We start from the raw sequence: 54,823 nt of genomic DNA, 5'->3' as shown, positions 1-54,823 counted from the left end.
GCTCTTTCATAAGCTTTTTAGATTTTTCATTCACGAGATTTCACCACCTGCTGCAAATAAAAGAAAAGGTATTGTTTATTAGAATCATGATCCGCTTTAATCACGTCATATTCGATTCCATCCATTAATACCTTAAGTTTATTTTTATTTATTTTTCTAAATGAAGGTGGATATAGCGTTTTAACTTTTAAATCTAACCCCGTTGTTAAAACCCCTACCATTTTGTAATCACTGTCCCGTAAAGACATCACTTTATAGGCAAGTTTTCCTTCTTCACGAAACTTCTCACCTATTCTTTTCCCCTCTTCTGAACGCTCTGTTTTTTTATATCCGTATTGTAGAAATCCATCATTTAAGGTTTCTCTATACGATTTTAGAACCATTGATTACACCAACTTTTCCTAAAGCCACATCTAAAATAAGCCTGGATAATTCACTTTTATAATTTTTTTCAAACTCATCACCTGCATTGTTATAGACATACCGACACCGTTCTAACAGCAAATCTTTAGGCGTTAGCTCCTTTGAAAAATCAAAAGACGCATTTGTTAAACCCAACAAATACGCCTCTCCTTTTTCCAAAAGTTTTATTAAACTAGCATCCTCTTCATTCCACGTGATTTTAAGAACATCTTTTAATTCTTGCAACAGATTATCCATTCACATCACCTTCTAATAAAGTGACTAGTTCGGCCTTCGTTGCATTAGACTTGTATTCAATACCACTTTGATCTAACAAAGACTGAATCTCTACCTTCGTTAATGCTGAATAATTCCTCTCTTCAACAGGAGAGGATGGATTAGGGCGTTGTAGTGCCTTCTTTCGGTTCTAGCGCTGTAATGTCAAATACAGTGAACGAATCAGGATCTAACGGACGACCATTTGCAAGTTGACGAACGAGATATAAACGTTGATCTTCAATTAAACGGATTGTATCGTCTGATTCTAAACGTTGTTCTGAAGCAACTCCCATAAAGTAATCTTTCGGTTTACCAGAGATCATTGTATTTAGTGGGACGGCTGGCGACTGGACCATCGTTAAACCTGGCACTCCAAAATTATCATATGTCCAAGTACCATCATCTTTACGTTTTGCACCAATCGGGAAAAATTTTGTTGCATAATCCAAAGGATTCACAATAAGCGTTACCCCTGTATAGCGTTTCGTTCCTCCTTTAGTAGTAGGAGCTAAGATTTTTTTACCGATTGTTACAGGAGTAAAGTCTTCTAAAACAACTTTCTTTTTATCTGGATAAATACCATCTGTTACTGATCCTTTTAAATCTTTGATCATACCAATTGGTTGTTTTTTCCCTGTCCCCATAACAATAACTTTTTCTAATTCTTCTGCTACAACTTCTTTCATAAATGCACGCACATACTTATCTAACCACTCAGGACCTAGTTCAAACATAGCTTTACATACAACTAAAAACCCGCTAAGTTTGTACATTCCTTCTTCAATTGTTTCAAAACCTTCGTCAATCATTTCTCTAATTGAGTCACATACATCGCCCCAAAACGCTGTCGTAGTGCCCTCTTTTCTAACAACCCATTGTGTCTTTGCTCCTACGGTTTGGAAATTAACAAGAGAAAGTAACGGATGTTCCTTTTCTAAATCTTCAAAAACTCGTTCGAAAACAGTGGGCGGCATCAATTGATGTGTTTCGCTAAATGATTTAACTTCAATTGCTGCATTATAAAATTTCTTTTCTTCATTTGTTAAAACACGCACACCGCGAGAGGCCAACACTTGAGCATCCCAATTTTCATTTTTGGCTTGTTGTGCTTCATTAATTACATCATTCATCATATCCTGAAAATGCTGCATATTGTTCTCCATGTTTGCAACAATACGTGCCGCTACCGCTTGTGCATCACCTGTTTCAAGCGCCTCTTTTACATTATTAATTTGTTGATCTTTATTTTCGATTACCGGACGATCTAAATTTTTAATAGTCATCTTATTCCCTCCTGTTTTTAAGACAATCGAGTAGAGGGAAAATAAAGTAATTATTCTCGCCCCTCTCACACCACCGTACATACGGTTCCGTATACGGCGGTTCAGTTTATATTACAGTGTGAACTTTTAGATAGCGTTCTAAAGAAGAAGGGAATCCCCTCTTCTTTAGTCTTTGATTTGAGATGGCTCTTTGAACAACTTTCGATAACCCTATATATCGGAAGCCCTTTCGACAGTAGGTTAATCCCTTCGCTTCTTCCTCCGGAATCCCTAGTTGAACAAGCGATTTGATTTGTTTCTTCGGTACTTTCCATTGCTTCCAGATAATCACTCTAATTCTGGCGCGGAGCTTCTGGTCTACTCGCTCCAGAACACCTTTCATATTTGTACTCCTGAAGTAATTGACCCATCCAAATATCACTTGTTTAAGTTTCAATATTCGATAGTCTAACGGTACACTCCAGCTTCGTTTTGTCAGTTGGTGCAGTTTTCTTTGAAATTTTTGTACCGAGATTGGATGTGGTTTCGTTTGATATCTCTTATCCTTGAGGGTGTAATAATATCCAAACCCTAAAAATTTTAAATCTTTTGGCCGAGAGATTTTACTCTTTTCTGTATTGACTATCAAGCCTAGTTTCTTTTCTATGAATCTCACGATTGATTTCATCACTCTGCCCGCTGCCTTCTCACTCCTCACAAAGATAAGAGCGTCATCAGCGTATCTCACAAATTGAAGTCCTCTACCCTCGAGTTCCTTATCCAGTTCGTTCAACATAATGTTACTCAGTAAAGGGCTGAGATTGCCTCCTTGCGGAGTTCCGACTGGTGTTTCTTCATATTTCCCATTCACCATAACTCCACTGACTAGATACTTTCTTATGAGAGAAATGACGTCTCCGTCATGTATTGAGTTAGATATAATTCGCATCAATTTATCGTGATGAACTGTGTCAAAGAATCTCTCCAAATCAATATCTACTATCCAATCATATCCGTTGTTTAGAAATTCCAAGCTTTTAACAATTGCCATCTCACAACTTCTTTTTGGTCTAAAACCATAACTGAATTCACTGAACTGCTTCTCAAATATCGGGCTGAGTATTTGATGAATGGCTTGTTGAACGACTCTATCCACTACTGTTGGTATTCCCAGCTTGCGCATCTTGCCATTCTCTTTTGGGATTTCCACTCTTAAGGCAGCTTGTGGTTGGTATTTCCTTGTTCTAATGCGCTGACGTAGCTCGTCCTTGTGCTCTTTCAGATATTGCTTTAGTTCTTCGACTGTTACACCATCAACTCCACTAACACCTTTGTTTTTATAAACGCGTAAGTAGGCTTCATTCATATTTTTGTTGCTTAAAATTGCTTCTAAGAGTTCCACACTCGTTTCTCCTTTCCCTTCACGTAGTAAGTGACAACTCCATTTTGATTATCCTTTGAGATACGCTCATACTTTCATCATTAACATATTCGGAGTACGTCACTTACGCATTCATGGCGTTGAAACACTATAAACTGTTCGGCCCTTCATGAATTTGTTCCACTACTATGGCTTCGGCTGACTTCTTGCGGTTAACCATTTTCGACTGTACTGTTAGTACATCCGCAAGATCTCCCAGGGTAAGGCAGCTATCTTTCCTCTTTTACTCGCCTGATTTACTCTACAAAGTTACGCACATCTTTTGGACTTTAACTTGTTATGGAGCCTCATCCCTTTATAAAGCCTTCATATCAGGTTTCTGTTCGTCGAGCCAAGATTTTATTCCACGCTTCCTCCAGCCCTTACCTCACGGTAAGTACCTTGCGCTTCCTTAGTGGTTGGTCGATGTGTACCCCCACAGTGGACTTCCACCACCTAGATAGTTGCCATGCCTGGCACACATAAAAAAAGCACTGCTTTACGCGCGCTTAAATTTGTTAAGTATATTTTCAGTTGAACCTGCTGCTACTGGTTCATTCTGCTGTTTATTTTTATTTCGGAATTTCTGAAGTACATTATTTTTAAATTCCTCTGGATCTACCACATCGTCATCTTCTACATGTTCATTTACTTTGTGAGCCAATCCAATTTCTACTGCCTCATTGGCGGTAAACCATGTTTCATTCGCAATCATTGTCTCAATTTCTGAACGTCTCCCTTGATAACGAGTCATATAAATATCCGCAAGCGATTTGTCAATTCCTTCAAGAGCATTCAATGTCTTACGAATATCTAATTTTGTCCCCCACGTCCATGTAGAAGCTTCATGAATCATTAACATAGAACCTGTATTCATAATTAGTTCGTCTGCTGCCATTGCAATAATAGATGCGGCGCTTGCTGCCAGTCCATCTACGTTAATGATGATTTTTGCCGGATGGTTTTTAAGTTGGTTATAAATCGCAATCCCATCAAATACATCCCCACCAGGACTATTCAGATTGATATTAATAACATTAGCCGAAGTAGCTTTTAATGTTTTCTCAACATCAACTGCTGATGTAGAATCACTCCACCATGATTCGCCAATATCACCATAAATCGTTATGTCCAACGAATCAGCTTTTGCTTCTGCTTTAAATGCATGTTGGACATTAGCTAGATGATTATACTGTTCATTTTTATAACGTCTCATTCTTTTCACCTCCCTCCAAAGAATCAGCTTCTTGATAGTTCTTTGTAACAAAGCGTTTATTTGCCCATTCTTCTTCAATTGGCTCTCTACCTAGAATAGTTAAGATATCATTGATAGATAAGCCACCTATTGCAAAGAGCTTATCTAATGCTGTCGCTAGTTTGGTAATATCAACAACTTTAATTTTCGTTGTATCAATCTTTAAATAGGACCGTTTCAAGAAATCCTTTTTCTTGTACATCTTACGATTAAATTCATCTTGGATTAGTTTCGCAATGGGATTAATACAAAAGGCTAAAAAAGAATCCATTTGTTTTTCAATATCTGAAACGTCACCCTTCAAAATACCTACAGGAACATGGAAGGCTATGGCAACATAATTGAAAATATCATTAATTAAGGCTGCTATATCCCTACTCGTTCCGTTACTTGAGGTACCTTTCTGACCATCGCTAAAATCCTCAAGACTATAACCATCTTGTAATTGAAATGTAGATGTTTCTTTATTTGGATCTAACCAATTTTTAAGTTGATTATCAAATAACTCATCTACTTGTTTTTGTGTTTCGTCATCTTGTGCTCTAAAAAAGTTCCCCTTTAGTAAGAACCGCTTACTGTTCTTTCGTTTGTAATAATTAATGGACGATATTAATAGTTTCCCTAAACTTTCATACATTCCATCGATTACTTGCATAATGTTTTCATCATTTAATTTAAAATATAAAACCTCAGACTCTTTATATTCTCGCCTCAAACTTAAATCACCAATAACAACATTCTTGTATTCATTTTCTTTAAATGCATAATGATCTACCGTAAATTCATCAGCAATATACAATTGGTCATTTGACATAATAACCAAACACTCATTATCATCGATTAAATGATGCACAAGACTATGCATAAATTCAGAAGCATTTTGATTTTGATTCGGTTGAACATTTAGTAGATAGTAATTTTCTCCACGAATTTCTTTTCCCTTATCAAACGTTTGTATTTCACACATTGTAAGTGCATTTGCAATCAAATCAATACAACTTTCCACTGCTAACTTCTTATAAAAATAATCTACTTTTAATTCATAATCACAACCATCTACAGTTCTAAAATTTTTACCACTCAAAAACCCTTTAAACCAATCAATTACCCCCATTTCACACCTCCTTTTAACCACCGAATACTCTAAACATTTTCTTAATTGTCTCTTTTGTAATAGGGATTCCTTCTTTTAACATTCCATCTAGAGTTAGGGCATGTATTAACGCCATAAATCCATCCGTTTTACGTAAATAAGGTTCGATTTTTTCATAACTAATATTTCCTTTTGAATCTTTATCTACATACACATTATTGGTGTACCAACGCATCATACGATCTGCACCGTATACAATGCTCTCCGTTGCAAACATTTCTTCCACTACAGGTTGTAGCTTGGTATGTGTTACCTTTCCACTACGAGCTATCTCAAGATGAAAACCTGCTTCTTCAAAGATTTGTTTAATATAATTAATCCTATATAAGTCTGAAGCGATTGATTTTATATTGTATATTTTCGCTTGTTTAATAAACCATCCTAGAATATGCTCTGGTTTATTAATGACATCATCGATAATCGTTACAAGCCCTTCATCTATCGCTACTTGAATATCAATTTTAAAGTTTTTATTCTTTAATGCTTGACGATTAATAAAAGTATGATGTTTCCAGTACCTTTTCCCTTTATATTTAAATAACAAACCTACACCAACAAAATCATTAATATCCGAGAAATCAATACCACCTACACAAGTCTGTCCTTTTAATTCCTCCAATGGAAACTCTTGATCAGTAGCTTTTATTTGCTCCCAACTTGCTACAGAGAACATCGTTTCTTCTTGTGGTAAATTCATACGTTTTGTCATGAATTCAATCCGTGCGGAAGGTCTCGTTTGCATGTTCTCATATTCTGTTTCCATCTCTTGCTTCAAATGAGGAAAATAAGGTAATGAAGGGTTTGCCTTCTCCCACATTTCAAAATCATCCACTTCACTTTCATCATCTAATTTACAGAGAAACGGAAACATGCGTGAATTAGGGAGTTCCTCATTCAATACTTGCCTAGCCACATCTTTAAAATCATCGAGTACACCGCCACGCACATCTCCATCTGTAGTTAAATAAAAACGGCGTGGATGTTGTACCTTCCCTAATGCTGATGTAAATACTTTGATGTTGTCATAACTTTCGTAGGCATGAATTTCATCAAAAATAACAACCCCAGGACGTAAACCATCTTTTGTCTTAGCGTTGTTCGTATAATATTTAATTTTCGATTTTGTTTTCTTGTATACTATTTTTTCTAACGTCCATTTAAAGAATTTCTTCATTCTCTTTTTGTACTCTTCTAATACATCATGAACATCCATAAACGACGTTAAAGCTTGCTCTTTTGAAGTAGCTACAATATCAACGTTATATCCTCGAATCCCTTGTTTGCTAACTAAGTAGAAAGCAAGCGCTGCAATGAATCCATTTTTCCCAGCACCACGGCCCATCAAAATTAAAAACTCATTAAACACAAGCGTTCCGTCATCATAAAACAAACCTACACAGCAAGCCAAAATAAAATCTTGATGTGGTAATAATTCAAACGGAAAATACCTTTCAATAAATTCTTTTGCTTTTGTAATTTCATCATGATTGATAACGATGTTGTTTTGGCTGAGTTTCTTCTTTAGAAGTCCCATTAATAGTTTGACTTCTTTCGATGACTTCACCCGGCCGCTTTCGACCATATTTATATAGTTATCAATATAGGGGTGATACTTATAATTCGTCATCGTCATCACCTGTATTTGGATTTTGCAAATTCATCTTTTTAATTAACTCTGTCATACTACGAATAGTTTCCCGGTATTCCTTTCCGGCTGGATTAGGTTTAATTCCTTTTTGCCCTCCACCGTTATCCCATGTAACCATACGTTCTTTCTTCCATTCTCTTTCCAATGCTTTTGATGCATCCCACAATGCCATGTATTTATCGACCAAATCAATGTACACCGCACTGTCCATTTCTTCATTTTCCAATTGTTGTAATAAATCTTGTTTAACTTGCATCTTTTTAGAGAGTTTTCGCAACTATACCCCCCCTTTACTTAAAAAAATAAAAAATATATTTTCTCACCACCTCCCCCCGTTGATCGGTCCTCCTACTAAAAGCCAAACTTTTTGACCGGGGGGTGTTTAAGAAACCAATTCAAAGTAAGCTTCAATAAAATCCAAAATAAAAAAGACTTCTTCGCTAGAAATCTTTAGGATGTCTGTCGTAAATATTAAATTCTCTTCTTCTTGTAATCTTTCTCTAACAACAGTAAGTTTAAGTCGTTTACACTTTCTTGAGTTCACACAGTCTCTTATTTGGCAGTAACGCCAGTAAGAATACTTTCGGAACTGATTAAGCATATCGCGTTCATATGACGTACGCTCGTCCTTCTCAGCGTATTGAATCATCATGTCAGTATCAAATGTCCAACTACCATCAACAATAATCATAGCTACCACCGTTCCTCATTCATGAACTTAGGTACCTTCTTATCAACCTTATCTAATCGATCATGCACTTCATTGTGACATCGAATACATAAGCATTGTAGGTTATCTAAATCCATTGCTAAATGTGGATGTGTCTTCACTTCTTTAAGATGATGCACATTCTCAGCAGGTTTGTATTTACCTTTCGACTTACACATCTGACACTCATGATTATCACGCTGTAAAGCCTTGAGTCTTAGTGCTCTCCATTCTTTAGACTTATAGAACTTCATAAGCTTACCTTCTCTTATGAGCTTAATATAGTCCATCGTTAACACACCGTCCTTGCTCTTATGCATCTAGGCTTACGATCTAACACTTGAGACTTCAGAACCTTTACCACAACAGTATAAGGAAAACTAATACGTTCTTTATATTCCAGTTCTTCTTCATACACTAAAGCTTCTTTGATTAGATCATTAAATTCTTTGGCCTGTTCACTCATAATAGTAAAAGCCTCATGGATTACCTCAAATACTTCTCTTAATGTTACACTACAAACAATTACACCTTTCATCTCTTCACCTCTTCTTTAACTTCCTCCAAAAAAATATATCTTCTTTGAATGTATAAACTACAATTAAAGAAAGTGTTGGACTTTTAATGATGCCGAATTTATGTAGAAAGTATGAGAGCAATCCATTTTTATAATATCTCTTAGCCCACCTAACTTGAGCAATCCATATTCCTAATAAATCCTTCACTTACTCACCCCTTATCTTTCTGTATAAGCACTCGTTCAACATCACACGAGCAGATGTTCATGTTCTTCTTGTAATAGTTATTGATCATGAATTGCAGCATGTCTATTTGATTCTCTGTTAATGGCTTACCATTACATTTCGTTCTTCCACTAAGTTTCAGGTACTTTCCTAACTTAAACACATCTACAAAAGCACCGTTACATTTCGGGCAAACAGTTACTTCTTGATATTCATCTTCTCGTGCTTGATATGTTTTAATTTGATAGTCACAAGCTAAACAGCATCTAGAAACATAACACATCTATCCTCACCCCTTATCTTTCCCTAACAGATCATCCAACAACTTATTGATTACACTTGCTATAGCTTCTTCTTTCTCTTCAAATGTCGCGCTCTCTTGTAATTCGTCTAACACTTTGATTACATCTGGCAATCGCTCTAATCCAACATACTGTTTTATCTTCTTTTTACTACGAAGAGCGCGAAGGATTATGCCGATGATTATTGTTTTTTCCAGTTTATTAAAGTCTATTTGCATTTACATTCACTCTCTCAAGCATCGTTTCATGAATTCCTTTAGCTAACTTTTCCGCATCTACTTCTTGAGGTTTCTTCAGTAACTCTTCAATGCCTTTTGTTAATAGATACTGTTCCGTTTCCTTCGACAAAACAATATCCGAAGGAAGTTTATTTGTTGTTATAACATCAATCAGAAAATCTTCTACCATACTCTGACCATCACAAAGGAACATTCCTGCCATCAACTTAATGTCATGCGTCTTGTTTCTTATTAAATAAGAAAGCTGTTCAAGTTCTTTATAAATCTCTTTCTTTTTATTATTGATAATTGTTTGTTCTATCGTTCCTAATTTCTCTTCCTGCTTTTCTAGTGGCGCAAATTTCATTGGTCTTGTTGGGCCTCCACATCTAACACAACTTAATCCATCGGTATGCTTTGCAAGAATAACCGTTTTGCAATTTTCATCCATACATTCAATCATTGTTTTAAATTTCATCACTTATCCTCCTCCATAATCAAATGTTCCAGTCCTTGAACTGCTTTATCATCTAAACGAATATCCATCAATCCCAAAATCTTAATTACGTCTTCTAACGATTTGATTTTACTCGCATCAATCTTATGAGGATATCTCGGTCTAAGATAAATACTACCTTTCTTTTTCTGTGTTAATTCCTGTTCATCCATATTTCATCCCCCTCCAAAATAAAAAGCACCCAAATGGATGCTTTTCTCTCAATTATTAATTTATATTTAGATTGTGGTACGTGAAGTTTTATTCTTTTTCCAATTACCTAATGTTGCTACACACATCTGCGCGAACATTATTAGGTAACTGGAAGAAGAGCAAAAGCTCTCCTTATTAACGGTGACATTCAATCAGTACCATCTGCTGGTTTCGGATTTTATGTGCCGTCATTATGAAGCCGTTTAGAAATTTAGAAACAACATAGTGAGTTGTGTTTTCCGCCACTTCTCACAATACAAATATATCATGTTAAAAACCAAAACGTGTCCGCAAATCGTTCGCAAATAGTCCGCAGATAGTTCACGAATAGTTCGCGTTTTTGATTTATGTATTTTTTCACATCGTTTTTCAGCCTCTTTCCGCATAGTTTTGAATAAATATGTTCTTTAATCTTAGAAAATGAATTAGCTATAACCTGGATTGTGTTAAATTCACCTATTCCGTTTAACCTTAGATATACCAATCTCTTTCGCATTTTATAAAAATGAATTTGACACTTTCAGTTTAAAGCTAATTCAATAAGTGTTAAAAAAATAAAGGAGCTAGATTCTAAACTTCCTTTGATAATCATTTAATGTATCTTGCTCCATTCCAATGTATCTCAATGTTTCTTTCTGATCTGTATGATTTAACATCTTTTGCAAAGCAACTACATCCTTAAATTGTTTGTAATGATGATACCCATATGTTTTTCTGAGTGAATGAGTTCCTATACGTTCTAACCCAAACTCTTCTGCTGCTTGATTTAATATTACATAAGCCATAGCACGAGTAATCGGTTTATTCTTTCCATTCCTGCTCTTAATCAAATATTCGTTCTTCGGCTTTCCTTCTGTATAATTTCTGATAGCTCTCTTCAATTCTGAAGGCATCTTCACGTCTTTAATTTTCTTCGTTTTCTTTTCACGGATTACAATATTCCATCCCTCTACATCACGAACACGTAAACGTAATATATCCGATATTCTGAACCCTGTATTAATACCAAGAAGAAACAAAATGTAGTTCCTCTCATTCTGTTTCTTATAAAACTCTTTTATCTCTTGTATTATTTCTTTATCGCGAATCGGTTGTACAATGTTCATACTACTTCTACCTCTTCATTTTGCGCCTTTTGTTTAAATACTTCTTTTCGCAAACTAAAAGCTAAACGTAATAAAGCTTTGCCTTTCACTTTATAATACGTGGTTCTACCTAACTTCACTTCATCCATTATGTCTGGATCGTAACCCTTTTCTTCCTCCATATAATACATATGAATTATTTGTCTTTCTCTTTTTGGCAGCCTGTTAACAGCTCTATGAACCCAATTCATAAATTTATCTCTAGCCATCTCATATTGTATTCTTTCAATTGCTATGTTTTCAGTAGAACTATTAAACTCATTCGTTACAGATGGAGGAACAATTGAATACGATGCGGTTACTTTAGGTAAAATGTCACTTGGCATTTGAGATAAATACATACGATACTCCTCAAATACTTTTTCAACTTCATTTTTTGTCTCTTCTTCATCTAAAACAGGCATTTTAAATGTTAATTGTTTATTCATATTAAATTCCTCCATTGTTATTATTTTTGTCTTAATGCTCCACGTCTTCGTTCATAACGTGGTCCGCGAATTCCCATTAATTCTTCAATGTCACGAGTACTTAATTTCTCTATTTGTTTTTTCTTATTTTTCTTCTTAGTTTGTTTTGTTTGCTTTTTCCACTCGCGTAGCTGATCTCTTAACACCTTCATTTCCCCATCTCCCTTTTCAAAATAAAAAGGACACCTATTCCTAAAACAGTTATACTTGCTGTTTTAGTGAATTGGCGTCCTCTAGTTTTCTAGCCGGACTGTATTCATTTGTAATCTCGAATTTTGTCTAAAGTTTGTGTTTTTTATTCGTTTAGCTGCTACATCTGTCCTGTTATAATAAATGTAACATTGCCATTCGAAAAAAGTGACTTGTCCCCAATACAAGTTGCTTTTTTCTTTTTATTTTCAAAGGATTATTTTATTCAAAAACACATTCTAAATGTTCGTTGTATTCTTCGGTTAATTCCCATTCAGAATCATGTACCATGCTATTGCATACAATAACGCCATATTCAATATCTAACTCGTCTGTTAAATAACCATAATGTTCCCCATCGAAGAAAATAGCTATGATTCTATCGTTACATGAAAACTCTTCTTGAAATTCTCTTTTTGCTACTTGCTTCGGTTTTAATGTATTAAATAACTCATGATATTTCATTTCTTTCTACCCCCTGCATAAAACTCAACATCCCGTCAATAATATATATATATCTAGAATTACATCCCTGATTGGAGCAGTTAGCTTTTGCTAGCTGCTCTTTTATTTATTCCTGAATAAAAATTTAGATTTTACAAATACTATAATCAGCCTACACATATATGTAGGAGACCCCATGAATGGAGCAATTAGCTTTTGCTAGTTGCTCTTTTATTTCTTTCCTGCTCTTGCCTCTTAAAGAATTCTTTAACTGCGCTTTCCCAATAAGTACACATATCTATTTCCCCCTTGAATAAATCCATAGACCTTGTCCATACTATAAATACACTTGAGTTCTGAACTTCCTTCTTAATGCTTTTCTGGAGAGCAGTTAGCTTTTGCTAGCTGCTCTTTTTTGTACAAACAACTTTCATTACAAAAGTGCATATATTATTTTGAGAATGCCGTATTTCTTCAAAAGCATAAATTCACTTCGGGAAAGAGCACTGTTCGAAGGTGCTTTTTCTTATGAACTTTTTCAACAAAATGAAATTTTTGTTTAGTTTTTAGATTTATATTCTTTATGTAAATCAGCTAACGCATGGAATGTATTGTTTTGAATTAGCCTTAAAATTTCAAATGATTCATGTGGTGTTAGTCCCTCTTCTTCAACTAATCTCGCTAAACCAGTTATTATTAATTGCTGACCAAAACTATTTTGATTAAATTCAACTTTATTCATTTTCCATTCCCCTTTTCTATTAAAATGAAGTTTTTATATTAATTACTTTCTTTCCTCATAATCCAATTCAACTTCATAAGTACCTGGTCCAAAATTCCTATTTGATTATTCACACCGTCACGATATTCTTCACTATGAATTCTCGAAAAGCCATTTTGGATCCGTTTTAAACCTGATTTTCTACGTTCTAAATCAGTAATAAGCTGTTTAATTTCTTCAGATTTCAAACCGCACATCCTTTTCTAATAAAATAGCGTTTTTGTTGAATTTTTATTGAGTTTACATTGACCTTTTGTTGATTTTTTCTTCACATTTAAAAGAAACAAACATATGGATATTGTATGTAGTCTCTGCGCTCATAGAGATCTACCTTTCTTATTAAAGAGCATGCTTATATGTGTGCTCCTTTTCGCTTATTATGAAATATCGTTTGGGTTAAAACTCCAACTCGTATCGTTTCTTTAATGACAGGCTCCATAAATTCACATAAGGAATACAATATTAAAAATTTACTCATGAAAATCTGATTACAACTTTTGGGATTTTTCTGTTTCATGAGACATTCATCTACCTTATTGAGAGCACATATACAAGTGTGCTCTTTTTATTAATAAAACTAATTCAAATAACTATTTTGTATTGTCTGCTTTAATCTTTTGTTTAGTCCACTCTACAACTACTCTTCTAGATTGAAACCAGTGTACATTACACGTAGAACAAATATATTTAGTGCAAGTTTCAACATAATTAACCGTCTCTAACTTATTCCCACAATTTAAACAGTGTTGGGCCAATGTATTCATCTCCTTTTCTCTCAAATAACGCTTTTAATAAAAATTAGTTGAAACAACAACTGTCGGCTCTACAGATACTTTTATTAACTTTCTATAGTATCTTTCTCCATTGATTTCAATCGATGTTTTTCTTGCTCCCTTATATAGCGTGTCTAAACGCTTAAAATCACTTTCAGAAATTAACTTCCAAACAAACACATCATCCATCGATTCTTCAACATTTCTAGTATCATAACGCTCCCATTGCCAAAACATTTCCGATAGCCAATCATCTAAGTCAGAATGCGTTGTAAAAATGTACGCTTCATCACCGCAGTCGTCTTCTCTGAATACAAAATAGTACTCCGTTAATATGCTAGTGCCTTTTCCTTCTCTTTGAACGAACTCTTTAAAAGCTTCCCAATTACTTTTCAATCCGCCCCAATCTAAACTTCTCACCATTCTATTCCCCTCCGTTTTTGTACAAAATTCAAATTTTATACCATTTAATTTACTTTTATTGCATTTTTTTGAATAATCATGATATTATTTATTTATAAAGTCATTACGACTTTACCCTTATACAATGAGCCATGAGCCTTCACAACTCATGGCTCTTTTCATTACAAACTTCACTTCAAATCTATACGTGCTTGACTTGCTTCTCTACTAAAACCATCTGGATATCTTTTAGCTAATTTTTCGATATTCATTTGAGCGATATCTTCTAAGGTATATCCCATTTCGTGAGACATGATCGAAATGTAGTACAAGATATCTCCCAGCTCTAAAGCGATTTTATGCGTATTCCCTTCTTCTTCTCCTGGACAATGAGCTGGATCAAATCCATGACCATGAAAAATAGCTTTTTTTACAATATCAGCAACCTCACCAGATTCTCCCGAAAGCCCTAATGCTGCATTTAAAACACGTCCACCAAAATCCTGATTTGTATTCCATGTACGTAATGCCGCTTCTTGATATTGATCTAATTCACAAATTTGATTGTTGCTCATAAAGGCTTGTCCTTCCTTTGATTTACTGATTAATTTAGTTACTTCCATAACGCTGTTTTTCATTGCTTTCATTTTGATTTCCCCTTCCTATTTAGCAAATCCCTAATCCTATCGGACGATTTTCAATTAAATACTTATCAGCTTGATCTATTACAAGAAGCGCAACTTCCGCTTGGTGTCTCCTTAACGCTTTTGCCATCTTTGGTAAGCTCATACCTTGACTCCACATTTCACGAAAACGAACTACATCTCTTTCATCCCAAATGAAGTTAGCCTCTTCTAAAGCAATGTATACCTTTAAGCGTGATTCCTTCATCGCTTCATGATTTCTTGCTACACTCATAAGCGAACCTACTTTCTAAAAATGATTATTTTATCTTTTCAGTAAACTTAGTATCCACACGATCAACTTTACCGTTTACCCAAACTGCAACTTGCTCACCGAATCCGCTCATTGGTGGATTTACTGCCGTTACATTTCCATCCTTCACTATTAAAAGTTTGTTGCTGCTAACATCAATTTCTATTTTTTTCATATGTCCCTCTCCCTTTTTACTACCGCATGTACTCGACAACATCAGGTTTGAATCCACTTCCTAAGTAAATCCGTACCGGAATTATTTCTTTTTTATCCCTTGCTGCCTTACACAATTCTTCAGCTGTATCCCAATTAAAAAACTTATCTACAGCTCGCTGGAATCTCCAAATTGCCATTACATACTGTTCAAAGATGTCATAACGATCATCTTGTTTAGTTGTACGTGGTAACTCATCCGTACACTTTGCATTCTTTGGAACTTGGACACGTACATCTGCATATGTAACTCGTCCCATTCCTCTTTTCACATTTGCTTTCATTACATCAAATTCACAAATTGCTGGCTCAACATCGAAAATATTCAATTGTTTAGCCATGTTCCTTCACACTCTTTTCAAGAGAGTTGAGTAACTCAAGTGCCCCTTCCTTACTCAAAAACATTCGGCCACCTAACAATTCGATGTTGGAATCAGGTACTTTACCCGTAACAAAGCATGACTTATCCTGTTTTCTTAAAACAATGTTTTCCCCTTCAACATGAAAGCCTAATGCTGTACCTTCAGCAATCCCTAAAGTTCTGCGTAACTCTACTGGAATTACCACACGCCCTAGCTCGTCCACTTTTCTTGCAACACCTGTGTTTTTCATATCTTTCTCCCCTTTGTTAACTTACTTTTTGTTGTTGATTTCGTTGCAACTCTTGTTTCATTGATTCAAATTTGATTAACCATGCTTGCCAACGCTTATCATTTTCTTCTTGCTGCTGTATTGCTACTTCACAATTACAACCTTTCGTTTCAATCACACCTGGATAAGTTTCTTTACGAATAATTCCTGTATCATGACATAATACACACATGCTTTTTCCTCCTTTTTATGCTTCTATAAACCTTTGTAAACGTTGCTTCGCTATCTCTCTTCTATAACTAGCGGCTTCATTTTTTACAGTTAGACTTGTTTCAACCATTCGGTCATATGAACGTTTTCCAACTTGGTTTTTCAGCTCTTTTGGTTCTAAATTACTTGTATATAAAGTAGGAAGTTCTTTTCTATAACGACCATCAATAATATTGAACAATTTTTCTTCTACCCATTCCGTAGTTTTTTCCGCTCCGATATCATCTAATATAAGTAAGTCGCATTCTAAAAGAGCTCTCATAATCTGCGTTTCGTTCTCTTTATTTTCACTGTTAAACGTACTGCGAATACGTTGTAATAGCTCTGGAACACTTTGAAATACTACAATGTATCCTTTTTGAGAAAGTTCATTAACAATTGCGGCTGCTAAGTGTGTTTTGCCATTACCAGGATCTCCCCAAAGCATTAACGATTCTCCGTTCCATTCTTTAAATGTCTTCACGTATTTCACTGCGACTTTATAAGCTGTCTCTGATCCGTTTCTATCTAGAAATGATTCAAATGTACTTTTCGAGAATCTTTCTCCTAAATTACTGATACTGAACAGCTTTTCTATTTCTCGTTTCTTAGCAAAGTTTTGAGCTTCACGTATTTTTGCTTCTTCACGTTCTACAACACACTCACATGTAGGAAGTATTTTATTTTTAATACGTAACTGCGGAACTTCTACAGTGATTGCGGAAATATATTTATTACAGTGTTCGCATGTATACCCTTTTGTTTCTTCACTACAAGCCGATGTATTCACTATCCGAGTCATCACTCTTTCGATTGATTCCGACACGTTTTTTCACTCCTTTTTTAGGTTGTTGATTTAAATACTCTTCAAATTTATTCCCAAATAAAGTAGAAGGTCTTAAGTATTGGTTGTATTCTTCATTTTCAATCCAATGTGAGGCTTTGATATCAATTACTTTTTTGAAATCATCCATATTAAAACCTTGATTAAACCGAGCTTTAATTAAATCTCTAGTTTTCTTGGTTGATACTCGATACGAAGTATTACAAGTTTGGTTGAGATAGGTTACTATCTCGACAATATATTTATTAATATCTTTTTCTAATTCTAATTCTTTTTCTAATTCTTCTTCTTTGTCCGTTTCATTACTGTTACCTGTAACGTTACAATCGTTACCACCAGTTAACAGCGCTTGTTTTTTTCGTTCTCGATGTGCCGCTACACGTTTCTTTGTATCTTCTCGAATCTTATCTAGACCTGTTAAACTCTGATGTTTACCCCAATTCGATATACTAATAAATTGTTTATCATCAATCTCGATCATCCCAAATTGGTTAAACGTTTGTAGAGCATAACGTACGGTTTGCAATGGTCTATTAAAAATAGTAGCTAGCATTTCTTCTGTATAAGGAATGTTTTCATTTAAAAAGATGTATCCGTTAGCGTTCGTTTTTCCAGCTTGAGCAAGTAATTTAATCCAAATAATGAGTAAAGTGTCCGCTTCAGGCATGCTTTCAATTAATTTTATTTTTTCATCCTCAAACATGTTTGTAGTTAACTTGATCCATTTAACTTCTGACAATTTATTTACCTCCTTGTACAAACCGCCACATATGCTTGTCCACTTTTAATAATTCGTTGAATTTCATAATGCGGATAACCAACTTTGAAATACTGTTCAATCATTCGCTTTAATTCATATTTACTTTTTGCTAAGTCCCAGAACTTTTTAGGTAATAGCACTTGATATTCAATTGAATGCATGTACTATTTCCCTACTTTCCGTGGTATACTTATAGCAACTTGTTTTTTCGAAAGGACCCACTGCCATGGGTCTTTTTATTTTGTTTCACATCACTCCAAGCCCATTGTTTTATTGGCTCGTAAGTGATGTAAAGCAACCATGAACCACATGCGATTAATATTGCAAATATGACTAATGACGTTGTATCTTCCACTAGATCACCTCCTTATTGTTCAGATATCCATTGCAACAAGAACTCTTTCACTTGTTGAGCTGGGAAATACCATTTCCCCCCTACTTTGTGTTTCGGAAATCTAGGATCAAAAAAGAATGTTTTTTGAATGGTATTCCATCCCATACAAGTTCTTCGTTTTAATTCGTTAGCGTCCCAATATACTAACTCAGCATCGATTTTTTTAACCTTTTCCGAGATTTCTGCTAGATAAAGATTTCTCACTTCTTTTTCATCGACTTGAACACTAATCATTTTCATATCTCCTTTTCTGTAAAATTGAATTTTAGCTGTTAAGAAATATAATCATCTAATGCACTAGGTCTTTCTGGCGGATACCATCCTGCAATAAACCTCATAGCATTTTGATAATATTTCCTTGGGATTTTATCGTATTTAGCTACACCAAAGTGCCTTTTTAGTGCACCATAGATTCCTTGATACGATGCATTGTCATAACCTTCTTTTTTAAGTTCAAAAACACGTTGTTTTACTTTTCGCTGCACAGCTCCCTTGTTTTGCTCAGTAAGCCATAGTTCGTTATCTACTAGAAGTTTCATTTTGTTCATTTCTTCTTCTGTATGATCCTGTCGTGATTTTATTTGTTTAAGTTCAGTCATACTGTAAATGATTGAATCTTCAACGGAAGGTTGCTGCTGTTTTTGAATATGTTCTTTCATTCGTTTAAACTCTTCTAAGAATTTAACTTTCATTTTCATCGCTTCAATTGTTGTATAAGACATCATTATCATTGCAAATCCGTCTTCTGTTAGATCGTATTTTGATCTCCACTCTTTCTTAGCGTCGTAGTATCCAACCGGCGCAATGTTGCGTTGGTTAAATTCAATTTCTCCAGCATCATTAAGTTTTTCTACATGTTTTCTGATGTCTCTTAATACATCTGAATGACGTTTCCCTAAAACTTCAGCTAGTGTTAAGCTGTCAGTTATCACTTCATTTTCTTTCATAAAGACCAACTTGCTAACTGGATGTTGCACAACTTGTAATTGATTCATTTTCTTTCCTCCTTTATTATCTTGCGGTCAAGTAAAGCTTACCTACAATGACCTTAGGTCAAGTTTGTGATATTTAAAAAATGACCTCATCCTACTAAGTCATCCATTGTTGTTGATAAAGCGTTTGCTATTTTTTTTAATGTTTCAATCTTAGCTGATTTAACACCTAATTCTATCTTCGAAACCATACTCTCACTGATTTGTGATAGTTCAGCAAGTTGTTTTTGCGTAAGTTTTTTACTCGTGCGAAGTTCTTTAATGTAATTCCCTTTTATTTTCATCGGTTTCACCTCTCGATTACATTTTCATTGTACACCCAACATGACCTATGGTCAAGTATTTATTTAATTTTTATTTTTTAAAACAAGAAATGGACTAGTGGTCAAGTTTTATGTAGAATATATATTATAATTGACATAAAACAAAACCATTAAATAATACACATGGAATAGCATTTTAAAAAAGGGGAATAAATTATGTTACCTATACTATCCATTAGGATAAAAGAACTAAGGAAAGATAAAAAATGGTCTCAGAGAGAATTAGGTGAAAAGGTTGATGTCAGCGAGTCATTCGTTTCAAAAGTTGAATCTGGAAAAAAACAACCTTCAAGAGAAGTAACCACAAAGTTTTCAGAAGTATTTAATGTAACTACAGATTATTTGTTAGGGAGATCGGAAGACCCTGAACTAAATGAAGAAGAAGACAAAGTTGTCTCTGAAGAAGGAAAGAATATCATGTCATTAATTGAGAGTCTTCCAGAGGATGAGCGAAAGAAAGCTTGGGAACAATTAGAAATGTATGTTACTTACATGCAAAATAAAAAAAATAACTAATCAAAGAAGACTACCTCATACGGCAGTCTTCTTTTTTATGTATTTGGTTTATCTTTATATGATTCGTCAAGGACGATCTTTAAAATGTCCTCCGCCTTTGGATTCCCCTGTTGTAAACCTAATTTCGCAGCTATTCTCACTAATTGCTCTTTCGTCATTCCTAATTCCCCCTACATCCCTTTTGTATATTTTTGGAATTAATTACTTTTTTACCTCTTTCCCCAAAAAGGAAATTTATCCGTAAAATACGAATGACACCGCCAGTTAAGACGATGTCATTTTTGATTTATATTTAATTAAACGAAACAACTCAACTGGTAATTTTTACCAGCCGCCACCCGGGTCCGTCATCATGCGTTGAACGACAGGATTAGATGCCTCTTGTTTGTTAACTGTTTGCTGGTTATCAGTAGAAAAAGTGAACAACCCTGCTACTAATAAAATTGGTAATAAAGCTAATATTTTTTTCAATGCTTTCACCTCTTCTTTCGAAGATAATTATACCATTTTTTCATAGTAAACCCAAGTAAATTTTAGGTAATTGCGAATAATGGATATTACCAGACTTTTGGCACATCAATAAGGACTTTCGTAGTAGATGTTCCTTCTCTTCCCCTTCACATGTAAGAGCGTAGTATGTCGTTTGGATATCTGTCCATTCTCCATTTTTCTCTTTTAAGTCTAATAAAATTTTTTTAGCGCCTAAAATATCACCTTCAAGTATCTTTGAGTATGCATTTTCGCTTGGATGTACAAACTCTAGTGTATCCAAATCTCTTTGATAATGAATTTTCAAGAACGATATGGTTTGTTGGATGAGTTCCCATTTGATTTTTAAACCTTTACAAGAAGGTTCTCCTAATAATTCTAATGTCGTTTCTAAATAATGTTTAGCGCTTTCGTATTTTTCAGGTTCAAATATCAATGATTCTCCAATTTTTAAATATGCATTTAACTTGGGAAGTGAGAAGTATCCATCCCATTCTAAATCAGAGAGTATTTCTTGACACTTTGAACGAGACTCAACTACTTCCCCGCCTTGTAAAGAAGTTACTGCTATAGCTTCTTTATATCTTAACAACAAACATTCTTTTATAAATTTATTTGTTATGTCATTTATTTTTTCATTAACCGACTTCAGTCTTTCATATAACGTTTTATAATTTCCGGATTGATATTGAGCCTGACATAATAAGATTTCTGTCAGAACTTCCATTTCGATTGTTTTAACGTTTTTGTTTTTTTGGCGTAATAATTTGAAATAAGCTGAAGCTTTTAAGCCTTCATGATATCTTCTATAAATAATTTCATATACTTCAGCAAACTCTTTATTTTCAGTGACGTCAGAATTAATCTCTTGTTCTATAACTACCTTCAATAAATCGAATTTCCCTCTGATAGCTAAGTCTTCCATAGCTTCTCTTAAATTTTCAGGTTTAGGATCTGTATTTAGGATATAATCAGTAACAACTTTCGCTTGTGAAAACATACTCTTCTTTAATAAAATAAGCGTCTTCGAAAGATATCCGAAACTAATATCGTTAGCTCCTTTAAAAACTTTGGTCACAGTAGCAGGCTTCACTCCCCAATAATCAGCTAACTGCTTCTTCTTAAATCCAGCTACATACAATTCCCCTTCAAGAACATTTAAAACCTTCCACACTTTTTTGTTCCTCCCTTTTGGAACAAAGACGCTTCGCTCTTTTCTCAACTTTAAAAATAGGAATTTAATACCATAGTAATGATTTAGTAATATCGGCATGTTATAATGTAAGTGTTACTCGTGAAGTAACCGAAAAGAGACTTATGGCAGATGTTCCCCTTGTGAGTCGGGCGAACGGTACAAGAGTGTTCGCTGCACTACTTGTACACGCTGTGAGTCTTTTTTTCGTTCCGTTTATTTTAATGTTTTCATAATACCACATTTTTCCCAAAATTCAGTCGTAGAGTTATCTGATAAATATTGAGAAAGTTAAAAAATGACTTTGTATCAACGTTTCTCAATTGGTGTAAAAATAAAATATGCAATGTTGCATGGAACGTATTAAGACCTCATATGCATATTTTATCACAAAACCGAACTTTTGTTCTATATTATTTCAGAATGAAAATAGATTTACTATCAATATACTATAAATGACAATAAATCTATCATTTATAGTATATCAATATGTATATAATTATACTTGTACTATGAAGACATTTAGTGAAACTTTAAAATCGTTAAGAAAAAGTCGTTCGTTAAGGCAAGAAGATTTAGCTCACGAACTAAACCTCAGCAGAAGCCAAATAAATAATTACGAAAATGGTTTTTCTGAGCCTGATCTCACTACATTATTTCGCCTCGCTTCCTATTTCAATGTGACGCTAGATGTACTTACAGGACGCATTGATACTTCGGTTGATGAAATGTTACATAATACGTTACTCGGCGTTCAGAAAACATATGGGGTGTTATCTGAACATCAAAGAAAAAACTTCTGTAAGCAACTAGATTATTATGTGCGTTTCCTTGGTGAAAATAATGAAATATTATGATTTGATTTCATCATAAAAGAAATCATTTCCAATTTCAAATTGTAAAATTTTCTTCCTTTTACAATTTGAAGGAGAGAGGGGAGTATTCCTCTCTTTTTTTATTTTTACATTAATTAGGTTGTCATGATATTATTCTAATTAAGTTCGACAGTGACATATCCCACATTAGACGATATGTCATAAATATAAAGGAGGATATCATATGGCAACTTTCAGAAAACGGGGCAAAAAATGGGAATATCGAATCCGATATGTCGATAAAACTACAGGTAAGAAAAGAGAAATTAGTAAAGGTGGATTTGATTCAAAAAAAGAAGCTACCTTTCATGCTAATGAACGAGAGCGCCAATTATTTCACGGGATGGCTGCGGACGGAAAAAAAATTCTATTAAGTGAATATTTAATTGAGTGGTTAGAAACTTATAAAAAAGGAAAAGTGGGGCAAAGCACTTATCTTCTCAATAAAAGAAATATTAATCAGCACATCATTCCGTATTTTCAAAACATCAAATTAGCGGATATGAATAAAATCGAATACCAAAAATTTATTAATCACCTTATAAACAAAGGTTATTCCAAACGAACAGTAGAAATTATTCACTCAACAATGTCAAATGCGATAAAACGTGCTATAGATTTAGAAATGATCTACAAAGATTTCACGAACAGAATTCTAATTGCTGCGGATCGTTTCAATCAGCATTCAAAAAAAGGAAACTATTTAACAAAAGAACAAGTATCAAAATTATTGAATGCGGCCCATAAAGATAAAATTCTGTACTATACATTAATTTATACCTTGGTGGAATCTGGTATGCGTAAAGGTGAAGCGACAGCATTAGAGTGGGATACAAATATTGATTTAGATAACAAAATGATTCACATTGATAGAACTATAAATTATCATGCTTATACTCCTACAGGACAAAAGAACAGTAAGGACTTAATAGGCAAAACGAAAACTTATGATTCTGTGCGTTCAATTACTATTTCGGATAGACTTGTCTCTGTGCTTAAAACATTTAAAACATATCAAAATGAATGTAAACTAAAACTTGGCGCTAAGTATGATAAAACCTTTGATTTTGTGTTCACAACTTCAGGAAAACCGATACCACATTCCACATTAAAAAACGTTTTAGATCGTATTTTAAAAAATGCTGAAGTACCTAAAATTCCTGTTCATGGATTAAGACATACTCATGCTGTTCTTCTTTTAGAAGCTGGAGTAGAAATGAAATATATCCAGGAAAGATTGGGGCATAAAAGTATAGAAATTACTTCTAATATTTATTCACATGTCACACCTAAAATAATTGAAAATGAACAGAGCAAATATGAAGCTTATGTGGGGCGAGAATTTGTTTTTTAAAAAAAGCGGGGCAAAAGCGGGGCGTTTCAGTTTTTTTAGACAAATCACCTTCCTTCGTCACCAAAAAAGAAACCCGTTAAATCCTTATATACCAACGGGTTTCGGATTTAACCCAATTACTTTTAAGAGGCGACAAACTATTTATGGTATTTGCCCTAAATACACATCCCACTCCCAATCATTTAACCCTTTCGACTGTTTATTTTCCATTTCAATGAAATGTAGGCGGGGAAAGAGCAAAAAAAATATTGATAATAGAAACAGACATACAATCATTTCTATTAATGAAAAACCAAATTCTAATTTATTTTTTCTCCTACATAAAAGCATTGTTCCATCATTCTGTCTTTCACATCTTTCCACATGGTACAAACTTCATTGCCTCCCCAATATGTGTAATACACAATTCCATTTATATTCTTTTCTATTATTCGCTTTTCTTCATTTCCATACATATATATAGCTGCTTCTTTTTTTAATAATCCAGTTGCCTTATAACGAATTTGTATATTTTTTCTTTCTTGCATAACTAATACTGTTTGCGGTAGTAGTAACGATACAGCCATCATTAAAACACTTAACGATACAATCATTTCAGCCATTATGGATCCTTTTTGACATTTCACGATACGTAAATCTCCCTCTTCCAAGCTGAAATACAATTTCATATTTATAATTTCTATACGAAATTATAATCGTACCACCTCTATTAATATTTCCACTTGGGTTATATGTCATCGGATTTGGAAACGTATGCAAATCAATTTGTATATCTTCTTCATACTCTCGCTTGACGATATAATACTTTGTACCTGACTCTTTTATAGCATACATATTTCTATCTTTATGCCAACGTAATGTGTAGTGCTTTTGATGGTTTATCGCTAATTGCTGCATATACAAAATATCATTTGAAAACTGTCTCAAAAATTGTTCAACTTTTTGTCGCTCGTATAAGGAATGAACACTAAAATACGTAACTATACTTAATACAGAAATAACAAATAAAACGAGTAACATTTCTAAAAAAGTAAACCCTTGTTGTTTCACAATGCCCTAATTGATACTGTGCCATCATCTGATATATGAATAGATTCGCCATTCGGACACTTATCAGTTGTAATATACTTTTCATCTGCCAGTTCTTTTAACGATGGAATTTTATTATGTTGTAATTGATATACTTGTATTTGCGCTTCTATAGATTTCACGTAAGCTGCACACCCTTTTCCTTGGACCGATGAACGCTGTGTAACTACATTTGGAATAATTAATAGTAATAATATAGTTATGACAACCATTACTAATAGCATCTCTAACAGAGTAAATCCTTCCTCATTCTGCATACAAATGCCCCCTAAATAGAATTCATCATTTGAAACATCGGCATAATCATCGCTAAATACATAAGGACAACGATTCCTCCAATACATGTAAATAAAATAGGCTGAATGATAACTAACATATGTTTAATTTTTCGTTCTATCTTTTCCATAATAAGATCGCTATAGTCACCTAATTCAATCCCTAAATTGCCATTTGCTTGTCCATGCGTAATAACATAAGAAAGTTCTTTCTCGTAATACCCACTTTTAGCAATGATAGATTGTAACTGTTCTCCTCCAATTAATTGTCTTTCAATCCGATTCGCTTCATATTGAAAGAACGGATGATATCTTTGCTCCATCATTATTGTTAAAGCTTCGCATACTGATAGTCCACCATTTAATAAACCACTCAACTGAGTAGCAAAATAATGTGAATGCTTTAAAATAAGAAATGTTTTGATGAGAGGAATACGAAGCATGATTTTTACCTGTCTAATATGTGGAAGTTTCCTAAAATACAACATGTATAAACTACATCCAATAATAACAGTTAAAATAGCGGTTAAAATAATGTATGGTAGCAGTTTTATTGCACTTAAAATTTGTTCTGTAAGTAGTGGTGTATTAGAACCGAACGAACTATAAACCATTTCAACCTGAGGTAATAAAATGAGGTTAAAAATAAAAAGCATGATTAGTAGAAAAAACATCAAGAACATAGGATACTGCATTATTTTCATCATGTCTCTCCTATACTTATCTTTCTTATAAAGAAGTACACTTCCTTGTTGCAAAGCAAAAGAAATATCACCATGTTGCTCGGCATAAAATAGATAACTTAACATGTCCTGATGAAACTTTAACTGATGAAAAGAATCGTGTAGACTTTTCCCATCTTTTAACCCCTCAATCATGCGCTGCAATTGTACTTTCTTTTCTACAGGTAATTGAAACTGTAAAAATTCTAATGCTTGTAAAAGAGAGTAGCCTTTTTCTAATAATTCTCCTAAACGTTTCAACAATACTACTTGATCACTTAAACTCCAAGTTTTCTTAAACATAAACATCTTCTTCTAAAAAACCTAAAGCATATCCTTTTCGTATTGACGATTCTAAAGTCTCATGTTTGTAAGTAACACATTCTCCATCTGCTTCTTTAAGTGCTTGTTTTAACTCATGTCCATATAGTAGCTCATAAATGCTTGCTTGCCTTACTTGCCTCATTGATTTACATAAAGTTGAGCACTTTCCTCTGCAAAACGGACACTTCAATTCGACAAGTCGCTGTGCAGCTACAGCCAATAAAGACTGTTCAATCTCTTGCCTCGTTATACCATAATCCATGAAACGAATGATTGCTCCTTTCGCATCATTCGTATGCAGCGTTGTCATTACTAAATGTCCTGTCAAACTTGCTCTTATAGCTATTTTTGCTGTTTCCTCATCCCGGATTTCACCGACTAAAATAATATCTGGATCATGACGTAAAATAGCCTTTAATCCTGTTTCATATGTGAGACCCGCTTTTTCATTTATTTGAATTTGTAATACATCGTCACTTCTTTTTTCAACCGGATCTTCAAGTGTAATGATGCGACGTGTTTTCTTTTTTCTAATTACTTCTAATAATGCATACATTGTCGTCGTCTTCCCAGATCCAGTCGGTCCAGTAAACACGAGTAACCCCTGTGAATAGCGTAAAAACGAGAGTAGTTTTGCTGCCGTACTTGGAAATAACGAAAGATGTGATAAGGGCTGAACAGATGCTTGTAAATGAAGGCGAATAACGAGACTTTCTTGATATACTGTTGGAAGTGTTGAAAGGCGTAAATACACTTCTTGTCCATCAATTTGCAAATACAACGAACCATTCTGTGGCTTCCGTTTCTCTCCTATGTCCATAGATGCTAAAAATTTGAAATGTGAAACGAGTTTTTCTCCAAACTCCTTTTCAATACACTGTCTCGTCATTAAATCTTTTCCTATACGTAGTTGCACTGCTACATCCTTCTGCCGGGGCACAATATGTAAATCTGACGCTTGTACCCTACACGCTTCTTTTAAAATTGTATTCGCAAAAATTTCAATCCCATTCATCACTTTTCCCTCCTCACTATGTATATAGCATGAAAACATGCGCAATAAAAATTTGGACTTTTGTATTTTCAATAGAGGGAAAAGGAAAAATATGTTTGTGAAATTATGAACAATTTCCGAATTATTGTCTGAAATTACCTATAATAATGTTTATCTGTATTATAATGTTATTATCTTGGATAAAGTGATAAAGGTGGAGATCCTCATGGAACAAGCTTTAAAAATTACAGGTGTATTATCTGACCCAACTCGTTATTACATTTATAAATATATTTCGCAAAAACATAGTTACGTAACGGTACAAGAAATTGCAGATGAATTCGATATTCATCCAAACGTAGCGCGTTTACATTTATCTAAATTAGAAGATGTTCATATGCTAAAATCGGAAACGAAGAAAACTGGAAAAGGCGGAAGACCGAGCAGATTATATGTCTTATCTGAAGATGTTATCCAATTACAATTTCCATTCCGTGATTATCAATTGTTAGCAAGAATCGCATTTAATTCTTTACTTAGCCTTGGCGCTGCTGGTGAGAAAGCGCTATACGAAACAGGAAAACAATTCGGAGCTGAATTAATGCAACAACATATGCAACGTTTAAATGTGAGTGAAGATGCTTTAACAGTGGAACAAAAAGTTCAAATTGCAAAAGAAGCTTTCTCAACAGCTGGCTTATCACCTGCATTTGAATTAAGTGCAGATGGAACAAAAATTTTCTATGATGTACACAATTGTCCATTTAAAGAAGTTGCTGTTCATCATCCAACTGAAATTTGTAACATGCACGGAGATATGATGAAAGGAATTTTTGAAATCCTATTCCCTAACATGGAATTAACTCGAAATGATAGTCTATTAGATGGATGTAAATCTTGTAATTATAAACTAACAATTTAATTTCTCACATAAAAAGAAGCCAATAATAATTGGCTTCTTTTTATGTGAATGAATATTTACAATAGTAAGAAAAATAAACTATAATGAGGTGAGGTTTACTTTTTTTAGAAAAGGAGGGAGATGGCATGGAGCGCATGTTTCGCGTTCTCGGCTTTTGGACTGGAATTTTCTCGGTTATGTTTTACGTAGGGGATATGCAACAGACCGCACTACTATTTTTAGGACAAACAGGTTTCTTCGTACTTTTAAGCTATTTAAAATTAACAGAGCGTATGTATATATACGTATTTGGGGCATATTTAACTGTTTTCTTCATAGGATTTACATACTACACGACGTTTTTACTTGTCCCTGGGGCTGGACATTAAAAGATGGCATTTTGCCATCTTTTTTTAATTCCGGAATTTCCTAGTTGACTTATGGGTTTCATTGCCTTATATTCTATATAACAGATTGGAATTAGGGGGAATCAACATGAATACACTGCTTGTCGGAATTAACGTTGCAGTCATGCTCATTTTAGTTGGCGTATTATATTATATGCAACGTAAGCATGTATCTTTTAATAAACGTGTATTTACTGCTTTAGGAGTCGGAATTATATTCGGTCTTATATTACAATTTATTTATGAACCAACTTCTAAAATAATTATTGAATCAAATACTTGGTTTGGCTTAATCGGTAACGGTTATGTGAAATTACTTCAAATGATCGTTATGCCACTTATTTTAGTATCTATTATTTCAGCCTTTACAAAATTACAGTTAACGAAAAACCTTGGTAAAATCAGTGGTCTTATTATCGGAATTTTAATTCTTACTACAGGAATCGCTGCAGCTGTCGGTATCGCTGCAAGTGCAGGATTTGATGTATCTGCAGCAGGCTTGCAACAAGGTGATGCAGAATCTGCTCGTCTGAAACTAGTTGAAGAAAGATTTACTTCTATTGAAAAGACAACAATTCCAGATAAATTATTAGAGCTATTGCCTACAAATCCGTTTCTTGATTTAACAGGCGCTCGTCCAACATCAACAATTTCTGTCGTAATATTTGCAGCCTTTATCGGCATTGCCTTTATAGGTGTAAAACGAAAATATCCAGAACAAGCAGAACTATTTAAGAAAATGCTTGATGCTGTATATGCAATCGTAATGCGTATGGTAACATTAATTTTACGCCTTACTCCATACGGCGTATTAGCTCTTATGGCAAAAACAGTTGCTGGTAGCGATATAAATGCTATTTTAAAACTTGGTAACTTCGTGTTAGCCTCTTACGTAGCACTTATCGTAATGTTTATCATTCACTTATTATTAATTGCATTGTCTGGTTTAAATCCAATTCAATATTTGAAAAAAGTGTTCCCTGTACTAACTTTTGCATTCACATCTCGCTCTAGTGCTGGTGCGATGCCATTAAATATTGAAGCTCAAAAAGAAAAGCTTGGTATTTCCGAAGGAATTGCAAACTTCGCAGCTTCATTTGGGGTATCTATCGGACAAAACGGTTGCGCAGGTATTTATCCAGCAATGCTTGCAATGATGGTCGCTCCAACTGTAGGAATTGATCCATTACAACCACAATTTATTTTAACTTTAATCGCTGTTATCGCTATTAGCTCATTCGGTGTTGCCGGAGTTGGTGGCGGCGCAACATTCGCAGCTTTAATCGTACTATCTACAATGAACTTACCAATCGGTATTGTTGCTCTAGTTATCTCGGTTGAGCCATTAATCGATATGGGGCGTACAGCTCTTAACGTAAGTGGTTCTATGACAGCAGGTCTTATTTCAAGTAAATGGCTTGGTGAATTAGATCAAGATACGTACAATCAAGATGATACAAAAACTGGTGAAATTGCTTCATAATGAAAAAAAGACGCTAACATACAATTGTTAGCGTCTTTTTTATTCCGTTCCCTCTTTATAGATTTTATCTTGAGAATTCTTACTCCAAGTATTCTTCTAGTTGCTCTTTTAACTCCTCCTCAATCTCATAACAAGATTCATCAACAAGTTCCCCTACTTTCTTACTCCCAAAAATGTTTGATTGAATTGACATTCCTAAAAAGATTCTTTCGCATTTCCAAATTGGAATATAGTGAAATTCAATCATCTCTTTTTCTTCATCTAATATAGCTATGGCAACTGATGAATAATAGCCCACCTCAAAGGGATTCTCTTTTTCTCTTGCAAATCCCATATCTAATTCCATGTGTTTTTCTATGTATAAATGCGCATACTCTTTATGCAGTTTAAGTAATATTCGCTCTATTTCCTTCTCCATACATTGAATGTTCTCTTTTAACTCCAACGTAAACTCCTGTTCTTTATATTTCATTTTCGCCTCCTGAAACATAGAAAAAGAGAATATGATAACATATCCTCTTTCCTCAAATATATTTCATTATCTCACAGCCCGTCCTTTTCACAAATAACCATTTTGTTCGCACCATTTATGAAATTGTCCTACGTCTACTCCAACTAACACGATATCCTTTAGCTCTACATCAATGATTTGTTCTCCAATTACAATAGCAAACTGCGATGCTAATTTTGTCTCGTTTTTCTTTACAATTCCAATTCGGTTCCGATGCGGTCCATCTTTTATATATGCTTTTTGTCCTACAATATCAAAGTTCAAAATTCTCACCTCTTTTACTGCGCTCAAATTGGAAATACGATCTCCACCTCGGAAAATTTCCTTTCATTGCACTATTTCTCTATATATATGACGAAACAATAAAAGAGTCCTTCCTTCTTTACAATTATTTTTTCTTTGTTTCATTTTTGTGATTGAAACGTAAAGTTTATAATAAAACACACTTGGAAGCGCTTTCTATGTAATTTTTTATGTTATAATATATAAGTAGAACTTCGTAAAGAGGGTTAAAAAATGAATACAAAAATGATTAAAAAAGTAATTGAAGCATTAAAAGTATATGGCTTTCAGGATGTATCATTCTGTGACAAAACGAAGCAATTTTTATTTCATAACGAAACCGATATTATGAGCGGCTATGCAGAAATAACATATAGTAGTCAATTTGAAAAATTCAACGTACAAATTCATCCAATTGAAACGCATCACCAAGCAGAGTTACAAGAGATTGAAAGACATATACAAGCTTGTATAAGAAAAGTGGAATATTTAAACGCACTTCTTACCGGGCAGACAAAACTAGATGATAAAATTATTATTATGTAAAAAAAGAACGTGATCCAATCACGTTCTTTTTTCATTATACGTTCATCTTTTCCTTTAGTTGTAATCCTGTAACAGATTCTAATACATCCATCGATTCTCCAAATGTCATATCAAAAATTGTCTTGTCCTCTATGTATGGAAACTGTCTGAAACGCTTTTCTAACACCTTCACAGCATCTGATGTAAAGTTTGCACTATCAATGCCAAATTCTGTTTCAAGAAGAACGATCCAATCTAGCACATGAAAACCTAATCCATTGACGAATGAAATAAGTTTTTCTTCTGGGTTTGAAGATAAGAATACTTGGCGTTCTATCTCACTAAAAAGTTCTTCTCCTAAGATTTCAGCTAACTCATCATCATGTTCACGTTCAACAAGTTCTTCGTAGCCGTAATCATCCACAAGCTCTTCTACTTCTTCACTATCCTGACAAAGCAATTGACTAAGAAGTGCCTCTTTCTTAAATTCACTATTTTGTACGACTTCTAAAAAGCTCGTTTCCCATCCATTTTCTAATTTCATATTATGTACTCCTTTATATACGTTTCTTATCATCACTGTACCCAAAAGATCACTTTTATAACCTTTTAGGTAGTTACTATTATTTCACATGATTCATAACAAAAGATGCAAACTCAGCTACATCTCCTTCAAAAATATTTATTTCTGGCAAGTGATAGAACGTTGTTTGGAGCGGGTTTCCTGCATGATATACATATATCGTTTTCTCTAGTGCAATCGCCATTCCAAACTCTGTATGGCTCCCGTTTCCGCCATCTAATATAAGTAAAAATACATCCGCTTCTTTTACAGCATTTCGTTCTGCCTGACCAATTTCTCTTAATTGTTCTTCATTCGCTGCTCTTTCATTTTTGGTCCAATCATATGTATGGTGCCATCCTACATGTTTCAGTTCATTTGCTACGGAATGTACAAGATGTTTATTTTGGAAACCTGAGGCGATATAAAAATTCATTTATATACACTCCTTCATTGTGTATGGGGAAACTCCTTTTTAGCGTTATTTGTTATAGCTATAATAAAGAACAATTTCAAAAAAAATCCCCATCTTTAAAACTTATTTGCGTTTAAATGATGGGATGCTTCATGGTCTTCTTTTATTTTTTGTTTTTTATAACTTTCATCAGCTAACATTTCTAGTTCAGCTGTTATCTCTGACTTTTCAAGCTCTCTTTCTTGCGAAAATTTCCTTGAAATATAAACAATAACACTACCAACGTACAACACAAAGCATATAATAAGTGCAGTATTTTCATAGAGACTTAGCTCCAACACAGTCACTCCTAATCCATTCGTATTTTCACGCCTCATTAATTGGAATTTCCCTATTAACCCATTTGTTATCCCGCTATTTGAGGGCAGTAAGACTACCTCCTCAAAATTTAGTAACAGTAAAGAAGTTAGATGTGGGATGAACCCAACTGATTAAAGTTTCACTTTATTGTAACATAAAAATATCAATTCTTGGAATCTTTCACCCTACTAAAAGAGGCATGATTGTTTCATCATGCCTCTGAAATATTTTGAATGATTGTTTTAATTGCTTCTTTTCCATTATATTTTTTTAGTGCTGTTTTATACTTCTCATTATTTTGATTCAATTCTTCGACATACTTTATAAGAGATTTTACAGTTACATCTTCTTCATATAATACGGAGGCATACCCTTGCCTTTCAAAGGACTCTGCATTTAATATTTGATCTCCACGGCTTGCAAATTTCGATAATGGAATTAAAACCATCGGCTTTTGTAATGTTAAAAATTCAAAAATTGCGTTGGAGCCCGCGCGTGAAATAACAAAATCTGTTACCGCTAATATATCTGGCAGTTCTCCATGTACATATTCAAATTGTCTATATCCTTCTTTATTTTGTAAACTTTCATCAAGGTTACCTTTTCCGCAAAGGTGAACAATTTGATATTTTTTAAGAAGTTCTGGTAATGCTTCTCGAGCCGTATCATTAATTTTTTTCGCGCCCAAGCTGCCTCCCATAATCGTAATAACTGGCTTTTTACGTGAAAAACCTAAAAACGCTAAACCTTTTTCACGATTTCCCTTCAGCACTTCTTCACGTACAGGAGATCCCGTATATATTACTTTTTCTTTCGGTAAATGTTTCGCTGCTTCTTCAAATGTAACAAATATTTTCGAAGCAAAACGAAGCGCAATTTTATTTGCTAGTCCTGGTGTCATATCAGATTCATGTAATAAAACTGGTACTCTATTTAGCCATCCTCCAATTACGACTGGTACAGATACGAAACCGCCTTTTGAAAAAATTACATCTGGTTTTAGTTTTCGAATCCTTACATACGCATCCATAACACCCTTCATTACAAGAAAAGGATCTTTTATATTTTTCAAATCAAAATAACGACGTAGCTTTCCACTCGAAATACTATAGTAGGGAATGCCTTCCTTTTCTATAATCGTTTTCTCAATACCTTGATGAGAACCAATATAAGAGATATCCCAGTTGTCTTCCTGTAAATATGGGATAATGGCTAAATTAGGTGTTACATGTCCTGCCGAACCGCCACCTGTAAAGACTATTTTCTTCATACGTCTCCCCCTTCTAGACTATAATACACTAAAATATCTTGCCTCAGGGTGAGAAAATACCATAGCCGTTACGGACGCTTCTGGCTCCATCATGAATCCTTCTGTTAATGAAATACCTATTTCCTCTGGATGAATTAAGCGAAATAGCTTTTCTTGATCTGCAAGTTCTGGACACGCCGGATAACCAAATGACACTCGTATTCCTCTATATTTCGTACGGAAACGTTCTTCCATCGTCAGTTCAGGTGAGTCCGGAATGCCCCAGCGGTCACGAATGAGCATATGTGTTTTTTCAGCAAGTCCTTCCGCTAATTCAAGCGCTAACGATTGAATGGCATGACTACGTAAGTAATCACCTTTCGCCTTCCACTCTTCAGCAATGTCCCGAACTCCTTCCCCAACCGTAACAGATAAGAAAGCAACATAGTCCATCTCATCTCCTATTGGGCGCAAATAATCACCTAAAGTACGATAGGGAGCCTTTCCTTGTCTAGGGAATGTGAAACGCTCTATAACACGCGTATGATCTTCTGGATCATATATTACAATGTTTTGTCCGTCGCTTTGCGCTGGGAAAAATTGATACACTGCTTTCGGCTTTAACCAAGATTGTCCTTCCTGCAATAATTCATCTATTAAATCATTTAATTCATGTACTCTCTTATCTCCCTCTTTCAAAAGCTTCTTCACATTTCCTTTTAATCCAAGGTGATGCCCAAGTAGCATTTGTCTATTTAAAAATGGAGCGAGATGAAGGGCCGGAATATCGCGTAATACAATTCGTTTTGTTGAATCAGGCACGATAACTTCAGCCTTCGGTAATGACTCAATTACTGCTGGAATTTCTACTTTCTTCTCCTCTTTTTTTACGATATGAAGATGACGTTCTTTTTTATCCTGTTTCATCTTCTCACGCTCTTCTTCTTTTTGAAGCTTATTAATAATATCGAGCCCCGTCATCGCATCACTCGCATAACAAACGAGCCCTTTATATGATGGTGAAATCCGATTATCTGTAAACTTTCTCGTTAACGCTGCACCACCTACAACAATGGGAACATCAATATTTGCTGCTTTTAAATCTTCAGCAGTCGTTACCATTTGTTGCGCTGATTTTACTAATAAACCGGAAAGGCCTATAATATCCGGCTTCTTTTCTTGTACTTCTTGAACAATTCGATCCGAACGTACATTAATTCCTAAATTAATAATCTCATATCCGTTATTTGCTAAAATAATTTCAACGAGATTTTTCCCAATATCATGCACGTCACCTTTTACAGTTGCTAATAATACTTTCCCTTTTTTCGCACTATCACTAGATTCCATATGTGGCTCTAAATAGCTTACAGCAGCTTTCATACTTTCAGCACTTTGCAATACTTCAGCAACAATAAGTTCATTATTATTAAATAGTCGTCCTACCTCATCCATCCCTGTCATAAGCGGACCGTTAATAATATCAAGAGGTTTTCTTCCTTCTTCAAGCGCAAGACTTAAATCCTCGTGTAATCCTTGTTTCGTACCTTCTACAATATAATTTGCTAGTCTTTCATCAAGCGTTAACGTTTCTTGCACAACGATATCTTTCTTTTTAGCAACTCGGTAAAAGTTTGTAAATTCTTCTAACGTCTCTTTCGTCGTTTCAAACAGTAGTGCATCTGCAAGGCGTTTTTCTTCCTCTGGAATCGACGCATAGCGTTCTAATTTTTCCGTATTCACAATCGCGTAATCTAACCCTGCTTTCGTAGCATGATATAAAAAGACTGAATTTAATACCTCACGTCCAGCCGGTGGTAAACCAAATGATATGTTACTTACCCCTACAATCGTTAAACACTCTGGTAACGCTTCTTTAATAAGGCGAATTCCTTCTATAGTCGCTGCTGCTGAACCAATATATTCTTCATCACCTGTCCCTACCGGAAACACAAGTGCATCAAAAATAATATCTGACGGGCGTATCCCATACTTCTTTGTAAGTAATTCATAGCTTCTTTTCGCAATTTCTATCTTTCGCTCCGCACTAACCGCCATACCGTCTTCATCAATTGTTCCTACAACTATAGCAGCACCATACTTCTGAAGAAGCGGTGTCACTTTTTTAAATCGTTCTTCTCCATCTTCTAAATTAATTGAATTAATAACAGCTTTTCCTTGAATATAAGTAAGAGCTCGCTCCATCACATTTTCATCTGTTGAATCAATCATAATCGGTACTTTTAAAACTTTCGTAACTTCTGCTAAGAAGTTTTCCATATCTTCTATTTCATCGCGATCAGGATCTGCCATACAAATATCAATAATATGAGCATTTTTCTTCACTTGCGCTCTTGCCACTTCAGCAGCCTCTTCAAATTTCCCTTCTGCTACTAATCGTTTAAATTTACGTGACCCAATAACATTCGTTCTTTCACCTACAAATAACGGTCTCATAGACTCATCATATTGCAGTGCTTCTAATCCACTAATTCCATGTCCTTCTCTCTCATGATGGTCACGAGGCTTAAGAGATGCTAGCGCGGATTTCATTGCTTTTATATGTTCTGGTGTCGTGCCACAACAACCACCAATAATATTAACCCACCCTTCTTCAGCAAATCGCTTCACCTTTTCAGCAAGAGAAGATGGAGATTCATGGTAATGTCCATCTTCATCAGGAAGACCTGCATTTGGATAACAAGAAATGTAACACTCCGATAAATCAGATAGTGAACGAATATGGTCCCTCATAAACTCCGGACCAGTCGCACAGTTTAACCCAACAGATAATGGTTTCATATGTTCTACTGATAAATAAAAAGCTTCAATTGTTTGCCCAGCCAGAGTCGTTCCCATTGGCTCAATCGTACCTGAAATCATAATAGGAACCGTTTTTTTCAGTTCTTCAAAAGCAGCTTGAATTCCAATATAAGCTGCTTTCACGTTACGCATATCTTGACTCGTCTCAACGAGTAATACATCAACTTCTCCTTTTAATAATCCTCGTGCCTGCCTTGTATAAGCCTCAATCAATTCTTCAAAAGTCACACCACCAGTAACACTAATTGCTTTCGTTGTTGGTCCCATCGCTCCCGCAACATATACTTCATTCCCGCTTTCTTTAACAGCTTGCTTCGCCAAAAGTGCTGCCTTTTCATTTAGTTCTTCATCTAAATGAGACAGCTCATAATCACTTAGTACAATATTCGTTGCCCCAAATGTATTTGTTTCAATAATATCCGCTCCAGCTTCAATATAAGCTTTATGAATCTTTAAAGTAACGTCTGGTCTTGTTTCCACTAAATATTCATTACAGCCCTCGTACTCTTCTCCTCCGAAATCTTCAGCAGTTAAATCCTCTTGCTGAATCATTGTCCCCATTGCACCATCTAATATTAAAATGCTATTTTTCAATTTTTCTTCTATACACTTCATCAATTAATACCTTCTTTCACTTCTTGCTTTTCTCTTACATATTTAACAAGATGTTCTGTAATTTCATACTTTAAAAATGGTGTAATAAGATAAATACCATTAAAATATTTCATCGCTGCGTCGACCAATTCTTGTGAAATGCGAATCCCTTCCTCAATTGCTGCCTCTTTCGTTTCATGTCCATCCATTCTCTCTCTTATTTCTTCAGGAAGAGTAATACCCGGCACCTCAAAATGAAGAAAATCTGCATTCCGCTTACTTACTAACGGCATAATTCCAATAAAAATAGGTTGTTCCAAATGCTTTGTCGCTTCATACACTTCTTCAATTAACTTGATATCGTAAATTGGCTGAGTTAAAAAATACTCCGCTCCAGCATCTATTTTTCGTTCCATTCGCTTAACTGCTGCTTTTAAGTGCCTCACGTGAGGATTAAATGCGCCGCCTACAGAAAACCTTGTCGCCGGTCCAATTGATTTCCCTAAAATTGAACGTCCATCGTTCATTTCTTTAATCATTTTAATAAGCTCAATAGAGGATAAATCATATACAGAAGTGGCACCGGGAAAATCACCAACGCGCGCTGGATCACCAGTTAAAGCTAACACTTCTTCCATCCCTAACGCCGATAAACCTAACAAATGAGATTGTAGTCCAATGACGTTATGATCTCTACACGTTAAATGCGTCAATACTGGGATATCATGCTTCGTTAATAACGCACCCATCGCCATATTAGAGACACGAGGCGATGCTAATGAATTATCTGCTAGAGTAATAGCATCTGCTCCCGCTCTTTTTAACGCTCTTGCTCCTTCAAAAAAACGCTGTGTATCTAACGTTTTCGGTGGATCTAATTCCACTACAACTGTCGTTTGTTTTTTTGCTTTCTCTGCTAGAGTGACGTGAGCCTTCGAACGTTTCTCATGCGTATGAACGACTTTTGGCCTTTGAATCGTTTCTTTTTCTATTACAGGGGTAATATTCGCAACAGCGCGCTTCATACTTTGAATATGTTCTGGAGTCGTACCACAACAGCCACCCAATAACCGAATACCTTGCTCAATAAAATTCGGTGTCATTGCTTCAAAATAAGCTGGACTTCCCTCATATACGTAACGTCCCTCTACATAATTCGGGAGACCTGCATTTGGGTATGCTGATAAATAGCCATTTTGCGGAATCGATATCATTTTGAAAGCTTCCGTCATATGAAGCGGCCCCAGTTGACAATTCAATCCAACAACATTTGCACCGTAATCTATAAACTGCTTTAATATTTCATTGACATCATTTCCATTTTGAGTCGTACCTGCTTCATGTAACGCTAATTGCGCAACAATCGGAATATTCGTTTGCTTACGCAACACTTTAACAGCATGAAGTAATTCAAATTCATCATAAAAAGTTTCTAATAGTAATCCATCAACCTGTTCTTCTAGTAAAGCCCCCGCCTGTTCAAGTAACATAAACTCCCTTTCCATATCAGTCGTTGTAACAGCTCCGATATGTTTCATACCACCAATTGTTCCTAAAATTGCATTTTTATCTGTCACAGATGCTTTCGCCAATTTCACTGCCGCTCTATTAATTTTTGTAACTTGATTTTCTAAACCATACATACGTAATTTCGCCTCATTTGCTCCATACGTATTCGTTTGAATTACATCTGCTCCAGCAGCTACATATTGTTTATGAATGGATATAATTAGATCTGGATCAGATACGTTCAATTCTTCAAAGCTACTTTGCAAACCATGTGAATGCAATAACGTTCCAACCGCACCATCACCTATTACAATTCCTTTTGATAATAAATCTAGTAATTTCACGAATCTCCCTCATTTCTATCAATATAAAAACCCCCTCTTCACTTTGAAGAGGGGGACATAATTGTTCCTCCTCTTATTATGCAAAACATTCGTTTTGCAGGTATTAGCACCGTTTCAAACATTTCGTTTGAAGGTTGCCGGGTTTCACAGGGCCTTTCCCTCCACCGCTCTCAATAAGAGTTGTCTTTATTATTTTATTTATGTAGCTAAAAGGAAATGCGTTCCCCTTTTAACAATGTTTGTTAATTTTTTAATAAATTTAGCATGCACAAAATTAAAAGTCAATGACACTTGCGGAAAAATAAAAATTATTTAAAATAAAGTTGCAATTCAATTATCTTTTATTGTAAAGTTAAAAACATAATAAAAATTTCATACGAACATTCTTATCTAGAGAGGTAGAGGGACTGGCCCTGTGACGCCTCAGCAACCATTAACATTTTGTTAATAAGGTGCTAATTCCAGCAAATTGTGAAAGATTTGACAGATGAGAAGAAGACTCTATTCAAACCGAAAGCCTTCTTCTTAGAAGGCTTTTTTTATTTTATATTCACTTAATGTTTCAATTTAAAAAGGAGGAATTTTCACATGTCAACAATCGAAACAAAACTAGCACAAATCGGAAATCGTAGTGAAACTACAACTGGAACGGTTAATCCACCAGTTTATTTCTCAACCGCTTATCGCCACGAAGGAATTGGTAAATCTACTGGCTTTGACTATTCACGAACTGGCAATCCAACTCGCGGTCTTTTAGAACAGGCGATCGCAGACTTAGAATATGGCGAACAAGGTTATGCCTGTAGTTCAGGGATGGCGGCTGTTCTCCTCGTCCTTTCTCTATTCCGCTCTGGAGACGAACTTATTGTATCTGAAGATTTATACGGGGGAACGTATCGATTATTTTCTGAGCATGAAAAAAAGTGGAATGTTCGATGTAGATACGTAAATACACAGTCTATTAAACAAATTGAGCAAGCTATCACAACTGAAACGAAGGCTATTTTCATAGAAACTCCAACTAATCCATTAATGCAAGTTACTGATATTGCTGCTGTCGCAACTGTAGCGAAAAGGCACGGACTACTTCTTATTGTAGACAACACATTCTACACACCTTATATACAGCAACCATTAACAGAAGGTGCTGACATTGTACTTCATAGCGCAACGAAATATTTAGGGGGACATAACGATGTACTAAGCGGGCTTGTCGTTGCAAAAGGAAAGGAACTTTGCGAGGAAATCGCTCATTATCATAATGCATCAGGTGCAGTTTTAAGCCCATTTGACTCATGGTTATTAATTCGCGGTATGAAAACGTTAGCGCTTCGCATGAGACAACATGAAGAAAATGCGAAAGCAGTTGTTGCGTATTTAAATGATGAAGACGGGGTGACAGATGTATTTTATCCAGGAAGAGGCGGCATGATTTCATTCCGCCTTAAAGATGAAGCTTGGATTAATCCATTCTTACAATCTTTATCCTTAATTACATTTGCCGAAAGTCTTGGTGGTGTAGAAAGTTTAATGACTTATCCAGCAACGCAAACACATGCTGATATTCCTGAAGAAATTAGAACAGCAAACGGCGTATGCAATCGTCTTCTTCGATTCTCAGTTGGCATTGAAAATAGTAACGATTTAATTCAAGACTTAAAGCAAGCCATTAAACTCGTAAAAGAAGGTGTAAGAATATGAGCTATTCTATAGATACACTCTTACTACACAACCAATATAAACATGACTCGCAAACAGGCGCTGTGAACGTTCCTATTTATAACACATCAACTTTTCACCAGTTTGATGTAGATACGTTCGGAAAATATGACTATAGCAGGTCAGGAAATCCAACTCGTGAAGCTCTTGAAGATATCATTACTTTATTAGAAGGCGGAACAAAAGGATTCGCCTTTGCATCAGGCATTGCAGCGATTTCCACTGCATTCCTCCTTCTTTCACAAGGTGATCACGTACTCATTTCAGAAGATGTGTACGGAGGCACTTACCGAGTGATAACTGAGGTACTCTCCCGTTACGGTGTTTCACATACATTTGTTGATATGACCAATTTAGAAGAAATAAAACAAAACATGAAACCAAATACAAAGCTCTTTTATGTAGAAACACCTTCTAACCCACTTTTAAAAGTGACAGATATTCGCGAGGTTTCTAAACTCGCAAAATCTATTGGCGCTCTTACTTTTGTTGATAATACATTTTTGACACCACTATTCCAAAAACCACTTGAACTTGGAGCTGATGTCGTTCTTCATAGTGCTACAAAATTTATTGCTGGTCATAGTGATGTTACTGCCGGATTAGCAGTAGTAAAAGATGCAGAACTCGCTCAAAAGCTTGGATTTTTACAAAATGCATTCGGTGCTATTTTAGGACCTCAAGATTGTTCTCTCGTACTTCGCGGTCTAAAAACATTGCACGTACGCCTCGAGCATTCAGCTAAAAATGCCAATAAAATCGCACATTATTTACAAGAGCACGCTAAAGTACAAAATGTCTATTATCCGGGATTACAAACACATCTCGGATTTGATATTCAACAATCTCAAGCAACATCAGCTGGAGCGGTCTTATCGTTTACTTTGCAGTCAGAAGATGCACTCCGCCAATTTTTATCAAAAGTAAAATTACCTGTTTTTGCAGTTAGTTTAGGAGCTGTAGAGTCAATTCTTTCTTATCCAGCAAAAATGTCACATGCAGCACTGTCGCAAGAAGCTCGTGATGAAAGAGGAATCTCTAATTCATTACTTCGGTTATCAGTCGGTCTTGAAAATGTTAACGATTTAATATCCGATTTTGAAAATGCCCTTTCTTATGTAGAAGAACCTGTAAATGCATAGAGAAAAAGAAGATATGAGATTAGGTTTTCATATCTTCTTTTTCTGCGTTTTAGTTATATTCATTTGAATTTCTTCTTTTCTTATAGTCCATAAAAAAATAAAAGTATATCATCTATTTCTAAATAATGGATTAATTGATATATTAAGAAATAAAAAGGGGTGAAAATAATGGATATTTGTTCAGATATTTTAATCGTTATCGATTTACAAAATGGCGTATGTTATAGCGAGGAGCATTTATTTGATTTACAGAACTTACCAACAAAGGTAAATAAAAGAATTTATTCATACAGAAAATTAAATAAACCAATCCTTTTTGTTCAACATTGTGATGATGATTTAGTACCCGAGAAAGAACTTTGGGCTATTCATACCGATCTAGATGTTCAAGAACAAGATTTTTTTGTAAGAAAAACACATGCAAATTCATTTTATAAAACAAACTTAAAAGAAATTTTAGATCAATTATCTGTAAATTGCATTGAATTTTGTGGCGCCCAAACAGAGTACTGTATGGATGCTACGATTAAGTTTGCCCACGGACTAGGATACGAAAACTTTATGGTACAGAAAACAACCTCTACGTTGAATAATCCTTTTATGTCCGCAAAAGAGACAATTGATTTTTATGAGAACATATGGAATCACAGGTTTTTAACGTTGCTAAAAGATGAATTTTAGAATAAATGACTAATGACTTGATCATCCTAAGATTTATCAGCCGTAAGCAAATATTTCATTATCACCATAAAGAAGCGAATTACATTCAACTTCTTTTCTTTTAACCTGTTTTATATTCTATATATATCATTATAATTCCTTTGTCATATTATTTTAAAAATTTTGTATATTCATTTGAAAGAATAAGAAAATCATGATAAAATTGTGTTACAAATATATCTATATCTTTCAATTTTTAAAACACATCGAAATTTTCACCCAAAAATGTCATTTTACAAAAACATGCTAATTTACCTATTTTATTTACATCAGGGTCTCTTTTCTTACAATTTCTTTACTTTAGGACTTTTTTTCTGCAACAACTATTTTCTTTTCTTTAAATTTTTGGTATGTATAGTATGGTATAATAGCTCACACGGAGGTGGAAAAGAACATGTTAGAAACCTTTCAAAAAGAATTAGAACTATATGAAAGTAATGCAGAATTATTAAAAGTGCTAGCTCATCCTGTTCGTTTATGTATCGTAAAAGGATTAATCGAGCGCGGTCCAAGCAACGTTTCTACAATGTATACTGGCTTAAACATGCCACAATCTACAATTTCACAGCATTTAGCAAAATTAAAAAGCGCTAAAATCGTTTCTAGTGAAAGAAAAGGATTGGAAATTTATTACAAAGTAGAGAATGAAACAATCATTCAACTCGTTCGCGTATTATTAGGTTAGGGACTAATAATCGAAGAAAAAGAACGTATTCTATATATTTCCTCTCATATCTTTAATATAAATATATATCATGAGAGGAAATATATAATACTACATAAGTCGTATTAAAAAACAAGACACAGTATATACTGTGTCTTGTTTTTTTATATTGTTACATATCGATCCAAATGTAAATGTTGCATATCTTTTGTATGTATAACAACATCAAATGCACTCCCTACTCCTCCATTCAAAATCATAGAACGAACGGCTCGATTTTGTTTTTGCGTTTCAGAAAAAGGATTCATATCTTGATGGCTCGTAAGCTGTTCTAATATCCCTGCAGCTAACAAGAACTCAGATTGTTTCTTATGCCATACTGCACTCATTCCTTGCATACTAAACATCTCCTTTAGCTCGTCCCAATGAATATGAGTAGTAAGATCCATTTCACCTGGATGCGCTAGTGGGTTACGTATTAGCTTATGCTGATAATACCCTCGCAAACTTCCTTCACGGTGTGCTGGATACATCCATTCTTCTTTTGTGTATCCGTAATCAACTGTAATACATATACCTTTTTGAAACCATTTCGCAATTTCTTTTATATACTCCTCCATCACAATTGGTACTTCAAAACGTTGCCCTTCAGCAATATGAATATTATATTTCAATAAATAGCGACCAATTCTTTTATCTAACGGCCTACATACTTCTGAAAGGTTTCCTTCCTCTGTATATGTAATACGTACTTCATACAACATACCATTTCTTTTCTCAATTATTTCAACAGGAAATGCATCAAACAACTCATTCGAAAAAAGAATTCCCTCGAAAGAATCTCCCATTTCACTATAGGAGGTATAGTACGATACATTAGAAAATGAGCCAAGGTGCTCCTGCTGTAATTTTCTATGAAAAGGGCTCACTTCAATCATTGAATAGTTTAGATCAATAAAGGTTTTTGGAGATAATTGCTTCCATTCTTGTAAAACATCATAGGCAAACTTCCCTGTTCCTCCGCCAATTTCACAAATATTCGGAGCAACTTCACCATTTTCAACAAGACGAATAAAAAGTTTAGCAAAAGTTTTTGCAAACACAGAGGATACGTTGCTACTTGTAAAAAAATCCCCTTGTCTTCCAATCTTTTCACGTTCTTTCATATAATATCCATGACCTTCTGTATACAATACAAGGTTCATATACGTACTATATGAAATTGAATAATCCTTTTCTTTCCCCATCCATTCTCTTAAAATGAGCTCCATTCCCATAATGACTCCTTATTGTAAAAACGGATTATTTTCTTTTTCAAAGCCAATGCTTGTTTCTGGACCATGTCCACATAAAACCGCTGTTTCATCTGGTAATACAAATAATTTCTCTTCAATACTTCCAATTAATTCAGCGAAACTTCCACCAGGTAAATCTGTTCTTCCAATGCTCATTTGGAACAATACATCTCCTGAGAATACAGCATTCGCCTCTTTACTATAATAAGAAATACTTCCTGGAGAATGTCCTGGTGTCTCAAAAATTTCAAAATTAAATGATCCAATTGTTAATGTACCTTCTGCATCAATAATATGATCCGCTGGTTTTGCTGTAATACTGCGGTTCATCATAAAAATTTGAGAGCCGTTTACAGTTGCATCTCCTAACCAATCTGCTTCTTCTTTATGTACATACACAGGAATATGAAAAGTGTCTCTTACCGCATCAACAGCACCGATATGATCAAAGTGAGCATGTGTTAATAAAACAGCTAATGGTTTTAATTGTTCTTCTTGTAAATATGTAACGAGCTTTTCACCTTCATGACCAGGGTCAAAGATAATGCACTCTTTTTGATCGTTCATTAAAATATAAGCATTCGTTTGTAATGGGCCTAACGGCATTTGTATCCATTTCATATGAAAATCTCCTCCAGTTATTAAACTTACTTTTAATGATACAACATTTCTTTCTCTGAGGAAAAGAAAGGATGCTATCTCGACAATCATTTTTAAAACATGTACAATATAAAAGAGTAAATATTCCAAAAACTCATAATAAGAAATGGGTAGACAGAGGAGGATATTGTATGGGCCTTGTTATTATTTTTACACTTGTCACTCTGTTAGCTGTATTTGCTACGCTTAGAACACTTCGTGAAAAAAACTTTTTCGCGAGCGGCTTTGCAATTGCAACTGTACTCGTTTTCGGATGGTTTACGATCATGACTGTTCTATATAACGGGTATCCACCAGCAGCTTAATTCGTTTACACTTTATTCTTCATCGAGATTTCACACAAAAAGAGGAAGGGTTCCCCCTTCCTCTTTTCATATTTCACAACTTATATCATCTTCGCTTCGTATTTGTGCTTTTTTACAAGCCAAGCTCCTCCGATAACACCTGCATCATTACCAAGTGTTGCAATAGCTAACTTCGTGCTCTTTACAGCACGTGAGAAAGCGTATTGCTCGAAATAGCGTTGAATTGGTTCTAATAGCGCATCTCCAGCTTTAGACACGCCTCCACCAATAACAATTTTCTCTGGGTTCAATGTACTAGAAAGGTTCGCTACAGCTAATCCTAAATAAGAGGCTACTTTTTCTACTACTTCACCTGCTAATTCATCACCTTGTCCAAGTGCTTCAAAGACATCTTTTGATGTAATACGTCCTTCTTCAGCTAACATAGAACGCAACATGCTCTCTTTATTAGTCTCTTGTATTTTTTGCATAGCAACACGTACAATACCTGTCGCAGATGCTACTGTTTCTAAGCAACCAGACTTCCCGCAATTACATGGGAAAGCATTTTCTGTAACGACTGTAATATGTCCAATCTCACCAGCAGCACCACTCACGCCGTGTACAATCTCACCATTGGCGATTACACCACCACCAACGCCCGTACCAAGTGTCATACAGATTAAATCTTTTGCACCTTCACCAGCACCTTTCCACATTTCACCAAGCGCTGCTAAGTTTGCATCATTATCAATAACAACAGGTAATCCTGTTTCTACTTCTAATAAATCTTTTAGCGGATAGTTTTTCCATCCTAAATTAACCGCTTCATAAATCATTCCAGACGCCACATGTACAGGACCAGGAGCTCCCATACCAATACCAATTAACTTGCTCTTCAATTCGCCTAATTCTTCTAGCTTTTTATCAATTGCTTTCGCAACATCAAGTGTAATATGTTTTCCTTGCTCACCTGTATTCGTAGGGATTTCCCACTTATGTAAAATTTCACCGTACACATTAATAAATGCTAATTTAATCGTTGTACCACCAAGGTCAACACCAACTAACCATTTCTCTTCCATGTTGCTTACCTACCTTTATCTAATTCTTATTTAGCTCTTTTTGAATTTCTTGCTTCAATAAAAATAAAGCTGTTTGATAGTCTTGTGGATCGATTAGCTGTGATTGATTTAATTCACGCAATTCATCTTGCATTAATTGTAAATCTGCAATTCGATCTCCCGTATAAATAATCGTACCAAATTTCTTTAGCAATTGCTGAATATCATAAATAGATACCATTTCATCACCCTCTATGCTCACTTACTATAAAAAATTATAATAAGAAAACGTTCACATATTTTATTATAATCAAGAAGAAAAAGTCTCGTCAATTTTTATTTGTCTATACAAGCTTATTTGTAAGCAGTGTTCCTTTTTCTGTAATAATTTTTTCTATGTTTTTATCAAATGGCTCTACCGGAATGTGTTTTACCATTTGAAAATCATACGCTAATGACAGCGTTTTCCCTTTATAATGCACGAGATAACGATCATAATAGCCACCGCCGTACCCAATTCGCTCTCCTCGTTCTGTATAAGCTACGCCTGGGACAATTTGAAGATCAATTTCATCCATATTCACTTCTTCCGTAAGCCCGGGAATCGGTTCACGTAAATTCATATACACCGTTTCTAATTGATCAAAATTATTAATTTGCCGGAAGGACATCGTTCTTGTTCCTTTATTACACTTAGGAACTACAACTTTCTTTCCTTCTTCCCAAGCTTTTTCGATAATAGGATATGTATTCACTTCATTTTCCATTGAAAGAGTAATTCCAATTGTTTTAGCTTCAACCCACTCTTTTTGCGCATACAACGAAAATACAATCTGTTCTGATAAAGTTGTATACTGTTCTTCTGATAAAGAATTCATGTGTTCTATTATTTGTTTACGCAAACGTACTTTCTCTGCTTTCACACATTCTCCCCCTTACAGTGACACTTTACTCTATGCTGATAGTGTATCACTTTTAACATAGGAATCGAATAAAAAAAGAAACAGTAGGAAAATATTCCTACTGCTTACTTTGTTTCACGGTGTAACGTAGACTTCTTGTCACGCTTGCAATACTTTTTAAGCTCGATACGCTCAGCGTTGTTACGTTTATTTTTCTTTGAGATATAGTTACGATCTCCGCATTCTGTACATGCTAGAGTAATATTCACACGCATTCTTATTTCCCTCCAGTACTAATAACTTAAATCAGACTATACTATAATACCACTTTTAAAATAAAAATTCTACACCTTTTGATATTGTCTAATTTTTTCTATAAGATTTTTCATATTTTCCCTTGCTATTACTGGGTTTCTAGCATGTGAATACACCAAAAATTTTGGTTGTTTTATGTCAGAAACGATATAAGACCACTCTTTTTCAGTATATTTGAACTGCACTCCTTCAAATATCCCTTCTCCCTTCCTTTCTATATCATCCAATAATTTCCTCATAATTTCCCCTTTTTCATTCCATGAACATACCACTTCATCATAAAGTAAATAGAGCGGAGGTGATTGCTCTACTATGCTGAGAAACGTTTTTCCTTGCAATGCTATTAGCTCGAATAATTTTCCAATCCGATATAAAATATCTCGCTTCCACCTCACTTGAAACGATTTTCTTTCATCCTGCGTATAAAATAGAAGATAACATTCTCCTAACTTCAAAGACATTGGGTAAATATTTCCTGTCGATTCGAGCAAGAAATCTGGAATATCTACCTCTTCAAAATCTGTACCTTGGTAAATATTACTATGTTTATCGTATAACTCGAAATGATTTCCTTTCTCCGAAAACATAAGAGCCATATTCGCTTTACTTGATTTCATCAAAGCTTTCACATGATCTTTTTGTTCGCTTGCATAAATCCATGTAACTGTACAACCAAGTCTTTGCAGAAAGAGCATAAGTAAATGTTGCAACGTATCATTTCTCTTATTAATAAGAAGATGAAACTTCTGCATCTGTATTTTCTCGATATCAATATGCTCCAATATAACTTCTATATACTCATTCATAGAAACATGAACGAGCTTATTACGCCCCATTTCTTTCTCCTGCACGTAATAAAACAATTCGGACATATATATTTGTTCTATCTCTTTTTGCTGCTTATACGTTAACGGCATGCCAGCTTGACCGTATAACTTTATAACAATCTCATTCTCATTCTCCACTTGAATGAAAACACCACCTGCACATTGCAAATGATGAACACTATATTGAAAAAGTGACTCGTTCATTTCTTTACATTCCATCGTATGAATCCCTATACCATGAATAGCATGTAAAAATAAATTTTTATAAGAGGTTGTTTCTATATTTTCTTGACTTCCAATTAATATACTTTCTCCTTTTTCAAAAAGAGAACCATACGCCATCGCAATCTTCACGATAAACTGGGGAGTAATTTCAACATTCCCTCTTCCTACAATGCGGCTTTTTTGTAACCACCCTGCACTCATTTCACTCTCTTGAATACCAGCCGCTCCTACTATCGAATGACTATCAATCGCCTTATAAGGCCATAGTTTTCCTTTTTGCTTAATTACCGTACTTCTCCCGATATGACAGTGATCCGCTACAACACTTTTTTGAAACAGTGTAACATCATCTTCAACTATTGTACGCTCTCCTATTGTCGTTTCTAATAGTTCACAATACTTCCCAATGTGGGCATTCGCAAAAACAATACTTTTTTGAAGATGAGAATAACTTGAAACGATACTATTTTTCCCAATAATAGAATATGGCTCAATTACAGCTCCTGTACCAATCTTTGCTCCTTCTCCAATAAAAGAGGGGCCATGAATTTTCGTCCCTTTACCAATCGTCACCCCTTCCCCCATCCATACCATAGGTAATACTTCTGTATAAGGAATAGGTACTTGTAACTTTTTCGTTAACAAATCAAATTGTGCTTGTCGATATTGATTAAATGTGCCGATATCTAACCAATAACCTTCTGACAAATATGCGAATAACAAATTTTTGTTTGCCAATAATGGAAACACATCATGACTGAAATCAAAAAATTGCCTAGGCGGTATGTAAGAAAAGATTTCTGGCTCCATAATATATATGCCTGTATTCACAACATTAGATACTACCTCATTCCAGCCCGGCTTTTCTATATATCGTGTAACCTCCTGGTTTTTATTCATTACAACCAATCCAAATGAGAGTGGATTTTCTACTTCTTTCACAAACATTGTTACCATTCTTTTCTTTTGTTCATGAAACCTAATTCCTTCTGATAATTGAAAGTCAGTTAATGCATCCCCGCTTATCACAACAAATGTTTCATCTAAAAATTGTTCTGCTTGTTTAATACTCCCTGCTGTGCCAAGCGGAGGAGAGTCTTCAAAATAATACAAGTTAACTCCCCATTTACTACCGTCACCAAAATATTGCTTAATGGTCGTACTCATATATTGAACAGTAATTGCAATTTCACGAATACCATGCTGACGTAATAACTCAATATTATATTCTAAAACTGGTTTTTCTAATAATGGTAACATCGGCTTTGGAGTATTGCATGTTAATGGTCTAAGGCGTCTTCCTTTTCCTCCAGCTAAAATAACCCCCTTCATATACTTCAGCCTCCACTTATATAATGTTCAGTAACTCCATATACCATATGTATATTCCCTATCCCACATGAACTAGCAGCATAAACTTGATTAGTTAAACAAATCCTCATTTAGAAGACCATATAATTAAATTTCTCACCTATAAAAACGTATGTTTCAAACAACAAGAAAGCGCTTACTATAAATTGGTAAATAATACTTATTAACGACAAACATATATACTAATTTTTCCATTACATTATGATACATCTTATCATCATAAACTAAAGGAAACAACGAGTTTTTTTTGTCATGTTTTGACTAAAAAAAGCAGGTGATTTCTCATCACCTGCTTTTATTCCTACTCATTCAATAAATAATGCTTTCCTTTTACTAAATAAAAGACATTTTCAGCAATATTTGTAATATGATCTGCTACACGCTCAATATATCTCGCGACAAATGATAATTGTGTAATTTGCGTAATTGCTTCTGGTTGTTCCGGAACCGACGATATAAACTCACGAATTGCTTTTCCATATATTTCATCAACGGAATCATCCATTTCAGCAATTTGTTTCGCAAAAGTTAAATTTTCTTGTTCATATGCTTCTAGCGCTAAATGCAACATCTCATTTGCAACCGCAAACATTTCATCCAGGTTGTGCAAACTAACAGCCACTTCTTTTTCCCCAAGACGAATTGTAGCCTTTGCAATATTAACAGCATGATCTGCAATACGCTCTAAATCTGTCGCTGTTTTAATTGAAATAAAAATCCTTCTTAAGTCACTTGCTACAGGTTGCTGCTTCGTAATGAGCATAAGCGCAAGATCGTTTATTTCCTCTTCTAAATTATCCATGCGGTAATCACCATCAATGACCTCTAACGCTTTCTCTACATCCCTTGTATGCAGACCTTCCATAGCCATCAATAAAGCCGCATTTGCTAATTCTCCAAGCTCGATCACCTTTTGCTGTAACGCTTTTAAATCACCTTGAAACTGTTCTCTTACCATTTTTCTTCCCCCTCAATATTATGTGCCATTATATAAAAGTGAAACTTTAATCAACCCTCATCAATCGGGATTTGATAGGCAGCAAGATCCCCTCCCTAACTTCTTTGCTTTCGCTAAATTTTAAGGTGGGGGTCTTACTGCCCGCAAATAGCGGGGTAAATCTCCTACATAGCCTCTTGCGCTTGTAATAAACCTTAAGATAAGGAGAAGTATTAGTTCTCTATTAACAGTAAGATAAAATAAGAAATGCCCTCTGTTAAGAGGGCATTTGCTCTTAGCTTTGAAACGATATCAACCAAAGCGACCTGTAATATAATCTTCTGTACGCTTATCTGAAGGAGTCGTAAATAATTTGTTTGTATCTGTATACTCCACAACTTCCCCGCTTAAGAAGAAAGCTGTTTTGTCTGAAATACGCGCTGCTTGTTGCATATTATGCGTTACGATAACAATACTAAAATCTTTCTTTAGCTCTTGAATTAATTCTTCTACTTTTAATGTTGAAATTGGGTCTAATGCCGATGTTGGCTCATCCATTAAAATAACGTCTGGCTCAATAGCTAAGCAGCGTGCGATGCATAGACGCTGTTGCTGTCCACCAGATAAACCGTATGCATTATCGTGCAAACGATCTTTTAACTCATCCCAAATCGCTGCTCCACGTAAACTTTTTTCAACAATTTCATCTAATGTCTTTTTGTCACGAATACCATGGATTTTTGGACCGTATGCTACATTCTCATAAATAGATTTTGGAAATGGATTTGGCTTTTGGAACACCATTCCTACATGCGTTCTTAATTCTTCAACTGGATATGATTTATCAAATATATTGCGTTCTCTATATTCAATTACACCTGTAGTTCGAACAATCGGTACTAATTCTACCATGCGATTTAATGTTTTTAAGTAAGTTGATTTACCACAGCCACTTGGACCGATAATGGCTGTAACTTCATTCTCATGAATACTTAAATTAATATCTTTTAAAGCATGGTCTTCCCCATACCATAAATTTAAGTTTTTCGTATCAAATACTACCTTCTTTGGCGCAGTCTCGATTTTCTCTTCGTTTTTCACCTGTACATTTACTACTGTTGCTACCATTTGAATTCCCCTTTCATCCACTTCCAACTTATTTTCGATTTCGTAACCATAAAACAAATATATTAATAAATAGCAACAAACCTAACAAAACAATCATCCCAGCTGCTGCTACATACTGAAATTCTTCTTGTGGCCTACTCATCCAATTAAAAATTTGAATTGGTAGAACTGTAAATCTATCAAACATACTAAATGGAACATAATTTGCAAACGCAAGTGCCCCAATAACTAATAGTGGTGCAGCTTCTCCAATTGCTCTTGATATCGCTAACGTACAGCCCGTTATAATCCCTGGGAAAGCATATGGCAATACAATTTGATACATCGTTTGCCACTTCGTAGCACCTAATCCGTAAGAACCCTCTAATAATACACTTGGTACTGATCGAATTGCTTCTTGACTCGCCACAACAACTGTTGGTAAAACGAGTAGACTCATCGTCAGTGCTGCTGCAACTATACTCTCTCCTAAATGAAGAGCATATACAAAAATAGTTAAACCAAGCAATCCAAATACAACGGATGGTACTCCTGCTAACGTTTGATTATTAATCTCTATTATTTTTTTAAATAGAGATTCCTTCGCATATTGCTCTAAATAAAGTGCTGTTCCAACTCCAAATATAAAAGAAACAGGTATAACAATACTCATAAATAATATTGTCCCTGACAAAGCTGCAGCAATACCAGCTTCTTTCGGATTACGTGAAGCGAAATTTGTAAAGAAATTTATTGAAAGATAACTTATACCTTTTTCAACAATTTGAAACAGTAACAAAAACAAAATTACCATTGAAAATAAAATTGCTATATAAAATAACAATTTGTAAATTCGATCTTTTAAAAAGCGTGATGCCATGTTTTTTTGTATTTTTTTATGATTCAACATTCGCATATTATGTCATCCTCCTAAAACGGCGCATAATAGACTGCGAAATGATGTTCATAATAAAGGTAAACAAAAATAACGTTGCACCTACAGCATACATGCTGTAATACGTAATCGTTCCATGCGGAGCATCACCTAAACTTACTTGCACAATATAGGCTGTTAACGTTTGAATAGAATGTGTCGGATCAAGCGATACATTCGGTGTGGATCCTGCTGCAATTACAACAATCATCGTTTCACCAATTGCACGAGAAGCCGCTAATATAATTGCTGCCATAATCCCTGTAAAAGCGGACGGAAACACCACTTGTTTTACCATTTCAAACCGCGTCGCTCCGAGTGCTAATGAAGCTTCTTTCGTCCCTTTCGACACAGCTCTCATCGCGTCTTCAGATAGAGATGCAACTGTAGGCATCATCATAAATCCGATAACGATTCCTGGACTAATCGCATTAAAAAACTGTAAATCTGGTATAAGCCTTTGTAAAAGCGGCGTAACAATTGTTAATGCAAAAAAACCATATACAATTGTCGGGATACCTGCTAATAGCTCTAACATCGGCTTTAATATTTTCCGTGCACTATTTGAAGCATATTCGCTTAAAAATACGGCACACGCTAAACCGATAGGAATTGCTACAAACATAGCAATTGCAGTTATAAGGAACGTTCCACATATGAGTGGTAATATACCGAATTTAGGGTCTTCAAAAAATGGTAACCATTCTTTCTCCGTCAAAAAGGAGTATAATGATATTTTTTGAAAAAACATGATTGTTTCATTAGAGAGCGTAAAAACAATTCCAAGTGTCGTCACAATAGAAACGCTAGCAATTATTTTTAGTAATAAAGGCACTATTCGATTGATTCGCTGCTTTTTTTTTCTTTGTTTTGTATTTCTTTCAATCAAATGTTGTACAGAAAATGTAATTTGACTTTTGTCATTATGAGCCAAAGATGAAAACCCCTTTCCACCCTGACATTACCTTTTTATTTCTGTTAACATACGCAGCTGTTCATTGTATTTTTCTTTTCGTAATTTTACATACCCGACCTCTTCAGCGAGGTTACCGACATGCTGAATCATAAACTCAACATAGTTTGCTACATTCATTTTATTTCGGATAGATGCATTATTCACATAAGCAAGTAGCGGCCTAGATAACGGCTTATACTTACCTGATTGAATGGTCTCTTTCGTCGGAAATACACCATTTACTTTTATTGCTTTCACCTTATCTCGATTAGCCATATAATAAGCATATCCTACAAAAGCAATG

Annotated in this window: 76 protein-coding genes, 2 pseudogenes and 2 riboswitches (2 of these 80 running past the window's edge); of the genes and pseudogenes, 12 read left to right on the top strand and 66 right to left on the bottom strand. The window is 34.8% G+C overall.

Annotation, left to right across the window (positions count from 1 at the left end; genetic code table 11):
• The 37 genes and pseudogenes from QCI79_RS21085 to QCI79_RS20905 form a co-directional block, all read right to left on the bottom strand.
• Positions 1–34, bottom strand: the 5' portion of a protein-coding gene (locus QCI79_RS21085; RefSeq protein WP_021727580.1) for a hypothetical protein. 368 nt of this gene lie to the left of the window's left edge; the window shows 34 of its 402 coding nt (coding positions 1–34); it begins with the start codon at positions 32–34; its stop codon lies beyond the left edge, outside the window.
• On the bottom strand, positions 27–383 hold the full coding sequence (locus QCI79_RS21080) for a phage head closure protein (protein WP_021727581.1): 357 nt from the start codon (positions 381–383) through the stop codon (positions 27–29). The genes QCI79_RS21085 and QCI79_RS21080 overlap by 8 nt, the downstream gene beginning before the upstream one ends.
• Complete coding sequence (locus QCI79_RS21075; RefSeq protein WP_021727582.1) at positions 364–660, bottom strand: hypothetical protein; 297 nt, start codon at positions 658–660, stop codon at positions 364–366. The genes QCI79_RS21080 and QCI79_RS21075 overlap by 20 nt, the downstream gene beginning before the upstream one ends.
• Positions 653–763: pseudogene (locus QCI79_RS21070) on the bottom strand (hypothetical protein); the annotation flags it as partial. The pseudogene QCI79_RS21070 and the gene QCI79_RS21075, both read right to left, overlap by 8 nt.
• 37 nt (positions 764–800) lie before the next feature.
• Positions 801–1,964, bottom strand: a complete 1,164-nt coding sequence (locus QCI79_RS21065) for a phage major capsid protein (protein WP_021727584.1) — start codon at positions 1,962–1,964, stop codon at positions 801–803.
• Between the two features lie 106 nt (positions 1,965–2,070).
• Positions 2,071–3,345, bottom strand: coding sequence for a group II intron reverse transcriptase/maturase (gene ltrA / locus QCI79_RS21060; protein WP_021727498.1), 1,275 nt, complete (start codon positions 3,343–3,345; stop codon positions 2,071–2,073).
• A gap of 517 nt (positions 3,346–3,862) precedes the next feature.
• The gene (locus tag QCI79_RS21055) at positions 3,863–4,579 is read right to left on the bottom strand and encodes a head maturation protease, ClpP-related (RefSeq protein ID WP_021727585.1); all 717 of its coding nucleotides are present in this window, start codon (positions 4,577–4,579) and stop codon (positions 3,863–3,865) included.
• A complete protein-coding gene (locus QCI79_RS21050; RefSeq protein WP_021727586.1) occupies positions 4,566–5,732 on the bottom strand; it encodes a phage portal protein in 1,167 nt (388 codons plus the stop codon). The genes QCI79_RS21055 and QCI79_RS21050 overlap by 14 nt, the downstream gene beginning before the upstream one ends.
• Before the next feature lie 13 nt (positions 5,733–5,745).
• A complete protein-coding gene (locus QCI79_RS21045) occupies positions 5,746–7,398 on the bottom strand; it encodes a terminase TerL endonuclease subunit (RefSeq protein WP_021727587.1) in 1,653 nt (550 codons plus the stop codon).
• Positions 7,385–7,696, bottom strand: a complete 312-nt coding sequence (locus QCI79_RS21040; RefSeq protein ID WP_021727588.1) for a hypothetical protein — start codon at positions 7,694–7,696, stop codon at positions 7,385–7,387. Before QCI79_RS21040 ends, QCI79_RS21045 begins: the two co-directional genes overlap by 14 nt.
• Before the next feature lie 105 nt (positions 7,697–7,801).
• Positions 7,802–8,110, bottom strand: a complete 309-nt coding sequence (locus QCI79_RS21035; protein ID WP_021727589.1) for a hypothetical protein — start codon at positions 8,108–8,110, stop codon at positions 7,802–7,804.
• Positions 8,111–8,112: 2 nt separating this feature from the next.
• The gene (locus QCI79_RS21030) at positions 8,113–8,382 is read right to left on the bottom strand and encodes an HNH endonuclease (protein WP_228220125.1); all 270 of its coding nucleotides are present in this window, start codon (positions 8,380–8,382) and stop codon (positions 8,113–8,115) included.
• 38 nt (positions 8,383–8,420) lie between these two features.
• Complete coding sequence (locus tag QCI79_RS21025; RefSeq protein WP_021727591.1) at positions 8,421–8,666, bottom strand: hypothetical protein; 246 nt, start codon at positions 8,664–8,666, stop codon at positions 8,421–8,423.
• Positions 8,667–8,857: 191 nt separating this feature from the next.
• Positions 8,858–9,154: a hypothetical protein gene (locus QCI79_RS21020; RefSeq protein WP_021727593.1), complete on the bottom strand. Its 297-nt coding sequence runs from the start codon at positions 9,152–9,154 to the stop codon at positions 8,858–8,860.
• A 6-nt stretch (positions 9,155–9,160) separates the two neighbouring features.
• Positions 9,161–9,391: a hypothetical protein gene (locus tag QCI79_RS21015; RefSeq protein WP_021727594.1), complete on the bottom strand. Its 231-nt coding sequence runs from the start codon at positions 9,389–9,391 to the stop codon at positions 9,161–9,163.
• The gene (locus QCI79_RS21010) at positions 9,375–9,869 is read right to left on the bottom strand and encodes a hypothetical protein (RefSeq protein WP_021727595.1); all 495 of its coding nucleotides are present in this window, start codon (positions 9,867–9,869) and stop codon (positions 9,375–9,377) included. The genes QCI79_RS21015 and QCI79_RS21010 overlap by 17 nt, the downstream gene beginning before the upstream one ends.
• Complete coding sequence (locus QCI79_RS21005; protein WP_021727596.1) at positions 9,869–10,060, bottom strand: hypothetical protein; 192 nt, start codon at positions 10,058–10,060, stop codon at positions 9,869–9,871. Before QCI79_RS21005 ends, QCI79_RS21010 begins: the two co-directional genes overlap by 1 nt.
• A 603-nt stretch (positions 10,061–10,663) precedes the next feature.
• On the bottom strand, positions 10,664–11,206 hold the full coding sequence (locus QCI79_RS21000) for a tyrosine-type recombinase/integrase (RefSeq protein WP_021727597.1): 543 nt from the start codon (positions 11,204–11,206) through the stop codon (positions 10,664–10,666).
• Positions 11,203–11,673, bottom strand: a complete 471-nt coding sequence (locus QCI79_RS20995) for an ArpU family phage packaging/lysis transcriptional regulator (protein WP_021727598.1) — start codon at positions 11,671–11,673, stop codon at positions 11,203–11,205. Before QCI79_RS20995 ends, QCI79_RS21000 begins: the two co-directional genes overlap by 4 nt.
• A 20-nt stretch (positions 11,674–11,693) precedes the next feature.
• Positions 11,694–11,864: a hypothetical protein gene (locus QCI79_RS20990; RefSeq protein WP_021727599.1), complete on the bottom strand. Its 171-nt coding sequence runs from the start codon at positions 11,862–11,864 to the stop codon at positions 11,694–11,696.
• Positions 11,865–12,123: 259 nt separating this feature from the next.
• Positions 12,124–12,366: a hypothetical protein gene (locus QCI79_RS20985; protein ID WP_021727600.1), complete on the bottom strand. Its 243-nt coding sequence runs from the start codon at positions 12,364–12,366 to the stop codon at positions 12,124–12,126.
• 538 nt (positions 12,367–12,904) lie between these two features.
• On the bottom strand, positions 12,905–13,087 hold the full coding sequence (locus QCI79_RS20980; protein WP_021727601.1) for a hypothetical protein: 183 nt from the start codon (positions 13,085–13,087) through the stop codon (positions 12,905–12,907).
• Between the two features lie 38 nt (positions 13,088–13,125).
• Positions 13,126–13,323: a hypothetical protein gene (locus tag QCI79_RS20975; protein ID WP_021727602.1), complete on the bottom strand. Its 198-nt coding sequence runs from the start codon at positions 13,321–13,323 to the stop codon at positions 13,126–13,128.
• A 591-nt stretch (positions 13,324–13,914) separates the two neighbouring features.
• On the bottom strand, positions 13,915–14,322 hold the full coding sequence (locus QCI79_RS20970; RefSeq protein ID WP_016090376.1) for a hypothetical protein: 408 nt from the start codon (positions 14,320–14,322) through the stop codon (positions 13,915–13,917).
• 170 nt (positions 14,323–14,492) lie between these two features.
• On the bottom strand, positions 14,493–14,948 hold the full coding sequence (locus tag QCI79_RS20965) for a nucleoside triphosphate pyrophosphohydrolase family protein (protein ID WP_021728086.1): 456 nt from the start codon (positions 14,946–14,948) through the stop codon (positions 14,493–14,495).
• A gap of 19 nt (positions 14,949–14,967) precedes the next feature.
• A complete protein-coding gene (locus tag QCI79_RS20960) occupies positions 14,968–15,219 on the bottom strand; it encodes a hypothetical protein (RefSeq protein WP_000109496.1) in 252 nt (83 codons plus the stop codon).
• A 25-nt stretch (positions 15,220–15,244) separates the two neighbouring features.
• Positions 15,245–15,412, bottom strand: coding sequence for a DUF3954 domain-containing protein (locus QCI79_RS20955; protein WP_000717826.1), 168 nt, complete (start codon positions 15,410–15,412; stop codon positions 15,245–15,247).
• A 19-nt stretch (positions 15,413–15,431) separates the two neighbouring features.
• Positions 15,432–15,791 (bottom strand): hypothetical protein, encoded by a 360-nt coding sequence (locus QCI79_RS20950; protein WP_021728087.1) that lies wholly within the window; start codon positions 15,789–15,791, stop codon positions 15,432–15,434.
• Positions 15,784–16,062 (bottom strand): AbrB/MazE/SpoVT family DNA-binding domain-containing protein, encoded by a 279-nt coding sequence (locus tag QCI79_RS20945; protein ID WP_021728995.1) that lies wholly within the window; start codon positions 16,060–16,062, stop codon positions 15,784–15,786. The genes QCI79_RS20950 and QCI79_RS20945 overlap by 8 nt, the downstream gene beginning before the upstream one ends.
• Before the next feature lie 16 nt (positions 16,063–16,078).
• A complete protein-coding gene (locus QCI79_RS20940) occupies positions 16,079–16,273 on the bottom strand; it encodes a hypothetical protein (RefSeq protein ID WP_021727623.1) in 195 nt (64 codons plus the stop codon).
• A 15-nt stretch (positions 16,274–16,288) separates the two neighbouring features.
• On the bottom strand, positions 16,289–17,092 hold the full coding sequence (locus tag QCI79_RS20935; protein WP_021727624.1) for an ATP-binding protein: 804 nt from the start codon (positions 17,090–17,092) through the stop codon (positions 16,289–16,291).
• The gene (locus QCI79_RS20930; protein ID WP_021727625.1) at positions 17,061–17,873 is read right to left on the bottom strand and encodes a phage replisome organizer N-terminal domain-containing protein; all 813 of its coding nucleotides are present in this window, start codon (positions 17,871–17,873) and stop codon (positions 17,061–17,063) included. Before QCI79_RS20930 ends, QCI79_RS20935 begins: the two co-directional genes overlap by 32 nt.
• Before the next feature lie 5 nt (positions 17,874–17,878).
• Positions 17,879–18,055 (bottom strand): hypothetical protein, encoded by a 177-nt coding sequence (locus tag QCI79_RS20925; protein WP_021727626.1) that lies wholly within the window; start codon positions 18,053–18,055, stop codon positions 17,879–17,881.
• A gap of 29 nt (positions 18,056–18,084) precedes the next feature.
• Positions 18,085–18,249: a hypothetical protein gene (locus tag QCI79_RS20920; protein WP_021727627.1), complete on the bottom strand. Its 165-nt coding sequence runs from the start codon at positions 18,247–18,249 to the stop codon at positions 18,085–18,087.
• A 12-nt stretch (positions 18,250–18,261) separates the two neighbouring features.
• Positions 18,262–18,522, bottom strand: a complete 261-nt coding sequence (locus QCI79_RS20915) for a hypothetical protein (protein WP_021727628.1) — start codon at positions 18,520–18,522, stop codon at positions 18,262–18,264.
• A 38-nt stretch (positions 18,523–18,560) separates the two neighbouring features.
• Positions 18,561–19,283 (bottom strand): ORF6C domain-containing protein, encoded by a 723-nt coding sequence (locus QCI79_RS20910; protein WP_021727629.1) that lies wholly within the window; start codon positions 19,281–19,283, stop codon positions 18,561–18,563.
• An 86-nt stretch (positions 19,284–19,369) separates the two neighbouring features.
• On the bottom strand, positions 19,370–19,564 hold the full coding sequence (locus tag QCI79_RS20905; protein ID WP_021727630.1) for a helix-turn-helix domain-containing protein: 195 nt from the start codon (positions 19,562–19,564) through the stop codon (positions 19,370–19,372).
• A gap of 195 nt (positions 19,565–19,759) precedes the next feature.
• On the opposite strand from QCI79_RS20905, the gene QCI79_RS20900 reads away from it, so the two are divergent.
• Entirely contained in the window at positions 19,760–20,119 is a 360-nt protein-coding gene (locus tag QCI79_RS20900; protein WP_021727631.1) for a helix-turn-helix domain-containing protein, read from the top strand.
• 35 nt (positions 20,120–20,154) lie between these two features.
• Here QCI79_RS20900 and QCI79_RS20895 read toward each other — a convergent pair whose 3' ends face one another.
• The 3 genes from QCI79_RS20895 to QCI79_RS20885 all read right to left on the bottom strand — a co-directional run bounded on the left by QCI79_RS20895 (position 20,155) and on the right by QCI79_RS20885 (position 21,782).
• Positions 20,155–20,277, bottom strand: coding sequence for a hypothetical protein (locus QCI79_RS20895; RefSeq protein ID WP_021727632.1), 123 nt, complete (start codon positions 20,275–20,277; stop codon positions 20,155–20,157).
• A 166-nt stretch (positions 20,278–20,443) separates the two neighbouring features.
• Complete coding sequence (locus QCI79_RS20890; RefSeq protein WP_021727633.1) at positions 20,444–20,590, bottom strand: hypothetical protein; 147 nt, start codon at positions 20,588–20,590, stop codon at positions 20,444–20,446.
• A gap of 40 nt (positions 20,591–20,630) precedes the next feature.
• Complete coding sequence (locus tag QCI79_RS20885; RefSeq protein ID WP_021727634.1) at positions 20,631–21,782, bottom strand: AimR family lysis-lysogeny pheromone receptor; 1,152 nt, start codon at positions 21,780–21,782, stop codon at positions 20,631–20,633.
• 530 nt (positions 21,783–22,312) lie between these two features.
• Between QCI79_RS20885 and QCI79_RS20880 the strand changes: the two genes are divergently transcribed.
• Together QCI79_RS20880 and QCI79_RS20875 are read left to right on the top strand one after the other, a co-directional pair.
• Positions 22,313–22,657: a helix-turn-helix domain-containing protein gene (locus QCI79_RS20880; protein WP_021727635.1), complete on the top strand. Its 345-nt coding sequence runs from the start codon at positions 22,313–22,315 to the stop codon at positions 22,655–22,657.
• A gap of 202 nt (positions 22,658–22,859) precedes the next feature.
• The gene (locus QCI79_RS20875) at positions 22,860–24,029 is read left to right on the top strand and encodes a site-specific integrase (protein ID WP_021727636.1); all 1,170 of its coding nucleotides are present in this window, start codon (positions 22,860–22,862) and stop codon (positions 24,027–24,029) included.
• A 147-nt stretch (positions 24,030–24,176) separates the two neighbouring features.
• Here the strand turns inward: QCI79_RS20875 and QCI79_RS20870 are convergent.
• From QCI79_RS20870 to comGA, 6 genes and pseudogenes are all read right to left on the bottom strand, one after another.
• Positions 24,177–24,359: pseudogene (locus tag QCI79_RS20870) on the bottom strand (prepilin-type N-terminal cleavage/methylation domain-containing protein); the annotation flags it as partial.
• The gene (locus QCI79_RS20865) at positions 24,329–24,631 is read right to left on the bottom strand and encodes a hypothetical protein (RefSeq protein ID WP_000829473.1); all 303 of its coding nucleotides are present in this window, start codon (positions 24,629–24,631) and stop codon (positions 24,329–24,331) included. The pseudogene QCI79_RS20870 and the gene QCI79_RS20865, both read right to left, overlap by 31 nt.
• The gene (gene comGD / locus QCI79_RS20860; protein ID WP_000813142.1) at positions 24,624–25,079 is read right to left on the bottom strand and encodes a competence type IV pilus minor pilin ComGD; all 456 of its coding nucleotides are present in this window, start codon (positions 25,077–25,079) and stop codon (positions 24,624–24,626) included. The genes QCI79_RS20865 and comGD overlap by 8 nt, the downstream gene beginning before the upstream one ends.
• A complete protein-coding gene (gene comGC / locus QCI79_RS20855) occupies positions 25,076–25,375 on the bottom strand; it encodes a competence type IV pilus major pilin ComGC (protein ID WP_001178686.1) in 300 nt (99 codons plus the stop codon). Before comGC ends, comGD begins: the two co-directional genes overlap by 4 nt.
• An 11-nt stretch (positions 25,376–25,386) precedes the next feature.
• Positions 25,387–26,418, bottom strand: coding sequence for a competence type IV pilus assembly protein ComGB (gene comGB, locus QCI79_RS20850; RefSeq protein ID WP_000475193.1), 1,032 nt, complete (start codon positions 26,416–26,418; stop codon positions 25,387–25,389).
• Positions 26,411–27,454, bottom strand: a complete 1,044-nt coding sequence (gene comGA / locus QCI79_RS20845; RefSeq protein WP_001013180.1) for a competence type IV pilus ATPase ComGA — start codon at positions 27,452–27,454, stop codon at positions 26,411–26,413. The genes comGB and comGA overlap by 8 nt, the downstream gene beginning before the upstream one ends.
• Before the next feature lie 205 nt (positions 27,455–27,659).
• On the opposite strand from comGA, the gene QCI79_RS20840 reads away from it, so the two are divergent.
• The 3 genes from QCI79_RS20840 (at position 27,660) to QCI79_RS20830 (ending at position 30,224) form a co-directional block, all read left to right on the top strand.
• Positions 27,660–28,355: a helix-turn-helix transcriptional regulator gene (locus QCI79_RS20840; protein ID WP_000434125.1), complete on the top strand. Its 696-nt coding sequence runs from the start codon at positions 27,660–27,662 to the stop codon at positions 28,353–28,355.
• A 125-nt stretch (positions 28,356–28,480) separates the two neighbouring features.
• Positions 28,481–28,723: a DUF2626 domain-containing protein gene (locus QCI79_RS20835; RefSeq protein WP_000440721.1), complete on the top strand. Its 243-nt coding sequence runs from the start codon at positions 28,481–28,483 to the stop codon at positions 28,721–28,723.
• A 106-nt stretch (positions 28,724–28,829) separates the two neighbouring features.
• Positions 28,830–30,224 (top strand): L-cystine transporter, encoded by a 1,395-nt coding sequence (locus QCI79_RS20830; RefSeq protein ID WP_001094330.1) that lies wholly within the window; start codon positions 28,830–28,832, stop codon positions 30,222–30,224.
• A 79-nt stretch (positions 30,225–30,303) separates the two neighbouring features.
• Here the strand turns inward: QCI79_RS20830 and QCI79_RS20825 are convergent, their stop codons facing one another.
• A complete protein-coding gene (locus QCI79_RS20825) occupies positions 30,304–30,696 on the bottom strand; it encodes a hypothetical protein (protein WP_000875388.1) in 393 nt (130 codons plus the stop codon).
• Between the two features lie 87 nt (positions 30,697–30,783).
• On the bottom strand, positions 30,784–30,999 hold the full coding sequence (locus QCI79_RS20820) for a DUF3912 family protein (protein ID WP_001008326.1): 216 nt from the start codon (positions 30,997–30,999) through the stop codon (positions 30,784–30,786).
• A 252-nt stretch (positions 31,000–31,251) separates the two neighbouring features.
• On the opposite strand from QCI79_RS20820, the gene QCI79_RS20815 reads away from it, so the two are divergent.
• Positions 31,252–31,563 (top strand): hypothetical protein, encoded by a 312-nt coding sequence (locus QCI79_RS20815; RefSeq protein WP_001093237.1) that lies wholly within the window; start codon positions 31,252–31,254, stop codon positions 31,561–31,563.
• Positions 31,564–31,597: 34 nt separating this feature from the next.
• Here QCI79_RS20815 and QCI79_RS20810 read toward each other — a convergent pair whose 3' ends face one another.
• The 6 genes from QCI79_RS20810 to QCI79_RS20785 form a co-directional block, all read right to left on the bottom strand.
• Positions 31,598–32,086: a hypothetical protein gene (locus tag QCI79_RS20810; protein ID WP_000764261.1), complete on the bottom strand. Its 489-nt coding sequence runs from the start codon at positions 32,084–32,086 to the stop codon at positions 31,598–31,600.
• A gap of 79 nt (positions 32,087–32,165) precedes the next feature.
• Complete coding sequence (locus QCI79_RS20805) at positions 32,166–32,540, bottom strand: nucleoside 2-deoxyribosyltransferase (RefSeq protein ID WP_001012336.1); 375 nt, start codon at positions 32,538–32,540, stop codon at positions 32,166–32,168.
• A gap of 95 nt (positions 32,541–32,635) precedes the next feature.
• Positions 32,636–32,896, bottom strand: a complete 261-nt coding sequence (locus QCI79_RS20800; RefSeq protein WP_001250699.1) for a DUF3966 domain-containing protein — start codon at positions 32,894–32,896, stop codon at positions 32,636–32,638.
• Between the two features lie 194 nt (positions 32,897–33,090).
• A complete protein-coding gene (gene murG / locus QCI79_RS20795; protein WP_000724777.1) occupies positions 33,091–34,149 on the bottom strand; it encodes an undecaprenyldiphospho-muramoylpentapeptide beta-N-acetylglucosaminyltransferase in 1,059 nt (352 codons plus the stop codon).
• An 18-nt stretch (positions 34,150–34,167) separates the two neighbouring features.
• A complete protein-coding gene (metH, locus tag QCI79_RS20790) occupies positions 34,168–37,566 on the bottom strand; it encodes a methionine synthase (protein WP_021727638.1) in 3,399 nt (1,132 codons plus the stop codon).
• A complete protein-coding gene (locus tag QCI79_RS20785) occupies positions 37,566–39,398 on the bottom strand; it encodes a bifunctional homocysteine S-methyltransferase/methylenetetrahydrofolate reductase (RefSeq protein WP_000770361.1) in 1,833 nt (610 codons plus the stop codon). Before QCI79_RS20785 ends, metH begins: the two co-directional genes overlap by 1 nt.
• A gap of 70 nt (positions 39,399–39,468) precedes the next feature.
• Positions 39,469–39,578: riboswitch (SAM riboswitch) on the bottom strand.
• A 203-nt stretch (positions 39,579–39,781) separates the two neighbouring features.
• A riboswitch (SAM riboswitch) is annotated at positions 39,782–39,892 on the top strand.
• Between the two features lie 94 nt (positions 39,893–39,986).
• On the opposite strand from QCI79_RS20785, the gene metI reads away from it, so the two are divergent.
• From metI to QCI79_RS20765, 4 genes are all read left to right on the top strand, one after another.
• On the top strand, positions 39,987–41,099 hold the full coding sequence (gene metI / locus QCI79_RS20780) for a cystathionine gamma-synthase/O-acetylhomoserine thiolyase (protein WP_000103889.1): 1,113 nt from the start codon (positions 39,987–39,989) through the stop codon (positions 41,097–41,099).
• Positions 41,096–42,259 carry a cystathionine beta-lyase gene (metC, locus tag QCI79_RS20775; protein WP_000122307.1) on the top strand — a complete coding sequence of 388 codons (1,164 nt, stop codon included), beginning with the start codon at positions 41,096–41,098 and terminating at the stop codon, positions 42,257–42,259. Before metI ends, metC begins: the two co-directional genes overlap by 4 nt.
• Before the next feature lie 168 nt (positions 42,260–42,427).
• Positions 42,428–42,940: a cysteine hydrolase family protein gene (locus QCI79_RS20770; RefSeq protein ID WP_021727639.1), complete on the top strand. Its 513-nt coding sequence runs from the start codon at positions 42,428–42,430 to the stop codon at positions 42,938–42,940.
• Between the two features lie 433 nt (positions 42,941–43,373).
• Positions 43,374–43,664 carry an ArsR/SmtB family transcription factor gene (locus QCI79_RS20765; protein ID WP_000894377.1) on the top strand — a complete coding sequence of 97 codons (291 nt, stop codon included), beginning with the start codon at positions 43,374–43,376 and terminating at the stop codon, positions 43,662–43,664.
• Between the two features lie 143 nt (positions 43,665–43,807).
• Here QCI79_RS20765 and QCI79_RS20760 read toward each other — a convergent pair whose 3' ends face one another.
• On the bottom strand, positions 43,808–44,920 hold the full coding sequence (locus QCI79_RS20760; RefSeq protein WP_000525140.1) for a class I SAM-dependent methyltransferase: 1,113 nt from the start codon (positions 44,918–44,920) through the stop codon (positions 43,808–43,810).
• Positions 44,921–44,929: 9 nt separating this feature from the next.
• Complete coding sequence (locus tag QCI79_RS20755; protein ID WP_000871233.1) at positions 44,930–45,559, bottom strand: MBL fold metallo-hydrolase; 630 nt, start codon at positions 45,557–45,559, stop codon at positions 44,930–44,932.
• A 170-nt stretch (positions 45,560–45,729) separates the two neighbouring features.
• Between QCI79_RS20755 and QCI79_RS20750 the strand changes: the two genes are divergently transcribed.
• A complete protein-coding gene (locus tag QCI79_RS20750; RefSeq protein ID WP_000524852.1) occupies positions 45,730–45,903 on the top strand; it encodes a DUF2759 domain-containing protein in 174 nt (57 codons plus the stop codon).
• A gap of 80 nt (positions 45,904–45,983) precedes the next feature.
• Here QCI79_RS20750 and glcK read toward each other — a convergent pair whose 3' ends face one another.
• The 10 genes from glcK to QCI79_RS20700 all read right to left on the bottom strand — a co-directional run.
• Entirely contained in the window at positions 45,984–46,967 is a 984-nt protein-coding gene (gene glcK / locus QCI79_RS20745) for a glucokinase (protein ID WP_000391701.1), read from the bottom strand.
• 19 nt (positions 46,968–46,986) lie between these two features.
• Positions 46,987–47,187: a YqgQ family protein gene (locus tag QCI79_RS20740; RefSeq protein ID WP_000253699.1), complete on the bottom strand. Its 201-nt coding sequence runs from the start codon at positions 47,185–47,187 to the stop codon at positions 46,987–46,989.
• Positions 47,188–47,290: 103 nt separating this feature from the next.
• A complete protein-coding gene (locus tag QCI79_RS20735) occupies positions 47,291–47,869 on the bottom strand; it encodes a 5-formyltetrahydrofolate cyclo-ligase (protein ID WP_000642753.1) in 579 nt (192 codons plus the stop codon).
• Between the two features lie 104 nt (positions 47,870–47,973).
• Positions 47,974–48,123, bottom strand: coding sequence for a 50S ribosomal protein L33 (rpmG, locus tag QCI79_RS20730; RefSeq protein ID WP_001265616.1), 150 nt, complete (start codon positions 48,121–48,123; stop codon positions 47,974–47,976).
• 69 nt (positions 48,124–48,192) lie between these two features.
• Entirely contained in the window at positions 48,193–50,547 is a 2,355-nt protein-coding gene (locus QCI79_RS20725) for a sugar phosphate nucleotidyltransferase (protein ID WP_000679343.1), read from the bottom strand.
• A gap of 340 nt (positions 50,548–50,887) precedes the next feature.
• On the bottom strand, positions 50,888–51,544 hold the full coding sequence (gene phoU / locus QCI79_RS20720) for a phosphate signaling complex protein PhoU (protein ID WP_000251243.1): 657 nt from the start codon (positions 51,542–51,544) through the stop codon (positions 50,888–50,890).
• 291 nt (positions 51,545–51,835) lie between these two features.
• A complete protein-coding gene (pstB, locus tag QCI79_RS20715; protein WP_000226681.1) occupies positions 51,836–52,651 on the bottom strand; it encodes a phosphate ABC transporter ATP-binding protein in 816 nt (271 codons plus the stop codon).
• A gap of 28 nt (positions 52,652–52,679) precedes the next feature.
• On the bottom strand, positions 52,680–53,546 hold the full coding sequence (pstA, locus tag QCI79_RS20710) for a phosphate ABC transporter permease PstA (RefSeq protein WP_001242564.1): 867 nt from the start codon (positions 53,544–53,546) through the stop codon (positions 52,680–52,682).
• 1 nt (position 53,547) lies between these two features.
• Positions 53,548–54,498 carry a phosphate ABC transporter permease subunit PstC gene (gene pstC / locus QCI79_RS20705; protein WP_000940895.1) on the bottom strand — a complete coding sequence of 317 codons (951 nt, stop codon included), beginning with the start codon at positions 54,496–54,498 and terminating at the stop codon, positions 53,548–53,550.
• Between the two features lie 27 nt (positions 54,499–54,525).
• Positions 54,526–54,823, bottom strand: partial view of a PstS family phosphate ABC transporter substrate-binding protein gene (locus tag QCI79_RS20700; protein ID WP_000871805.1) — the end only. The gene runs 620 nt beyond the window's last position; the window shows 298 of its 918 coding nt (coding positions 621–918); its start codon lies beyond the right edge, outside the window; its stop codon occupies positions 54,526–54,528.

Origin of the sequence: Bacillus cereus group sp. MG1, assembly GCF_040460035.1 — a bacterium.
Taxonomy (GTDB): Bacteria; Bacillota; Bacilli; order Bacillales; family Bacillaceae_G; genus Bacillus_A; species Bacillus_A cereus.
The sequence above is the reverse complement of the archived record's forward strand: the minus strand, read 5'-3'. Positions and strand labels throughout refer to the sequence as shown.

What these genes read in the sequence shown, in the direction of transcription:
- QCI79_RS20830 (WP_001094330.1), top strand. Translation starts at nt 28,830, where the DNA reads ATGAATACACTGCTTGTCGGAATTAACGTTGCAGTCATGCTCATTTTA.
- QCI79_RS20740 (WP_000253699.1), bottom strand. Translation starts at nt 47,187, where the DNA reads ATGGTATCTATTTATGATATTCAGCAATTGCTAAAGAAATTTGGTACG.
- QCI79_RS20825 (WP_000875388.1), bottom strand. Translation starts at nt 30,696, where the DNA reads ATGAAATATAAAGAACAGGAGTTTACGTTGGAGTTAAAAGAGAACATT.
- pstB (WP_000226681.1), bottom strand. Translation starts at nt 52,651, where the DNA reads ATGGTAGCAACAGTAGTAAATGTACAGGTGAAAAACGAAGAGAAAATC.
- QCI79_RS20765 (WP_000894377.1), top strand. Translation starts at nt 43,374, where the DNA reads ATGTTAGAAACCTTTCAAAAAGAATTAGAACTATATGAAAGTAATGCA.
- comGB (WP_000475193.1), bottom strand. Translation starts at nt 26,418, where the DNA reads ATGTTTAAGAAAACTTGGAGTTTAAGTGATCAAGTAGTATTGTTGAAA.
- QCI79_RS21015 (WP_021727594.1), bottom strand. Translation starts at nt 9,391, where the DNA reads ATGCAAATAGACTTTAATAAACTGGAAAAAACAATAATCATCGGCATA.
- QCI79_RS21075 (WP_021727582.1), bottom strand. Translation starts at nt 660, where the DNA reads ATGGATAATCTGTTGCAAGAATTAAAAGATGTTCTTAAAATCACGTGG.
- QCI79_RS20945 (WP_021728995.1), bottom strand. Translation starts at nt 16,062, where the DNA reads ATGAAAAACACAGGTGTTGCAAGAAAAGTGGACGAGCTAGGGCGTGTG.
- QCI79_RS20965 (WP_021728086.1), bottom strand. Translation starts at nt 14,948, where the DNA reads ATGAAAGCAATGAAAAACAGCGTTATGGAAGTAACTAAATTAATCAGT.
- QCI79_RS20905 (WP_021727630.1), bottom strand. Translation starts at nt 19,564, where the DNA reads ATGAAAATAAAAGGGAATTACATTAAAGAACTTCGCACGAGTAAAAAA.
- QCI79_RS20840 (WP_000434125.1), top strand. Translation starts at nt 27,660, where the DNA reads ATGGAACAAGCTTTAAAAATTACAGGTGTATTATCTGACCCAACTCGT.
- QCI79_RS21035 (WP_021727589.1), bottom strand. Translation starts at nt 8,110, where the DNA reads ATGATTATTGTTGATGGTAGTTGGACATTTGATACTGACATGATGATT.
- QCI79_RS21020 (WP_021727593.1), bottom strand. Translation starts at nt 9,154, where the DNA reads ATGTGTTATGTTTCTAGATGCTGTTTAGCTTGTGACTATCAAATTAAA.
- metC (WP_000122307.1), top strand. Translation starts at nt 41,096, where the DNA reads ATGAGCTATTCTATAGATACACTCTTACTACACAACCAATATAAACAT.
- QCI79_RS20910 (WP_021727629.1), bottom strand. Translation starts at nt 19,283, where the DNA reads ATGAATCAATTACAAGTTGTGCAACATCCAGTTAGCAAGTTGGTCTTT.
- QCI79_RS20985 (WP_021727600.1), bottom strand. Translation starts at nt 12,366, where the DNA reads ATGAAATATCATGAGTTATTTAATACATTAAAACCGAAGCAAGTAGCA.
- QCI79_RS21025 (WP_021727591.1), bottom strand. Translation starts at nt 8,666, where the DNA reads ATGAAAGGTGTAATTGTTTGTAGTGTAACATTAAGAGAAGTATTTGAG.
- glcK (WP_000391701.1), bottom strand. Translation starts at nt 46,967, where the DNA reads ATGGAAGAGAAATGGTTAGTTGGTGTTGACCTTGGTGGTACAACGATT.
- QCI79_RS20725 (WP_000679343.1), bottom strand. Translation starts at nt 50,547, where the DNA reads ATGAAGGGGGTTATTTTAGCTGGAGGAAAAGGAAGACGCCTTAGACCA.
- QCI79_RS20805 (WP_001012336.1), bottom strand. Translation starts at nt 32,540, where the DNA reads ATGAATTTTTATATCGCCTCAGGTTTCCAAAATAAACATCTTGTACAT.
- QCI79_RS21045 (WP_021727587.1), bottom strand. Translation starts at nt 7,398, where the DNA reads ATGACGAATTATAAGTATCACCCCTATATTGATAACTATATAAATATG.
- QCI79_RS21030 (WP_228220125.1), bottom strand. Translation starts at nt 8,382, where the DNA reads ATGAAGTTCTATAAGTCTAAAGAATGGAGAGCACTAAGACTCAAGGCT.
- QCI79_RS21005 (WP_021727596.1), bottom strand. Translation starts at nt 10,060, where the DNA reads ATGGATGAACAGGAATTAACACAGAAAAAGAAAGGTAGTATTTATCTT.
- QCI79_RS20810 (WP_000764261.1), bottom strand. Translation starts at nt 32,086, where the DNA reads ATGAAATTAGAAAATGGATGGGAAACGAGCTTTTTAGAAGTCGTACAA.
- QCI79_RS20800 (WP_001250699.1), bottom strand. Translation starts at nt 32,896, where the DNA reads ATGAGGCGTGAAAATACGAATGGATTAGGAGTGACTGTGTTGGAGCTA.
- murG (WP_000724777.1), bottom strand. Translation starts at nt 34,149, where the DNA reads ATGAAGAAAATAGTCTTTACAGGTGGCGGTTCGGCAGGACATGTAACA.
- metI (WP_000103889.1), top strand. Translation starts at nt 39,987, where the DNA reads ATGTCAACAATCGAAACAAAACTAGCACAAATCGGAAATCGTAGTGAA.
- QCI79_RS20900 (WP_021727631.1), top strand. Translation starts at nt 19,760, where the DNA reads ATGTTACCTATACTATCCATTAGGATAAAAGAACTAAGGAAAGATAAA.
- QCI79_RS20935 (WP_021727624.1), bottom strand. Translation starts at nt 17,092, where the DNA reads ATGACTCGGATAGTGAATACATCGGCTTGTAGTGAAGAAACAAAAGGG.
- QCI79_RS20895 (WP_021727632.1), bottom strand. Translation starts at nt 20,277, where the DNA reads ATGACGAAAGAGCAATTAGTGAGAATAGCTGCGAAATTAGGTTTACAA.
- QCI79_RS20960 (WP_000109496.1), bottom strand. Translation starts at nt 15,219, where the DNA reads ATGAGTGTAGCAAGAAATCATGAAGCGATGAAGGAATCACGCTTAAAG.
- comGC (WP_001178686.1), bottom strand. Translation starts at nt 25,375, where the DNA reads ATGCAGAATGAGGAAGGATTTACTCTGTTAGAGATGCTATTAGTAATG.
- QCI79_RS20980 (WP_021727601.1), bottom strand. Translation starts at nt 13,087, where the DNA reads ATGAATAAAGTTGAATTTAATCAAAATAGTTTTGGTCAGCAATTAATA.
- QCI79_RS21010 (WP_021727595.1), bottom strand. Translation starts at nt 9,869, where the DNA reads ATGAAATTTAAAACAATGATTGAATGTATGGATGAAAATTGCAAAACG.
- QCI79_RS20970 (WP_016090376.1), bottom strand. Translation starts at nt 14,322, where the DNA reads ATGGTGAGAAGTTTAGATTGGGGCGGATTGAAAAGTAATTGGGAAGCT.
- QCI79_RS20875 (WP_021727636.1), top strand. Translation starts at nt 22,860, where the DNA reads ATGGCAACTTTCAGAAAACGGGGCAAAAAATGGGAATATCGAATCCGA.
- QCI79_RS20950 (WP_021728087.1), bottom strand. Translation starts at nt 15,791, where the DNA reads ATGGCTAAACAATTGAATATTTTCGATGTTGAGCCAGCAATTTGTGAA.
- QCI79_RS20915 (WP_021727628.1), bottom strand. Translation starts at nt 18,522, where the DNA reads ATGATTAGTGTTCAAGTCGATGAAAAAGAAGTGAGAAATCTTTATCTA.
- comGA (WP_001013180.1), bottom strand. Translation starts at nt 27,454, where the DNA reads ATGAATGGGATTGAAATTTTTGCGAATACAATTTTAAAAGAAGCGTGT.
- QCI79_RS20975 (WP_021727602.1), bottom strand. Translation starts at nt 13,323, where the DNA reads ATGTGCGGTTTGAAATCTGAAGAAATTAAACAGCTTATTACTGATTTA.
- QCI79_RS20990 (WP_021727599.1), bottom strand. Translation starts at nt 11,864, where the DNA reads ATGAAGGTGTTAAGAGATCAGCTACGCGAGTGGAAAAAGCAAACAAAA.
- QCI79_RS20955 (WP_000717826.1), bottom strand. Translation starts at nt 15,412, where the DNA reads ATGAAAAAAATAGAAATTGATGTTAGCAGCAACAAACTTTTAATAGTG.
- pstA (WP_001242564.1), bottom strand. Translation starts at nt 53,546, where the DNA reads ATGCGAATGTTGAATCATAAAAAAATACAAAAAAACATGGCATCACGC.
- QCI79_RS20750 (WP_000524852.1), top strand. Translation starts at nt 45,730, where the DNA reads ATGGGCCTTGTTATTATTTTTACACTTGTCACTCTGTTAGCTGTATTT.
- QCI79_RS20755 (WP_000871233.1), bottom strand. Translation starts at nt 45,559, where the DNA reads ATGAAATGGATACAAATGCCGTTAGGCCCATTACAAACGAATGCTTAT.
- QCI79_RS20940 (WP_021727623.1), bottom strand. Translation starts at nt 16,273, where the DNA reads ATGTGTGTATTATGTCATGATACAGGAATTATTCGTAAAGAAACTTAT.
- metH (WP_021727638.1), bottom strand. Translation starts at nt 37,566, where the DNA reads ATGAAGTGTATAGAAGAAAAATTGAAAAATAGCATTTTAATATTAGAT.
- QCI79_RS20815 (WP_001093237.1), top strand. Translation starts at nt 31,252, where the DNA reads ATGAATACAAAAATGATTAAAAAAGTAATTGAAGCATTAAAAGTATAT.
- QCI79_RS20865 (WP_000829473.1), bottom strand. Translation starts at nt 24,631, where the DNA reads ATGGCTGAAATGATTGTATCGTTAAGTGTTTTAATGATGGCTGTATCG.
- QCI79_RS21000 (WP_021727597.1), bottom strand. Translation starts at nt 11,206, where the DNA reads ATGAACATTGTACAACCGATTCGCGATAAAGAAATAATACAAGAGATA.
- QCI79_RS20880 (WP_021727635.1), top strand. Translation starts at nt 22,313, where the DNA reads ATGAAGACATTTAGTGAAACTTTAAAATCGTTAAGAAAAAGTCGTTCG.
- QCI79_RS20760 (WP_000525140.1), bottom strand. Translation starts at nt 44,920, where the DNA reads ATGGGAATGGAGCTCATTTTAAGAGAATGGATGGGGAAAGAAAAGGAT.
- QCI79_RS21055 (WP_021727585.1), bottom strand. Translation starts at nt 4,579, where the DNA reads ATGAGACGTTATAAAAATGAACAGTATAATCATCTAGCTAATGTCCAA.
- QCI79_RS21050 (WP_021727586.1), bottom strand. Translation starts at nt 5,732, where the DNA reads ATGGGGGTAATTGATTGGTTTAAAGGGTTTTTGAGTGGTAAAAATTTT.
- QCI79_RS20835 (WP_000440721.1), top strand. Translation starts at nt 28,481, where the DNA reads ATGGAGCGCATGTTTCGCGTTCTCGGCTTTTGGACTGGAATTTTCTCG.
- phoU (WP_000251243.1), bottom strand. Translation starts at nt 51,544, where the DNA reads ATGGTAAGAGAACAGTTTCAAGGTGATTTAAAAGCGTTACAGCAAAAG.
- QCI79_RS20770 (WP_021727639.1), top strand. Translation starts at nt 42,428, where the DNA reads ATGGATATTTGTTCAGATATTTTAATCGTTATCGATTTACAAAATGGC.
- QCI79_RS20995 (WP_021727598.1), bottom strand. Translation starts at nt 11,673, where the DNA reads ATGAATAAACAATTAACATTTAAAATGCCTGTTTTAGATGAAGAAGAG.
- rpmG (WP_001265616.1), bottom strand. Translation starts at nt 48,123, where the DNA reads ATGCGTGTGAATATTACTCTAGCATGTACAGAATGCGGAGATCGTAAC.
- QCI79_RS21065 (WP_021727584.1), bottom strand. Translation starts at nt 1,964, where the DNA reads ATGACTATTAAAAATTTAGATCGTCCGGTAATCGAAAATAAAGATCAA.
- QCI79_RS20925 (WP_021727626.1), bottom strand. Translation starts at nt 18,055, where the DNA reads ATGCATTCAATTGAATATCAAGTGCTATTACCTAAAAAGTTCTGGGAC.
- QCI79_RS21080 (WP_021727581.1), bottom strand. Translation starts at nt 383, where the DNA reads ATGGTTCTAAAATCGTATAGAGAAACCTTAAATGATGGATTTCTACAA.